The following is a 52,192-nucleotide window of genomic DNA, read 5'->3' on the forward strand; positions in this document are numbered from 1 at the left end:
CTTGGCCGCGGCATCCATGCCGCGGACACCCCCGCAACCGGACCCACCCCGCCTTCGACAGATCTCCGCAATCTGTCGGGATGGCATGACTTGCTCTTGGTGGGTGTCGACCTTGGTCGACACGTAGATCCACGCCATGCGTGGATGCTCTTTGATGAATTGTCGACTATTCGATTTCGATGGAGATTCATCCACGCATGGCGTGGATCTACCAGATTGCGGAAATCTGTCAGAGGTGGGGCGGTGTGGGCAGGCAGGACCGTTGGCGCCATGGATGGCGCCATCGAGCCTCCATGGATGGGTTTACGGCGTGTCCTGCCTGCCCATACCGTCCCGCCATCCCACTGACTGCCAGCTGTTGCTGTTGCTTCGGCCTCTGCGGGTGCCGGGCACCGCCCGGCCGAACCCCCGTTACCTCAACAGCTGCGCGGTCATGCCCAGCGGCCGTGCATGCTCATCCATGTGCAGGGTGATGGCCTTGGCACCGAACATCTGTTCGGCAAGCTGATCGCTGGCACCCAGCGAATGGGCGATCTCCGCACGACTTGCGTCCTCGTGCGGGCCGCGCCGTTCCTTGCCGGCGAAGCGGTAGCGGTTGTACTCGGCCCAGGCGATCAGCAGCAGCGCACAGCACGCCAGGATCACCGGCAGGGCGATGATCACGAACGGGTCCAGATGCTGCTTGCGCTCGTACAGCTGCAGCCACGCCAGCTGCCCACCGAGCAACCAGGACGCCAGCGTGACCAGCGGTGCCCACAGGTAGAAGTAGAACCCCCAGAATGCCAGGGTCACAAAGCCCCAGGCAGTGCGTTGCAGGCGGGGCTGCTTGCGCGGCTTCTGGATCAGGCGCGAGTCGAAGCGGTTGGACGGCGTCCTGGCAGTCGTCTGGCGATGTGCGTTCATCGGATACCTCTGTCTGGGCTGACCCAGGTGGCTCGCTTGCCACGCCGCCGGAGAAGGGTCTTCGGCAGCGCCACCAGCGTGGTGAACAGGCTGATCAACCAGTACGCCATCGGGTACCAGATGACCCAGAAATAGTTGCGGCCGATATGCGTTTCGTAACGCCTGTCGATGATCAGGCTGCTGGCGAACTGCAGCAGGCAGACCAGGGCCAGGATCACGCCATGCCATTGCGGCAGCAACGTGTCGATGTACAGCGACGGCGGCATCGGGATGAACTTGCCCACTGCCCACAGCAGGATGATCACCAGCATGGTGTAGGCCCACAGCACGCTGAGGATGTATTCCAGCAGCACGCCCCACATCCGCCGCTTGCGCCAGCTGAACAACGAGGAGCCGTGGCGCAGCAGGACTTCCACGCCGCCCTGTGCCCAGCGTAGTCGCTGCCGCCACAGGCCCTTCAGCGTTTCCGGCATCAGGATGAAGCACAGCGCATTGGGCTCGTAACGGATGTCCCAATGATCCAGCTGCAGCCGCCAGCTGATGTCGATGTCCTCGGTGACCATGTCATCGGCCCAGTAGCCGATGCGATGCAGGGCGGTGCGACGGAACGCGGCAATGACGCCGGATACGGTGAAGATGCGGCCGTACACGCGTTGGGCGCGCTTGATCATGCCGATGATCGAGGAGAACTCCGCCACCTGCAGGCGGCCGAGCAGGGTGGAGCGGTTGCGGATGCGCGGGTTGCCGGTCACCGCACCCACGCGTGGGCCGCTGGTCAGGTGCCAGACCATCCAGTGCATGGCGAACTCTTCCAGCATGGCATCACCATCGATGCACACCAGGTACTCCGATCTCGCGGCCAGCGCGCCCATGCGCAACGCGTTGGCCTTGCCCAGGTTGCGGTCCAGGTGGACCACGCGCAGGCGCGGATGAAGCGCTGCAAGCGCGTCCAGGCGGGTGCCGGTGTCGTCGGTGCTGCCATCGTTGATGGCGATCACCTCAAAGTCCGGATAGCGCTGGGCCAATGCCGCGCCGAGGGTGTCGTCCAGGTTCGCCGATTCGTTGTGGCACGGGATCAGCAGGCTGGCGAACGGATACTCCGCCATCGGTGGTGGGTCGTTGCGCGGCCGCGACTTCCGCTCACGGCGGAAGAAGTAGTACAGGCCCCCGGACATCCAGAAGAACGCCATCACCATGGGGTAGAAGAAGGCGAACTGGAACATGGCGTTGAGCCACGGATTCATGTCCACGTCACTTCTCCGGGTACGGGAAGTTGCGCGCGGACATCGCCGCGCGTGCATCCTGGGTCGACGGCTTGTCGGCGATGAAATCGTCCGGGTACCACGCGAAATGGCGCACGCCCTGTGCCTGCAGGCGGCGGATCTGCGCGCGCAGCTGTTCGCCGCTGATCGGCCGCTGCGTGCGCCAGTCCACGGTCTGCAGCTCGAACATCGTGTGCTTCAGCTCGGGGTCGTGCGCACGCACGGCCACCACCAGCTTGTCCAGCCAACGCTGCGGGCGGCGGCTGCCTTCCATCCATGGCATCGCCATCAGCGCGGTGCGGTCGTAGGCCTTGTTGAACAGGTCCAGGCGCTGGGCGAACCACGCCGCGCTCTGCGGCTCCAGCACCGGCTGCGCGTACAGGTTGCGCACGGTGCCCAGCTTGGGGCGCCAGCGTTGCGCGCTGTCACGCAGTTCCAGGGTGAAATCAATCAGCGCCTGGGTGCGGCCGCCGTCGCTGCCTTCCTGCGGCAGCTGGGCCAGTTCGGTATCGCGCACGTAGCCGTCATCGTGGAACAGCAGGCCTTCGAAATACGAATTGATCGCCAGGTCTTCGTAGATGTCCTTGATGATCTGCCGTGCCTGCGGCTTGGTGAAATCCAGGCGGTACATGCCATCGCGTTCCGGGCTCTGGATGCCCAGCGCCGCACGCTGCGCAGCGTCGGGCAGTTCATAGCCCAGCACCGGCAACCACGCATACACCTTCACCCCGGCACGGGTTTTCAGCTGCCAGGCGACGCGGTTGAACAGGTCCGCGCGCATCGGCAGGTGGCGGTTCGGGAAGTACAGGGCATCGGCGGTGTTGTTGCCGTCCGGATCGGCGAAGGCCTGCAGGTAGACATGGGTCGGGCCGATCCGCTTCACCCGCTCGATCAGCGCATCCAGGTTGCGCGCCTGCTGTGCAGGGTCGCTGTCGTAGACCGAGTCCATATCGATCTGCAGTGCACGGGTGCCGTCCAGATTGACGTTGCGGCGCAGCTCGAAGGCCAGCGAGGTGATGTTCGGATTGCTGGTCACCAGCAGGCGTGCCAGGCCATGCAGGTCGGCCGTCACCGGCGTGCTGCGACCTTCCAGGTCGAAGGACACCGGCATGCCCAGCTGCTCGGCGATGTCGTTGCTCAACTGGTTGTAGGCGGCATACGGCCAGACGATCGCTTTCGGGCGTACACCCAGCTCCTTCTCGATGCGCTGCACGCTGCGGCCGAGATCGTCGCGCAGGCGCTTCTCGTACTCCTGCGCGCTTTCATAGCGCTGCGCCTTGGGGTCGTAGATGCGGGTGATCACCGCCGGGGTCTGGTTGCCCTGCGGGTTGGACTGCACGCCGTGGTGCAGGTTGTCGGTATGGCTGGCCAGTTCGATCAGGCCGCTGGCCTGCATCTCGCGCAGCTGGTCCCAGGTCAGGAAGTCGTCATGGCCGAAGGGACGGTAGCCGTAGTCGATGGTGCGGCCCGGTGCCATGTCCACGTAGTCGGTGATCACCGCCACCAGCGCCGGATAGTTGTACGCGCGCAGCAGCGGATAGACGCGGCTGTACACGCTGCGCAGGCCGTCGTCGAAGGTCAGCAGCACCGGCCGCGGCGGCAGCGTTGCCTCACCGCGCGAGGCCTTGATCAGCTGTGACAGCGAGACCGGGTGATAGCCATGGGCGGACAGCCAGTCCAGGTGTGCGGCGAAGTTCTGCGTGCTGACCGCGTAGGCGTCGCCGTCGGATTTTTCCAGCACATCATCGCGCACGTCGTGGTAGCTGAGGACCAGCAGGCCGTTGTCGGCCGCGTCCAGTTCCGCGGCCGAGCTGGCGCGCTGGGCTGCGGCAGGCAGGGCGAGGGCCAGCAGCGCCAGCAGCAGTACGGTCGTCAGGTTGCGAAGCATCCGTTCCATCTCATTCTCCCCAGCGCAGCGCGGCATCGAAGCCGATATGTCGTTCACGTTGGCCGTCGTAGACCGGCCGCGACCAACTCACGCCGTACTCGAGGATCCGCCCTTGATCGAACTGCCATTCGTGGCGATAGGCCACGGTCGGAATGATTGAACTGCCAAAACCTTCCTGCCAGTAGTTGCCCACCGAGACCGTCAGGCGATGGCGGAAGTGGCGCTCGTAATGGCGCCACAGCTGTTGGTCGATGCGCAGGCCCACTTCCACCGAGCGATCCCGCGAGGGGTTGAAGTAGGGCGCATCGTCGCGGCTGCCACGGCTGGTGTAGACGCTGCCCAGGCCATCGATCAGCAGGCGCGGGCGGGTCAACAGCCGTTGTTCGATCGCACTGTTCAACGTATCGCGGCGGTTGCCATCGTCGTAACGGAACCGGCTGCCACCGAAGCTCCAGTGGGTGCGCTCGTTGCGCGTGTAGTCCACTGCAACCGCAACACTGTCAGCGGTGATGCCGGCCACGCGTGCCTGCATCGAGGCTTCCGGGTCATTGCGGGCAGCGGTTACGCCGGCATGCCAGCGATCATTGAACTGCCAGCCGAAGCCGCCGCGCAGGCCGGTGTCGCCGATGCTGTCGTTGGGGCGCATCACCGCCGCCTCGGCATCGAGGCGGTCGAAGCGGTAGCGCACGCCGGCACCGATCCACAGCGGATCGATGTCCTGGTCCTGGAAGCTGACCGAACGGCGGTCGGCGAAGGCAAACAGGCGCCAGCGGTCGTTGAGAACCGGCGAGGCCACTTCCACGCCGTAGTGCAGGTCGTCGTTGCCCAGCGGCGAGGTGCCGCCACCGCCGGAACTGCGGCCACCCTCGACCTTGGCCAGCAGCTGCCAGCCGCGATGGGCGCGCCAGTCACGGTCCATGCGTTGCACCGCCGGCTGGCTTGGATAGCGTGCCAGCAGGTCGTCATGCAGCGGCCGCGCCAGGTCGTCGCGTTGCAGCTGCACGTAGGATTCGTACATGCCCAGGCGCGGCGCGATGTCACGCGGGTCCAGGGTATAGGCCATCTGGTGGCGCTCAAGTGCCCGCCGTGGCCAACCGCGCATCTGGTAGACGCTGCCCAGTGAAGTCTGCAGGCTGCCATTGCCCGGGCCGACCTCGACCAGGGCTTCCAGTTCGCGCTGGGCCGTGGGCAGGTCGCCGCTGTAGGCCCGCACCATCCCCAGGTTCAGGTCGGCCTCGTAACGCGCCCAGTTCTGGAAGGGGGTCTTGCCGCCGCCCCAGCGCCAGGCCGGTTCGTCCTTCTGCCAGGCCTGCAGGTAGCCCACCGCCTTCTCCGCCTGCTCGGTTTCCAGATAGGCATAGGCCAGCTCCGAGCGTGTCTCGAAGCGTGAGGGATCGTTCTTTGCGGCGGCCTCCAGCAAGGGAATGGCCTCCTCCGGGTTCTGCGTGGCCATCAGCGAGTCGCCTACGGCTGGCAGCACGTAATCGGGCAGGGCATGGCCTTCGCGCTGCAGCGCCCGCGCCTCGTCGCGCACCTGCGCGTGGCGGGCCAGGCGGTTGAGCAGGATCAGCCGGTCCATGCGGATACGCAGCGGCGCCTGCGCCTGCGCGGTGCCATCGCGCTCGACGTACTGCTCCATTTCCGCCAGCGAAGCCTCGGCCTCGACCAGCCGGGTGTCTTCGCTTTCCCCGTAGGCCAGGCTCCAGTTGACCAGCTTGGCCACGTAGTTGGCCTCCAGCCGCGCTTTCTGGTCCTGGTCGAACAGGTTGGGCCGGGCCTGGTAAAGCCGCCAGGCGCGATGGGCGTTGCCGATGTCGCCCAGGGTCAGGACCTGCAGCTTGTACAGCAGGTCGTCGTTGGGCTCGCGCAGCTGCGCCCGCTCGATCGCTGCCAGCGCATCGACCCAGCGTGCCTGGTCACGGTAGTGCCCGATCTCGGCGAGCCGGTCGGCCCGCGTGATGACGGTGGGCGGCGAGGCCGCGTGGGCCCAGCACGCCAGAGTGGCGCAGGCCAGGCCGACGCACAGCGCCAGCGGACGATGAACAACCATGAGACCCCCTAAGCATCCATTGCTGAACGATGTGCTCAAAAGTGTGACGCACATCACATGCCAACTATAGCTGACGCTTTGCCGAAGCGCCTACTTCCTATCCGTACCTTGTTGACGGAGAGTCCTTGGATGACCGGCCAGCCCTGTCGCAACGCGTTGTCGCGCATACACTTTTCTGCTGTCCACTGTGGAACGGCGCGGGGCAGCCCGGGGCCGCCCTGTGGGGGCGTACCACGCTGGCAGGGCCGGTTCTGGACACGAAACGGGTCAGCTTTGGACACGCTACGTCACCCGCTGCGGTGGCGGTGTGTAGATCGCGGTAGTGGGGTGTGTGGGTCCAGCTTCACGGCGGCGGGCGTCAGCCCGCCGGTCCGGTCACCACAGGTCTTCCAGCTTGCGCGGCTTGCAGGCCACCCACGAGGCGCACAGCATCAGCAGCGCGCAGCCGAACAGGAAGGCGAAGGGCAGGGTCCAGCCCTCGCTGACGGTATGCAGCCAGCCGACCAGGAACGGGCCCAGGCAGCTGAAGCTGTAGCCCACGCCCTGCATGAAGCCGGACAGGGCCGCCGAACCGGTGGGGGTGCGCGTGCGCAGATTGATCAGGGTCAGCGCCAGCGGGAACGTGGACGGCCCGACGCCCAGCAGGCAGGCCCACAGCAACGGCGCCTTCATCGGGGCGAACAGCAGGCCGGCGAAGGCGATGACGAAGGCGGAGAAGCCGATCAGCACCAGCGGGAAGGGATTCTGCAGGCGCACCGCCAGCGATGGGATCACCAGCGATGGCAGCAGGCCCAGTGCCGAAAACACCGCAACCATCACCCCGCCGAAGGCGGGCGTGGCGCCGGCTTCGACCACGATGCGCGGCAGCCAGGTGAACATCGAATAGGTCATCAGCGAGGTCATGCCGAACATCAGCGTCATGCTCCAGCCCAACGAGGTACGCCAGACCTTGCCGTGCGGCTGCGCGGTGGGATCGCTGCTGTCCAGCACCGGCCTGGGCGCACTGCGTGCCAGCAGCATCCATGGCAGGGTCGCAGCCAGCGCCAGCAGCGCCCACATGCCCAGCGACACCCGCCAGCCTGCGGCGTTGGCCACCGGCACCGCCAACAGCGCCGGCATCATCGTGCCCAGCTGCAGCACGCTGATGTACAGCGTGCTCATGGTGCCGACCTTGTTGGCGAAGTAGCGCTTCACCAGCGGCGGCACCACCACGTTGCCGATGCCCATGCCCGCCAGTGCGATCACCGAGCCCAGCAGCAGGGTGCCGACATTGCCGGCGCTGGAGCGCAGCAGCAGGCCGGCGGCAGCCATCAGCATCGCCAGCAGGGTGGTGCGCTCAAGGCCCAGGCGTCGTGCCAGCGCCGGGGTGGCGACGCCGAACAGTGCGAACGACGCGGTCGGCAGCATGCCCAGCACGCCGGTCATGGTGGTGCCGAAGCCGAACTGCTGGCCCAGCACGTCCAGCAACGGGGTGATGGAGGTGACGGCGGTACGCAGGTTGACCGCCGCCAGCAGGATCGCGGCGAACGCCAGCACGCGCCCGTGCAGCAGTGATGGCGAAGGGGAGGTGGGCGAGGTCATGCGGTGTTCCTTGCAGGTGGCGCACGCCATGCAGAATGACGTGCAGCGCCCGCACCGGGCGCGGCCGGTGTGGCAGGTGGGGAGTGGCGGCCATTGTACGTGGCCGGGCCGGGTCAGGCTCCCGGCGGCATGTGCTGATGACGGCGTAGCCGGGTGTCCCGGATTGCAGGTACAAAAAAACCCGGAGGACACTGATGTCTTCCAGGCTTCTTGGTGACCACCGGAGTGGTCGGGGAGACAGGATTCGAACCTGCGACCTCTACGTCCCGAACGTAGCGCTCTACCAGACTGAGCTACACCCCGAAGGGAGCCGCCTATTCTAGCCATTTCCCCCGATGGCGGCAAGGGGGAAGACCGTTCTGCTTCGCTGCCGTGGCAGCGACTCCTGCGGGAACAAAAAAGCCTGGAAGACTTCACCAGGCTTCAATGCGACCACCGAAGTGGTCGGGGAGACAGGATTCGAACCTGCGACCTCTACGTCCCGAACGTAGCGCTCTACCAGACTGAGCTACACCCCGAAGGAGCCGCCAAGAATACGGTGTGAAGGCCGTATCGGCAACCCTTTTTTACAGTTTCAACGCACTTCCTTGTCGGCGCGGGCGCTTTCGCGCGCTTCGAACCACATCCCGTTGAGGATGGCCACGACCGAAGCCAGGCCGGCGCCGAGAATCCAAGCGAAATACCACATGGTCAATCTCCTGTGTGCGAGGGGTGTGCCGACCCTGGGCCGGCACACGGGCAATCAGTACGCGTTGGGGTTGTCGTCCATGTCCTCGACCGTCGTCTTGCCCTTCAGCACGCGGTACACCCAGGTGGTGTAGGCGAGGATGATCGGCAGGAAGATGGCCGTGGCCAGCAGCATGACCCACAGCGTGAGGTGGCTGGACGAACTGTCCCAGACGGTCAGGCTGGAGGTGGGCTGGCTGGAGGACGGCAGCAGGAACGGGAAGATCGCAAAGCCGACGGTGAGGATGATGCCGGCAATGGACGCGCCCGAGGCGATGAAGGCCAGGCCGCCACGACGCGCGCGCAGCAGCACCGCGCTGGCAAGCGCACCCAGCAGGCCCAGCACCGGGAATACCAGCGTTGCCGGCATGCTGCTGTAGTTGCGCAGCCAGCCACCTGCGGCGGACCCCAGTTCGGCGGTCTTCAGCAGCGGATTGGTCGGCCCGTCGGTCACCACCTGCGAAGTGATCTGGTAGCCCGGCAGGCCGAAGGCCACCCAGGCGCCGGCAGCGGCGAACAGCACGAAGCTGATGATGGCGGCGATGCTGCCATAGCGCGCTGCACGTTCGGCCACCGGGCCGTCGGTCTTCAGCACCAGCATGGCCGCACCGTGCGACACCAGCATGGCCACGCTGATCAGGCCGGCGATGAGCGCGAACGGCGTGAGCAGGCCGAAGAACGAACCGGTGTAGGTCACGCGCAGGGTGTCATCGAAGTGGAACGGCACACCCAGCAGTACGTTGCCCACCGCGACGCCGGCAATCAGGCCCGGCAGCAGGCCACCGACGAACAGCACGCGGTCCCAGTTGTCGCGCCAGCGCTTGGACGGCAGCTTGCTGCGGTACTTGAAGCCGACCGGGCGCAGGATCAACCCGAACAGCATCGCAAACACCGCCAGGTAGAAGCCGGAGAAGCTGACCGCGTACAGCGGCGGCCATGCGGCGAAGATCGCGCCGCCACCCAGCACCAACCAGACCTGGTTGCCTTCCCAGACCGGGCCGACGGTGTTGATCACCAGCCGGCGTTCTTCATCGGTCTTTGCCACGAACGGCAGCAGCGTGCCGACGCCGAGGTCGAAACCATCCATGACGGCCCAGCCGACCAGCAGGATGCCGAGCAGCAGCCACCAGATCACGCGGAGCGTGGTGTAATCAAGTGCAATGAATTCCATCTGGATTCTCCTGCCTCAGGCCTGGCCGGGGGCAACGGCATTGGGGGAAACAGGGCGGATGTCGGCCTGCAGCGTCGGCAGGATGTCGTCCGGGCCCTTGCGGACCGCCTTCAGCATCAGCTTGATTTCGATGATCAGCAGCACCGTGTACAGGCTGGTGAACACCGCCAGCGTGGTCAGGATTTCATGCAGTGCCAGGCCCGATGCCGCGTAGAACGTGGGTAGCACGCCATCCACCGCCCACGGCTGGCGGCCGTACTCGGCCACGAACCAACCGCATTCGATCGCGATCCACGGCGCCGGCAGGCTCCACACGGCCAGCTTCAGGAACCAGCGCTTGTCCTGGAAGTTGTTGCGGCACGAGAAGTAGAAGGCCAGCGCGAAGAAGGCGATCAGGTAGAAGCCCAACCCGGCCATGATGCGGAAGGTCCAGAACAGCGGCGCCACGCGCGGCACGGTATCCATCGCCGCCTTGGAGATTTCCTCCGGCGTCGCGTTGAGGATGTCCTCGCGGTAACGCTTCAGCAGCAGGCCATGGCCGAGGTCCTGCCAATGGCGATCGAACATTTCACGCGCTGCAAGATCGGTCTTGTCCTTCTTCACCCGTTCCAGTGCGCCATAGGCGATCTGGCCACCGCGGATGCGGTGCTCCGCACGCTCCACCAGCTCCAGGATGCCCGGAATCGGCTGGTCCAGCGAACGGGTGGCGATCAGGCCCATCAGGTACGGGATCTTGATCGCGTAGTCGTTGGTGTGGGTGTCCTGGTTGGGAATGCCGAAGGCGGTGAAGTCAGCCGGCGCACGCTCGGTCTCCCACATCGCTTCGATCGCCGCCAGCTTCATCTTCTGGTGCTCGCTGGCGGCATAACCGCTCTCGTCACCCAGCACCACCACCGACAGCGAGGACAGGAGGCCGAAGGCTGCGGCGACCGCGAACGAACGGCGGGCCATGTCCCTGTGCTTGTTGCGCAGCAGGTACAGGGCGCTGATCGACATCACGAAGATCGCACCGGTCACGTAACCGGCACTGACGGTGTGCACGAACTTGGCCTGCGCCACCGGGTTCAGCAGCACCGCGGCGAAGTCGACCACTTCCATGCGCATGGTTTCCGGGTTGAACACCGCACCGGTCGGGTTCTGCATCCAGCCGTTGGCGATCAGGATCCACACCGCCGACAGGTTGGTGCCCAGCGCCATCAGCCAGGTCACGGTGAGGTGCTTGACCGGGCTCAGGCGCTTCCAGCCGAAGAAGAACAGGCCGATGAAGGTCGCTTCCAGGAAGAACGCCATCAGGCCTTCGATGGCCAGCGGCGCACCGAAGATGTCACCCACGTAATGGCTGTAGTACGACCAGTTCATGCCGAACTGGAACTCCATCACCAGGCCGGTGGCCACGCCGATGGCGAAGTTGATGCCGAACAGGGTGCCCCAGAACAGGGTCATCTGCCGCCAGACCTGCTTGCGGGTCATGACGTACACGCTTTCCATGATGGCCACCATGAAGGACAGGCCAAGCGTGAGCGGTACGAATAGGAAGTGGTACATCGCGGTCAGAGCGAATTGCAGCCGCGACAGTTCTACGACTGTCTGATCAATCATGGCCTGGCTACCTCGTTGGATAGTGCCGTTGCAGGTGGCGGGAAGGGTGGTCTACGGGGTGAATGATGTGACCGACTACTTCAAACAGCCTTGATCCAGATCAATGTATGAACAGGTATTCAGGAGGATCGTATGCCAACCCGATGAAGACTGCGACCGCCGGCCGCAGGGGAAGGCTGTTGCCTGCGCCTACAATGCCGTCCATCCCCCTGCTGCCTGTGAAGAGCCTTGAGCGCTGCCGAACCGACCGCTGACGCCCCTGATCGGGATGAAGAATCGACCCGCCTGCGGCGTGCGCGTACCGCCTGGCTGGCCGATCTGGCCCGTGCCGCGAAGGGGCGGCAGCGGCTGGCGTCGCTGTGCATCAGCGTGTCCGGTGCGCTGTTGATCGCTCAAGCTGCCGCCATCGCCTGGCTGGTGCAGCAGGTGCTGGTCGAGCAAGTGCCGCTGGCCCAGGGCCTGCCGGTGCTGGCCGCGTTGGCGGTGATCCTTGTCGTGCGCACCCTGCTGGGCAGTGCCACCCAGGCTGCGGCCGGTGACGTTGCCGATGCCGCACGCCTGTCCCTGCGCGAGCGTGTCTTCGCGCGTCTGCTCGGGCACGGCCCATTGTGGCTGCGGCAGCGCCGTACCGGTGAACTGGGCGAGTTGATGCTGCATCACGGCGATGCGATCGAGAACTACTACAGTGGTTTCCTGCCGGTGCGCACCGAAGTGGTGGTGGTGCCGTTGTTGATCCTGGCTGCTGTGGCCTGGGTCGATTGGGTGGTTGCACTGATCCTGCTGTTCACTGCACCGCTGGTGCCTTTTTTCATGATGCTGGTGGGCTGGGGCGCCGAAGCCGCCGGGCGCGCGCAGCTGGGCGAGCTGGCGCGGATGAGCGGGCACTTCGCCGATCGCATCAAGGGCCTGGGCCTGCTGCGCCTGTATGGCCGTGGGGAAGCCGAACTGGCCGGCATCGAGGCCGCGGCCGAAGGTGTGCGCGTGCGCACGATGAAGGTGCTGCGCATCGCCTTCCTGTCGTCCACCGTGCTGGAATTCTTTGCCTCGGTCAGCGTGGCGATGGTCGCGTTGTATCTGGGCCTGAGCTATCTGGGCCTGATGTCGCTGCATGCGACCGTGCCGACGCTGGGGGCGGGCCTGTTCTGCCTGCTGCTGGCACCGGAGTTCTACGCGCCGTTGCGGCGCCTGGCCGCGCACTATCACGACCGTGCCAATGCACTGGCCGCCGCCGCCGAGGTGGAGCGCCTGCTGCAGGCGCTGCCGGAAGAGGAGGCCAGCACAATCGACGGCACTGTGCCGCTGACGCCGGAGCCTGCCGAGGCCGCGTTGCCGCCACTGCAGGCGCACGGTCTGGTATTGCGTCCGTTGGGCGCTGCGCACGATGTGCTGCAGAACCTGGACCTGCAGCTGGAACCGGGCCAGCGTCTGGCCCTGGTCGGCCCCAGTGGCAGCGGCAAGAGCACGTTGCTGGAAGCGCTGGCCGGTTGGCTGCCGCCGCGTGCTGGCCGGGTGCAGCTGCGGCCGGGGCTGCAGGTGGCCTATGCCAGCCAGCGTCCCTATCTGTTCCACGGCACCATCGCCGAGAACCTGCGCCTGGCCGATCCCGGTGCCAGCGACGCGCGCCTGCGCGCCGTTGCCGAAGCCGCCCAGGTGCTGCAGTTCGCACAGCGCCTGCCGCAGGGGCTGGATACGCTGATCGGCGAGCGCGGCTTTGGCCTGTCCGGTGGCGAAGCACGCCGCATCGGCCTGGCGCGCCTGCTGCTGCGCGATCCGCAGGTGCTGCTGCTGGACGAGCCGACCGCGTTTCTCGATGCCGAAACCGAAGCAGCGCTGCTGCGCAGCCTGGCCGCCTATGCGCGCGGACGCAGCGTGGTGGTGGCCACCCACAGCCCGGCGGTGATCGCCTGGGCCGACCGCTGCCTGCTGTTGCCCGAAGGGCGCCTGGTTGAGCCGGCGCAGGCGGTACGCGCATGAGCCGGTCTTCCGATTCACTGCGCATGGTGTTCCTGCGGCATCGCCCGCGCCTGCTGCTGGCGGTGCTGCTGCTGTGGACCACGATGCTGGCCGGCACCGCCCTGCTGGGCCTGTCCGGTGGCTTCCTCACTGCTGCAGCGCTGGCCGGTGCAGCGGGCCTTGGCCAGGGCTTCAATTTCTTCACTCCGTCGGCCGGCATCCGCGGCCTGACCATGGCGCGCATCGCATCGCGCTACTTCGAAAAGCTGGTGGGGCATGACGCCACCCTGCGCATCGCCCGCGACCTGCGCGTATGGTTCTTCCGCCGCGCGCTGCCACTGGCCCCGGCACGGCTGGGTGCAACCCGCACCGGCGATCTGCTGGCGCGGCTGCTGGGTGACATCGGCGAAATCGATGGCCTGCTGGTGCGTGCCATCGGCCCGTTGCTGGCGCTGTGCGCGTTGACGTTGGTGGGCGTGGGCTCGGCAGCGTTGATCCTGCCATCGGCAGCGGTGCTGCTGGCGGTACTGGCGTTGCTGATCGGCATCGGCGTGCCGTGGCTGGGCGTGAGGGGCCATGACAGCGAAGAGGCCGACCGAGCCGCACATCGCGCAGCGTTGCGCACGGCGGCATTCGAGGGGCTGGAAGGGGCGGCTGATCTGGCCGCGCTCAACGCTGGCAATGCCTGGCAGTTAAAGGTGCGGGTGGCGGCCAAGCAGGTGGCCTCGCGCGATCGTCGTCGACGCCTGCGGCTGATCGCTGCATCAACGCTGCATGGTGTGCTGGCCGGGCTCGGCCTGGTGGCGATGCTGGCACTGGCGCTGCATGCGGCCGAACAACAGCGCATCGCGCCGGAAATGGCCGCCGGGCTGGTGTTCCTGACCGTGGCGATGATCGAACTGTGGGCGGGCATGGGCCTGGCCTGGCAGTCGCTGCAATCGGGCCGCATTGCGGCCGCGCGCCTGCAGGGCATCGTCGAGCAGGCACCTTCGGTGCAGGAGCCGGTGTCGCCGCAGCCGCTGGCGCCGGCGGCGACCGTGCATTGGGACGATGTGCACTTCCAGTGGCCGGGCGTCGCACGGCCGGTGCTGCGTGGCCTGCAGCTGACGCTGGCACCGGGCGAGCGCATCGCCATCCGTGGCGACAGCGGCAGCGGCAAGACCACCTTGTCGAGCCTGCTGCTGCGTCTGTGGGATCCGCAGCAAGGGCGGCTGACCTACGGTGGCCAGGACCTGCGCGATGTCGCCCAGGCCGACTGGCACCGGCACCTGGCGTGGCTGCCGCAGAACGCGCCGGTGTTTGCCGGCAGCGTGGCCGCGAACCTGCGGCTGGGCGATCCCGAGGCCAGCGACGAAGCGTTGTGGGCGGTGCTGCAACGGGTACGGCTGGGTGAATGGGCCGAGCGCAACGGCGGCCTGCAGGCGTGGGTGGGCGAGAACGGCGCAACGATGTCGGCCGGCCAGGCACGTCGCCTGGCGCTGGCCCGCGCGCTGCTGCGCAATGCGCCGATCCTGCTGGTGGATGAGCCCACCGAAGGCCTGGACGTGGATACCGCGCGCGCGCTGCTGCAGGACCTGCCAGCACTGCTGGAAGGGCGCAGCCTGCTGATGATCACCCACGATGACCTGCCCGCGGGTGTGGTGGATGTGCAGTACCGGTTGGTGGACGGGGTGCTGGTCCGCGAACCGCTTCGGTAGATGCCGACCTTGGTCGGCATCTACACGCGTGGCGTGGATCTACAGGGCAGCTACCGCGAAAACGCGCGCAGCATCACCGCGATCGAGGCCACGTTGGCCAGCACGCATAACCAGAACACCCACTGGAACGGCGCCTTGCGATGTTTATGGCGGAACAGCGCCTGGCCGAGCAGCGCGCCGGGCCAGCCGCCGGCAAAGGCCAGCAGCTGCAGCGTGCGTTCGGGCGTCCTCTGCTGTTTTCGCTGCGCGGCGCGCTTGTCGTGCCCATACAGGCCGAACGACACCGCACTGGCCAGCACGCACCATGCGCCCAGCCAGAGCGGAAACACGCCGGTTGCGGTCAAGCCGATCAACGAACCGAGCGCGGCCAGTGCGAGGTTGCGCCGCCACGCCACTACAGTTCGTCGAGGAAGCCGCGCACGGCCGGGCCGAAACGTTCGAAGTCGACCAGGAACGCGTCATGACCCTGGGGCGATTCCAGGCCGATGAAACGCGCGTCCGCGCCACCAGCGCGCAGGCCATCGGCGACCTGTTGCTGCTGCTGTACAGGGAACAGGATGTCGGTGTTGGCGCCGATCGCCAGTGCCTTGCCGACGCGGATGCTGGCCAGTCCGGCCAGCACATCACCATCGCCATACTCGGCCAGATCGAACCAGTCCATCGAGCGGCTCAGGTACAGATAGCAGTTCGGATCGAAGAAGCGCACGAACCGGCGTGCATGGCCTTCCAGATAGCTCTCGACCTGGAATTCCAGGCCGAATGGATCATCGTCGGTCTGGTCTGAATCCAGCCGCACGCGACCGAAGCGGCCATCCCATTCCAGCGCCGAGCGGTAGGTGATCACGCCCAGCTTGCGTGCCATGCGCATGCCCGATTCCGGGTATGCCTCATTGTCGTAGTGGCCACCGTTCCAGCGCGGGTCCAGGCGGATCGCTTCGCGCTGCAGCGAACGGATGGCGATCGAGAACGGCAGGGCCTGCGCGCTGCCGGAAATGTTGATATGGCTGCGGGCGATGCCCGGGTGCAGCAGCAACACCGCCAGCGCCGTCATCCCGCCCATTGAATTGCCGATCACGCAGGCGAGCTGCTCGATGCCCAGTGCGCGCACCACGTCGATTGCTGCGCGTGCGCCGTCTTCGATCGACAGTTCCGGAAAATCCAGGCGATACAGGTCGCCGGTGGCCGGATTGATCGAGGCCGGGCCGGTGGACCCCTTGCAGCTGCCCAGCGAATTCACGCAGACCACGAACCAGCGGTCGCTATTGATCGGCTTGCCGGGGCCGAGCATGGCCTCCCACCAGCCTGGCGCAGGGTTGGCTTCGTTGGCCGCGGCATGCGCATCCGGCGACAGGCCGGTGACGATCAGGATCGCGTTGCTGGCGTCTGCGTCCAGCGCACCCCAGGTCTCATACGCCACACGGGCGCCATGCAGCGCGCCGCCGCGTTTGCATGGGAACGGCGAGGGCAGGGCATGGAAGCGGGTGCCAGGCGGAATGAATTCGGTCATGTGGGCATTCTAGCGGGGCGGCGTGTGCAGCTGACGACACGCTGGTTTCCGTCAACGGGCTGAGCGTGAATCCGCCGGGCATGGCCCGGCGCTACCGGTGGTGCGCGTGGGTAGCGCCGGGCCATGCCCGGCGAGCGCAGCGGTGCGTGTACGTTACGGGAACTGCAGCTCAACCACACCGTCATGCGGCAGGCTGACCTTGACCGGGGCGGTCTGCAGGTCGTCTTCGCTGCGGTTGGCGCTGCCGCTGCGCGAAATGCGCGCCAGTACTTCCACTTCGCGATGTGCCGACAACGGTGCCGTCGGCATCGGGCTGTCGCCGTCGCCGAGGCCGACCGTTGCAGGGAAGCCGGCCAGCGGCAGCTTGCGTGCAGCCACCGGCATCGGCGGGCCGCCCACCGCGCGCGCCAGCACGAAGACCTGGGTGCTGGCAGGCCAGTCACCCGCTTTCAACGATGCGGGCAGCTGCACACGTACCTGCAGCAGCGCGGGGGCGGCGGCCGGTGCGTGCGACGGCTGGCCGGCAGCCTCGCGGGCGATGGCGATCTGCGCCTGCAGCGCCTGTGCGGCACCCGGCTCCAGGCGTGGCAGCAGCGTGCTCCAGAGTTCGGCGGCCTCGGCATTGCGGCCCCGCTGGCGCAGGGCAATGCCAAGCAGCCAGCTTGCGCGTTCGGCGTCGGGCGACAAGGTACGTGCGCGCTGCAGCCATGCCAGCGCGGTGTCATCGAACTGCTTGCCAGGATCGGCCTGGGCGCGTGCCTGCGCGGCCTCGACCAGCACGCCTGGTTCGTCCGGTGCCAGTGCTGCGGCGCGGTTGAAGGCGTCGGCCGCGGCGGCGGCATTGCCAAGCTCGGCCTGCGAACGACCCAGCAGCGCCCAGCCATCGGCGCGTTGCGGGTCACGCTGCAGCGCCTGCTGCAGCGCCTCTACACCATCACGCAACGTGGCGACCGAAGGCGCGGGCTGCACCTGTGCGGCGCGGGGATTGCCGACCAGCAGGTACAGGCAGGCACCGGCCACGCCCAGTGCCACCACCCCCAGCACGAAGCTGCGACGGCCATGCTGGCGCAGCGGCCACAGCACCACGGCCGCCAACAGCGCAGCGGCCACTGCGGCGACCATCGGCAACCAGTGCGTCACCAGTCCTCTCCCTCGGTTGGGTCCGCTGCAGCGGATGCATCCATCTGCCGACTACGGCGACGGACGATGCCCATCACCACCAGCGCGCCGCCACCCAGTACCAGCAGCGGGCCGCCCCACAACAGCCAGGTGCCCGGTTGCAGTGGCGGTTGATAGAGCACGAACTCGCCATAGCGGGCGACCAGGAACTGCTTGATGGCCGCATCGTCGAGGCCCTGCTGCATCAACTGCAGCACTTCACGGCGCAGGTCCTGCGCGATCTGCGCATTGGAATCGGCCAGTGACTGGTTCTGGCACTGCACGCAGCGCAACTGCGCAGCCAGGTCGTGGAAGCGCGTCTCCTCGGCTGCATCGCGGAACATCAGCGGCCGCGCATCATGCACCGGTTGTTGGGCGAGGCCGGAGTTTGGCAGCGCCAGGATCATCGCCAGCAGCAGCGGCAGCAGCCAGCGCATGCGCTTACGGCGAGGCGTGCAGGGTATTGCCAGCATCGCCCTGGGCCTTTTCAAGCTTTTCCAGCGCCGGAATCAACTTCTCATCGACCACCTGCTGGGTCATCGCGCCGCTGTACTTCCAGCGCACGATGCCACTGCCGTCGACCAGGAAGGTCTCCGGTGCTGCCGTCACACCCCAGTCGATGGCGGTGCGGCCTTCGATGTCGCTCAACACGACCATGAACGGGTTGCCAAGCTGTTCCAGCCAGTGCAGCGCGTCGGTCGGTTCATCCTTCCAGTTGTAGCCGATCACGCGTACGCGCTTGCTCTCGGCGAAGCGGGTGAGCACCGGATGTTCTTCACGGCAGGCCGCGCACCAGCTGCCCCAGACGTTGAGCAGGTACGGCGCGCCACGCAGCTCCTCGCTGCGCACGATCATCTGCGGGTCATGCAGCACCGGCAGCGCAAACGCCGGCGCCGGCTTGTCGATCAATGCCGAGGGCAGCACGTCACGCTGCGGATCGCCCGATTTCATCACCCCGTAGATCATCAGGCCAAGCAGGCCGAAGAAGAACAGGACGCCGATCACGATGGCTACCGGCGGCAGCGGACGGGAAGGGCGTGGGGCGGGTGACTCGGACATGGGGAACTCCTACGGACGACGAAAGCGGCGATCGGCAGCGGTGATGAATCCGCCCAGGGCCATCAACAGCGCGCCCAGCCAGATCCAGCGCACGAAGGGCTTGATGTGCACCCGTACCGCCCATGCATTGTTGCCCAGCGGCTCGCCCAATGCCACGTAGACATCACCGCTGAGTCGTGCATCGATGCCTGCTTCGGTCATCACCTGGCCGCCGCTGGCGTACTGGCGCTTCTCTGGATGCAGCAGGGCCAGCTCGCGACCGTCGCGCAGCACCCGCAGATGGCCGCGATCAGCGATGAAATTGGGGCCTTCGCGGTGGTCCACGCCCTCGAAGCGCACTTCGTGCCCGGCGACCACCACCTGCTGGCCCGGCGACAGCGCCACTTCGCGCTGCACGTTCAATGCTTCCACCAGCAGCGCGCCGGCCAGGAATACCGCGACACCGGCATGGGCGACGATCATGCCAAGCATTTCGGCAGTGAAGCGGCCATTGCCACGCAGGCGCTGCCAGACGAACCGGGCGGTGCCCAGCCCAACCCAGGCCGCAGCCGCAACGCCGATGCCGGCCTTCCAGCCATTCTGCGGCGCCTGCCACCAGGCCCAGGCGCCAAGCAGCACAGCCAGCCCCGCCCATGGCAACAGCAATGCCAGTGCGCGCGAGGGTTGGTCGCGCTGCCACTTCACCAGCGGACCGAACGGCAGCAGCATCACCATCGGTGTCATCAACAGCAGGAACAGGCTGCCGAAGTACGGTGGACCCACCGAGATCTTGCCCAGCGACAGCGCATCGGCCAGCAGTGGGTAGAGGGTGCCCAGCAGGACCATCGCGCAGGCGCTGGCCAGCAGCAGGTTGTTGGCCAGCAGCAGGGTTTCCCGCGAGGTCGCGGTGAAGCCACGGCGCGGATCACCGGCGTCCACGGCCAGCCGTGGCGCACGCAGCGCATACAGCAGCAGGCTGCCCCCCACCAGCACCGACAGGAAGATCAGGATGAACAGCCCACGCGAGGGATCGGCCGCGAACGAATGCACGCTGGTCAGCACGCCGGAGCGGACCAGGAAGGTGCCCAGCAGCGACAGCGCGAACGCCGCGATGGCCAGCAGCAGCGTCCAGCTGCCGAAGGTGCCACGCTTTTCGGTGACCGCCTGCGAATGGATCAGCGCCGCGCCGACCAGCCAGGGCATGAAGCTGGCGTTCTCGACCGGGTCCCAGAACCACCAGCCGCCCCAGCCCAGCTCGTAGTACGCCCACCAGCTGCCCAGTGCGATGCCCAGCGTGAGGAAGCCCCAAGCGACATTGGTCCAGGGCCGGGTCCAGCGTTGCCAGCGTGCATCGACACGGCCTTCCAGCAGTGCCGCCACGGCGAAGGCGAACGGCACCGCAAAGCCGACGTAGCCCAGGTACAGCATCGGCGGATGGATGATCAGCCCCGGATCCTGCAGCAACGGGTTGAGGTCACGGCCTTCCAGTGGCACCGGGTTCAAGCGCAGGAACGGATTGGAGGTGAAGATCAGGAAGGCGAGGAAGCCGACGCTGACCACGCCCATCACCGCCAGCACGCGCGCCTGTACCGGTGCCGGCAGGTGGCGCGAAAACAGCGCCACTGCACCGGTCCACAGCGCCAGCACCAGCGCCCACATCAGCAGCGAGCCTTCGTGCGCCCCCCACACCGCCGAATAGCGGTAGATCAACGGCAGCAGCGAATTGGAATTCTCGGCGACGTAGCGCACCGAGAAATCCTGTTGCACGAAGGCCGCCGTCAGTACGGCGAAGGCGCCGGCCAGCAGCACCAGCTGGGCAAAGGCCGCCGGGCGGGCAACGGCCATCCATGCGTCATTGCCGCGCTGCGCGCCCACCAGCGGCAGCACCGCCTGCAGCAGCGAGGCCAGCAGCGCGCACAGCAGGAGGATCTGACCGAATTCGGGAAGCACTCAGCGCACCTCGGGCGCCGTGACCGGCACATCGTGCTTGCGATGCGCATCGCCCATCTTGTCGGCCACTTCCTTGGGCACGTAGTTCTCATCGTGCTTGGCCAGCACCTCGTCGGCGACGAAGGTACCGTCCTGCAGGCGACCGCTGGCGACCACGGCGGTCCCCTCGCGGAACATGTCCGGCAGGATGCGGTCGGTACTGACCGGGAGCGTCGCATCGCCGTCGGTGACCACGAAGTGGGCCTGCAGCGAGCCGCTGGGTCGATCGAAGGACCCCTTCACCACCATGCCGCCCAGGCGGAAGCGGGACTGCGCATCCACGTCCCCGCGCAGCACTTCCGAAGGCGTGTACAGGTAGGCGATGTTGCGCTGCAGGGCGAAGGCCACCAGCGTGGTGGCCAGCCCGGAGGCCAGCAACAGCAGGAGCACCCAGATCATGCGGCGTCGCTGTACCGGCGTCATCGGCTGAGCTCGGTGGCAAGCGGCGCCGGTGCCGACGCGTTGCCACGCGCCTGCAGCCGCTGCTGGCGGCGTTGCGCCAGCTGTCGGGCGCTGCGCAGGCGCAGCCACGAGCCCAGCGCATCGCAGGCCAGCACCAGCAGGAACACCGCGAAGGCGGCGATGAGGTAGGGCAGGTGGGTCATCGCCGTGCCTCCCCATCCGCGGTGCCGAAGCGCTCGCCGATCCAGGCCTTGCCGGCCTCGCGCGCGATGTTGTCGGCACGCGCCTTGGCCAGCAGCGAGCCGACGAACCACAGCTTGGTGGCGACCACCATCCACCACAGCGGGGCGATCAGTTCCGGCCGCACGGCGTTCTCGCCGAACACGTTGATCGACTGGCGCTGGTGCAGCGCGCCCCACCAGTCCACCGAGTAGCGGATGATCGGCAGCAGGCCCACGCCGACGATGGCCAGCAGGCCGGCCGCGCGTGCGGCACTGCGGCGGTCTTCGATGGCGTGGTACAGGCCGATCACGCCCAGGTACAGGAACAGCAGGATCAGCTCGCTGGTCATGCGCGGGTCCCAGTCCCACCAGGTGCCCCAGGTGCCCTTGCCCCAGATGCTGCCGGTCAGCAGGGTGATCAGGGTGAAGCCGGCGCCCATCGGCGCACAGGCCATCGCCAGGATCTCGCAGATCTTGATGCGCCAGATCAGCGCGATGGCGGCGTAGGCGGCCATCAGCGCAAACACGAACAGGCTCATCCACGCACTGGGTACATGGATGTAGATGATGCGGAAGGCGTCGTGCTGGTTCTGTTCCGGCGGTGCCACGAACAGGCCCTGCCACAGGCCGATCAGCAGCACCGGAACCGCCGCGGCGTAGAACACGCGGGACCAGCGTGCGGCGAAACGATCGAAGGTCGGGGGCGAACCGAGTTGATGGAACCAGCGGACGATCGGATTCATGCGTGGCGGCTATCCAGCAGGGGTGGATTGGCTCTCAGCTCGGTCAACTCAGAGAAATACGGATCGCAGCAGCGGTGGCCAGCGGTGCCAGCACCAGGGCGATCACCAGTCCAGCGCCCAGCATCAGCAGCGCACCGACCGGGTCCTGCCCGCGGCTGGCTGCCGCCAGGCTGCCGGCACCGAAGACAAGCACCGGTACGTACAACGGCAACGACAGCAACGCCACGAGAATACCAGAGCGCCGGATGCCGACGGTCAGTGCAGCGACCACGCCACCGATCAGGCTCAACAACGGTGTTCCCAGCAGCAACGATGCCAGCAACATCGGCAGCTGGTCATGCGGCAGATGCAGCATTTCCGCCAGCAACGGGCTCAGCAGGATCAGTGGCAGGGCGGTGGTCGCCCAATGCAGCAGCACCCGCACCAGCACCAGCCACGCCAGTGGCACCGGCGCCAGCAGCCATTGTTCGAGCGAACCGTCTTCGGCGTCGGAGCGGAACAGCGAATCCAGCGCCAGCTGCCCGGCCAGCAGTACCGCCAACCACAGCACCGCACCGGCGGTGACGGCCAGCGGCTGCGGGTCCCGGCCCTGGGCCAGTGCGAACAGCACCACCACCAGCAGGGCGAACAGCACCGGCTGCAGGGCATCGCCGCGACGCCGCCAGAGCAGGCGCAGGTCGCGCGCAATCAGCGCGCGGGCGGTCTGCCACAGACCCGGTTCGGTGCCTGGCGCGATCATGCTTCACCCCCCAGATCGAGCTGGCGGGTGCGTACCGGCGGGGCGGCATAGGCGCCATGCGTGGTGACCAGGGCGGCGCCGCCACTGCGCAGGTGTGCGGAAATCATCCGGTTGACCAGGTTGATGCCTTCCAGGTCGAGGTTGGCATAGGGTTCGTCGAGCAGCCACAGCGGTGCCGGCGACAACCAGATGCGGGCCAGCGCCAGCCGCCGCTTCTGTCCGGCCGACAGATGCCGCACCAGGGTGTCCTCGTAGCCGGCCAGGCCGACGATGGCCAGCGCATTGCCCGGCATCTGCCGTGCGCGGCGGCCGTGCAGGCCGCAGAGGAAATGCAGGTTCTCCAGCGTGTCCAGGTCCGGCTTCAGCGCCGGCAGGTGGCTGAGGTAGGCGACATAGCGCGCACGCTCGGCGTTGCTGGCCGGCCTACCATCGATCAGCACCTGGCCCGCGCCCGGGCGCGCCAGGCCCGACAGCACGCGCAGCAGGGTGGTCTTGCCGGCACCGTTGCCGCCCTGCACCAGCAGCGCCTCGCCGGCATCCACATGGAAGTCCAGCGGGCCGAACACCGGCTCGTCATTGCGGGAGAAGCTCAGGCCGCTGGCGGCCAGCAATGCAGGGGTGTTCAAGGCGCAGGGGTCTTCATGCGGGAGTGCGGCAGCAATTGTAGCGGTGAATGTGACCCGGTAGCGCCGGGCCATGCCCGGCGAGCGCGCAGCGCGGCTTGCCATCGGTGCGGCATGTGCAAAGAGCCGCCGGGTATGACCCGGCGCTACCGTCGGCGCCGCAGGCCGGGTCGGGATTTCGTACACTTCCAGCCCTTGTTTCCCCACAGCCCAGGCCGATGCAACCGAACACCAAGCTGCCCAAGGTCGGTACCACGATCTTCACCGTGATGTCCCAGCTCGCCGCCGAACACGGCGCGGTCAACCTCGGCCAGGGGTTCCCGGATTTCTCCGCACCGCAGCGCCTGATCGACGAGACCAGCAAGGCGATGGCCGCCGGCCTGAACCAGTACCCGCCGATGACCGGCGTGGCACCGCTGCGCCAGGCCATCGCGCAGAAGTCGCTGGACCTGTACGGCGCGACGATCGATCCGGACACCGAGATCACCGTCACCAGCGGCGCCACCGAGGCGATCTTCAACGCCATCCACGCCGTGGTGCGTGCCGGCGAGGAAGTGATCGTGCTCGACCCGGCCTACGACTGCTATGAGCCGGCGATCGAACTGGCCGGCGCCACCGCCGTGCACGTGCCGCTGGACCCGCAGACCTTCGCGGTGGACTGGGGCCGCGTGCGCGCGGCGATCACCCCGCGCACCCGCCTGCTGATGGTCAACACCCCGCACAACCCGTCCGGCGCGATGCTGGACGAGGCCGACATGCAGGCGCTGGCCGATGTACTGCGCGGCACGCAGATCTACCTGATTTCCGATGAGGTGTACGAGCACATCATCTACGACGGCCGTCGCCACGAATCGGCGCTGCGCTACCCGGAACTGCGCGAGCGCACCTTCGTCATCTCCAGCTTCGGCAAGACCTATCACTGCACCGGCTGGAAGATCGGCTATGCGGTGGCGCCGGCGGCGATGACCGCCGAATTCCGCAAGGTGCACCAGTACAACACCTTCACCAGCTTCGGCCCGGCGCAGTACGGTTTCGCCGCGATGATCCGCGACGAGCCGCAGCATCATCTGGAACTGGGCGCGTTCTATGAAGCCAAGCGCGACCGTTTCCGCGAGCAGCTGGCCGGTACCCGCCTGAAGGCGCTGCCGGTGCCGGGCGGCTACTTCCAGCTGGTCGACTATTCGGCCATCAGTGACCTGCCGGACCATGAGTTCGTGAAGTGGCTGACCATCGAGAAGGGCGTCACCGCCATTCCGCTGTCGCCGTTCTACGAAACCGCGCCGGTCGGCCAGCGCCTGGTGCGGCTGTGCTTCGCCAAGAACGAGGCCACCCTGGACGCGGCGATCGAACGCCTGCGCCTGCTGTGAGCGGAGGAGACAGCATGCAGGACCTGCGCATTTCCCTCGTCCAGGGCGACACCCGCTGGCACGACCCGGCCGGCAATCGCGCTTACTACGGTGCGCTGCTGGCGCCGCTGGCCGGCACCACCGATCTGGTGATCCTGCCGGAAACCTTCACCAGTGGCTTTTCAAACGAAGCCATCGCACAGGCCGAAGGCATGGACGGCCCGACCGTGGCGTGGGTGCGCGCGCAGGCCAAAGCCTTGAATGCGGCAGTGATCGGCAGCGTACAGCTGCGCGATGGCGAGGGCGTTTACAACCGCCTGCTGTTCGCCACCCCCGATGGTGGCCTGCAGTACTACGACAAGCGCCACCTGTTCCGTTACGGCGGCGAGCACGAGCGCTATGCCGCCGGCCGCGACCGGTTGTGCGTGGAATGGAAGGGCTGGCGGATCAATCCGCAGGTCTGCTACGACCTGCGTTTCCCGGTGTTCTGCCGCAACCGCTACAACGTCGAGCGTGCCGGCCAGCTGGACTTCGACCTGCAGATCTTCGTCGCCAACTGGCCTTCCGCGCGCGCCTACGCGTGGAAGACCCTGTTGCGTGCGCGCGCGATCGAGAACCTGTGTTTCGTCGCTGCGGTCAACCGCGTAGGCGTGGATGGCAACCAGCTGCATTACGCTGGCGACAGCGCGGTCATCGACTTCCTCGGCCAGCCGCAGGTGGAGATCCGCGAGCGCGAGCAGGTGGTGACCACCACCATCTCCGCCGAAGCGCTGGCCTCGCATCGTGCACGCTTCCCGGCCATGCTCGATGCCGATGCCTTCCATCTGGATGTGCAGGCCTGATACGGCGGCTGAACGCTTCCCGCCCCACCGCGCGCGCCTGCATCCAACGTGCACGCGCGCGCTGCTAGATTCGCCCACATTCCGACCGATTTGGATGTTCTGCCGATGAATACCAAGCCGTTTGCCCTGCTGCTGGCGCTGGCCGCAGCGTCCCTGGCCCCGACCGCGCAGGCCGGTGGCAACCTTGACTGCCAGCTGCGCTACAACCTGTCCGGCTGGTCGCTGATCTACAAGACCGCCTCGGGCAACGGCACCATCCACTGCACCAACGGTTCCAGCATGCCGGTGCGGATCCAGCTGAAGGGCGGCGGCCTGACCGTTGGCAAGTCGAAGATCACCGATGGCCGTGGCAGCTTCACCGGCGCCAGCAGCGTCGGCGAGCTGCTGGGCACCTACGCCTCGGTCGGCGCGCATGCCGGTGCGGTGAAGTCCAGCAACGCGCAGGTGATGACCAAGGGCGATATCTCGCTGGCCCTGTCCGGTACCGGCAAGGGCTGGGACCTGGGTGTGGACGGCGCGGCGTTCACCATCAGCCGGCGTTGAGGAGGGAGGGCTCCCCGGCTTCCCAGCTGATGCGGATGTAGTGCTGCTCGGCGTCGCTGGGCAGCCGTTCGACACTGAAGCGGTTCTCCAGCAGTTGCTCGACGACGCCGTCGACGAGGCGCTCGCTGGCCAGCGCCTTGTTGAAGCCGAACACGATGTAGCGGCGGCCGTTTTCCGAGCCTACCTGGATCGATTTGTCCAGATCCCTGTAGTACTGCTCGATCGGTCGAATGGCGGCGTCAGCGTTTGCGCGGGCCTGTTCTGCGGTGATGGTGATCATCGGCATCTGCGTGGTTGCGGAGTACACGCACCATAGCCAGCGCTGCCGCGCGGTTTCCGGCAGTGGCGCATAGTGCAGGGCGTTTGCAGCAATTCCTAGGCCAGCGCGCTCCGCGGACGCAGCAACCACAGCGCCAGCAGTGCACAGGCGATGATGGACGGCGCCAGCATCTGCAGTGCGCCGACAACGGCCATCGCCGCGCCGATCAGCAGGTAGTAGAGCAGGCCGAACAGGGCGCCGGCACTGCCCAGGCAGTGTGCATAGCCGCGTAGTGCCTGCCCGAGCACATTGGGGATGGCCAGGCCGAATCCCGCCACGACCGGCAGCATCGCCACCACCATGACCGGTTGCCCGCGCAGCAGCGCGGCCAGGACACCACCGGCCAGTACCAGCGATGCCGCGATGCGGATGCGCGTCAACGCAGGGACGCCGGCACGCAACAGGCGGCCATTGGCCCAGGCGCCCAACGCCGAACCCAGCGCCAGCACCGCACCGCTGGCGCCGAACCAGCTGGCGGGCCAGTGCAGGCGTGCGAACACGAACGGCCCCAGCGCGTACCAGCTGTACATGGCCACGTTGAAGGCCATGACCAGCAGCGCGTGCGACCAGATCCAACGGTCGCCCAGCAGTTGCCGCAGCAGGGGCCGCAGCGGTACGGGCGTGATCTGCGCGGGCCGGCTTTCACGCAGCCCGGTCGTGCAGCCCAGCATCAGCAATGCAGCGATCAGCAGCAGGCCGGCCTGCACGCCGGCATAGCCATCGGCAGCGACCAGCAGCGAGCCCAGTGCCAGCCCGATCGCCGGGCTCAGCGCCAGCGCCATGCCAATCCAGGAGAACGCCTGCGCCAGCGCGGGCCCTTCAAGGTGGTCGCGCAGCACGGTCTGCGTCACCACCGAGGCGGCGGCGGCGCCCAGGGCGGCCAGCATCTGCGCAGCCAGCACCTGGCCGAACGTGCCGGCCGCCAATCCGCCCAGTGCCGCCAGCACGAAAACGCACAGGCCACCCAGCAGGGCGGGGCGACGGCCAACGCGGTCGGCCAGCCTTCCCCACAGCAGGACGCCCAGCGCGAACCCCAGCAGGTACAGGCTCATCGCCTGGCTGGCAGCGCTGGCCGGCAGGGTGAAGCGTTGCGCCAGATCCGCCAGCGCCGGGCTGTACAGGGTCTGCGCCAGCTGCGGAAACATCAGCAGCGCAATGGTGAGGGACAGCAGGCGAGGTGACATCGGCGCGCTCCGGAAACAGGGGCGCGCATTGTCGTGGCCGTGCTGATGGCGCACTCTAGTGATTACGACAGTAGATGGATGAAATCGGACATGGCATGGCTGCAGCCCCACGCTCGCTTCGATGCCGATGCCTGGAGCGCCCCGGTGATCGGTATCGCTGCCACGCTGGCCGAGCATGACTCCGGTTGGCACCAGCACGCACGTTCGCAACTGCTGTACACGCGCGCCGGTTGCACGCGGCTGACGTTCGGCGATCGCATCAGCCTGTTGCCGCCATCGCGCGCGGCGTGGATTCCGGGTGGTCTGCTGCACCGCGCGCAGATGCGACAGGCCGTGGACTATCGGTCGCTGTACTTCGATGCCACGCTGTCGGCGCAGTTGCCGCAGCAGCCAGCAATCATTGGTGTCGGTCCCCTGCTGCAGGCGCTGCTGGAGCCGATCGCGCAGGCGCCGTTCGCACATGACTGGCAAGCGCCGCGAGCGGGGCATCAACTGGCGCTGTGCGTGCTTGAGATTGCCGCTGCGCCGGTGGAGCCGATGGAGCTGCCATTGCCGCGCGACCCGCGCATCGCCCGCTGCCTGCCGGTGGCCGAGCAGCTGCCGCCCGAACTGGGCGAGCTGGCCCAGCGCAGCGGACTGAGCGTGCGTACGATCGGGCGCCTGATGCAACGCGATACCGGCATGGGCTACCAGGCGTGGCGCCAGCAATGGCGGTTGATGCGGGCCATGGAACTGCTGCTGCTCGGCCATCGTGTCGCGCACGTGGCGCTGGAACTTGGATTCTCGGCAGAGAGTCCGTTCATCGCCTTCTTCCGCAGCATGGTCGCGACCACGCCTGCGGCGTTCCAGCGCGCCGAAAGCGCTCGAGCGGCAGGGTGAGCGTGGAGTGGTCGCGGCCGAACGCGGGGAAGCGGGCGCACGGGCCCGGCTTCCGTCGCCGTGTCTATTGCTGGGCCATCAGCCAGGCCAATGTACCGCGATGTGGTTCGGGCACGGTGCTGGACGCGGCATCAAGCAGCATCAGCGATGCCCAGCAGACGTCGGCAGCTGGTGCGGTGTCCATCCGCGGCAGTACTGCCATGGCCCGCGCGCGCGTGCTTTCGTCAGCCATCGAGGCGAGCAGGGCCTCGGTCGCCTCGGCAATCTGCTGTTCAGTGGCAGGGGTTGCGGGTCGCTGTTCGAGCTCGGCGAGGCTGGCCTGGTAGCTCATCTCGAACCAGAAATCGATGTCCTGCGACGGTCGCTTCTCCAGTTCGTTGAACAAGGTCCTGCCTACCTGCGCAATGTCCGACGCCGTGGTGGCGCGGGCGATCAGTGCGCATTTCTCTACCGGCATTCCGCGCAGCATTGCGGCCAGCAGCTGCGCACGCCGCTCCAGCATGGGGCGGGGCAGGCGGCCGATGCCATCCAGTGCAAGCTGTGCACCGGCGACAGCAGCCTTGTCCTTGCTGCCGGCCTGCTTGATGCGGGTGAGATAGCGCTCATCGACAATCAGCCGACGCAGCATGCGGTCGGCCGGATCGTGCAGGGCCGAAGATTTCGGCCAGGGATTCTGCGTGGCGGCGATTTCCTGCTTGAGCCGGTCGGCAGCGCGTTCGCAGCCGCCGACCAGCAACAGAGCCACCAGCACGGCGCCGATGCGGGCGCCGAGGGACAACATCCGTGTCATCGCTGTGTCCTTCATTGAAGGTGGAGATCAGCCGCCGCGCGGGCCGCTGCGACGCGGGCCACCCGGGCCACGGTTGCCGCCGGGGCCACCCGGGCCGCGGTTGCCACCCGGGCCGCCGGGACCACGGTTGCCGCCGGGGCCACCCGGGCCGCGATTGCCGCCCGGACCACCCGGACCACGGTTGCCGCCCGGACGTGCATTCGCATTGCCGCCCGGACGACCGTTGCCGGCCGGACGCGAGCTGCCGTACGGACTGAAGCCCGGATTGGCGTGGTCGGACGGGAAGCTGGGGGCATTGCCCGGATGGCCGTACGGGTGCTTGTTGCCCTGGCCCTGCGAGCGGTTGCCCGCACCGGCCGGACGACCCTGGCCGCCTGCGCCACCGGCGCCACCGCGTCCTTCACCACCGTAGCCACCGCGTCCTTCACCACCGTAGCCGCCACGACCCTGGCCGCCACCGGCGCCTGCGCCCGGACCCTTCGGCTTGCCGTACGGACGGCCCTGGCCGCCTGCACCTGCGCCCGGACCACGGGCACCCGGGCCACGAGCGCCTGGACCGGCATTGCGATGCCCGCTCGGGCCGGTGCTCACGCCATCCGGCACGTACCAGGTGCGGAATGCGGCCGGGTTGCCTTCCGGCAGCGAGCGGTCGTTCTTCGGCGCGCGCTGCTTGAACGGGCGCTGCGACTGCTTGGCAGCAGCTTCACCGCTGACGGTCAGGCCGCCCTTGAAACCGCCACCGCCCTTGCCGCCGCGACCGCGGCCGCGGTCTTCGCGCACGTTGTCGAAGCGACGCAGTTCGCGACCTTCATCGGCGGTGTTGTGACCATTGACGTAAGCGTTGCCACGGCCACCTTCGCGCACACGCACGGTGGTCTTGGCAGCGCGACGCTGGCCGATCACCGGCTGCAGGGTCAGGGCCGACGGCGCGCCTTCTTCCAGCTTCAGTTCGGCGCGCAGCGCTTCGACCTGGCTGCCCGGCAGTTCGACGGACTGGCCGCGGGCCAGTTCGCGCGGCAGGCTGACCTTGCCGTAGCGGGTGCGCTTGAGGCGGCTGACCTGGCAGCCCTGCGATTCCCACAGGCGGCGCACTTCGCGGTTGCGGCCTTCCTTCACCACGACGCGGAACCAGTCGTGCGAATCGGTGCCGCCGATGCGTTCGATCTCATCGAACTTGGCCGGGCCATCTTCCAGCGCGACACCACGGGTGAGGCGGTCGACGACGGCATCGGGCACCTTGTCCTCGCCTTCCGGGGCACGCACGCGCACCACGTACTCGCGCTCGACCTCGAAAGAGGGGTGCATCATGGCGTTGGCCAGCTCACCGTCGGTGGTCGCCAGCAGCAGGCCGGTGGTGTTGATGTCCAGGCGGCCGACGGCGATCCAGCGGGCACCCTTCAGCGCCGGCAGGGATTCGAACACGGTCGGGCGACCTTCAGGGTCTTCACGCGTGGTCACTTCGCCTTCCGGCTTGTTGTAGACCAGCACGCGCGACGGCTCGGCCAGCGCAGTGGCGACGAAGCCGCGGCCGTCGAGTTCGATCCTGTCGCCGCTCTTGACCGACATGCCGGTCTGGGCGACTTCACCGTTGACCTTGACCAGGCCTTCGGCAATGCGCTGTTCCAGCGCACGACGCGAGCCGAGGCCGGCCTGGGCCAGGACCTTGTGCAGGCGTTCTTCCAGCTTGAACTGTTCGGACGTGGCTTCGCGCTTGAGCGAAAGCTTGTTCAACGAGGGCTTGCGGGGGGTGTCACTCATCAGTTTTGCTCCGGCCGACGGTTTCGAGGTCGGCCTCTGGTTCGGAATCGGCTTGGTCAACAGCCACGGTCGTCTTCGCGACGGCGTTGTCTTCGCGTTCGTTCACTGTCACCGCGCGCTCGCCCGGCGCGGAATCGGGGTGCCCATCATCGGAGGGCGAAGGTGCTTGCTCATCGTCGGCCGCCGCAGGAAATGCGTCGGCAGAATCGGGGGTGTCGCCAGCGGTGGTGCCGGTGTCGTCATTTGCAGCGGCGTCCGGGTCGGCGCTCACGTCCGGGCCGTCGGCACTGGCGGCGAGGGGTGCGTCGCGATCCAGCGCCAGCTGCGGTTCCAGGTCGCCCAGGTCCTTCAGCTCGGACAGCGGCGGTAGTTCGTCCAGGCGTTTCAGCCCGAAGTAGTCCAGGAAGCCCTTGGTGGTGCCGAACAGGGCGGGCTTGCCAGGCACGTCGCGGTGGCCGACCACGCGGATCCACTCGCGCTCTTCCAGTGCCTGGATGATGTTACTGCTGACCGCCACGCCGCGCACCTGCTCGATCTCGCCACGGGTGATCGGCTGCCGGTAGGCGATCAGGGCCAGTGTTTCCAGGGTGGCGCGGGTATAGCGGGTCTTGCGTTCGGTCCACAGCCGGCTGATCCAGCCATGTACTTCGGCGGTCACCTGGTAGCGGAAGCCCGAAGCCACCTCCACCAGTTCCACGCCACGGTCCTGGCAGCCCTCGCGCAGCCGTTCCAGCGCACGTTCGATGCTGCCCGGTGGTGCCGGCTCATCTTCCGGGAACAGGTCCTTCAGCTGGGCCAGGGTGAGCGGCTGGCTGGAGGCCAGCAGCGCACCTTCGACAATGCGGTTGATCAGCGTTTGATCCATCGGCAGTCAGCGCTCACTCGTTTTCATTGGCGGCGTCGTTGTCGTCGAACTCGCTGCTGAACTGCAGCGGGGCATTGGTATTGCCGGCGGCCAGGGACTTCACGTAGATCGGCGCCAGCGGTTCTTCCTGCACCAGGTCCAGCAGCTGTTCCTTGGCCAGTTCCAGCACTGCCAGGAACGTGACCAGCACGCCCAGCTTGCCTTCTTCGGCGGTGAACAGGTTTTCAAAACGATAGAACCTGCCGTCTTCAAGCCGCCCCAGCACTTCACCCATGCGCTGCCGGACACTCAGCGCCTCGCGCTTGATGGCGTGGCCGGTGAACAGCTCGGCGCGCTTGAGCACGTCGTGCAGCGCCATCAGCATTTCCTTCAGGTCCACCGGCGGCGGCAGCTTCACTGCGGCGCGCTCGGGCATGAAGGCATGTGCCACGGTGGTGTCACGGTCCTGCCGGGGCAGGGCGTCGATATCCTCGGCGGCCTGCTTGAAGCGTTCGTACTCCTGCAGCCGTCGCACCAGCTCCGCACGCGGATCGGCTTCCTCTCCCTCCACGCTGGGGGGGCGGGGCAGCAGCATGCGCGACTTCACTTCCGCCAGGATCGCCGCCATCACCAGGTACTCGGCGGCAAGCTCGAAGCGCAGCTCGCGCATCACGGTGATGTATTCCACGTACTGCCGGGTGATCTCGGCCACGGGAATGTCCAGTACGTCCAGGTTCTGCCGGCGGATCAGGTACAGCAGCAGGTCCAGCGGTCCTTCAAAGGCATCCAGGATGACTTCCAGCGCATCCGGCGGGATGTACAGGTCCTGCGGAATCTGCAGGACCGGTTGCCCATGCACCACGGCCAGCGGCATTTCCTGCTGCTGGGGGGCGGGCGGCCGGGTTGGCGTGTTCGCGTCGAGCGCGAGTTCGGAAGTCATCTAATGGAGATCAGGATTGCAACGGACCAGTCGCGGTAGCTGACACACCGGGCAACTGCCACGGACCGCCAGGACACCAGGCGCGCCTGTCTCGGCGCGGTTCCACACATCAAACAACAGGGCGCTCCGCAGGACACGGCAGCGACAGGACTACGGGGAGGTCGTCTACGTGGCCCGGTCGGGTGGACCGGTTCGAAGCAGCGGGTCGGTCGTCGGGGGCTGCGTTGGCCGCAAAAACCGACGGGCTGCTGCATCCATCCACGTGCAATGGTCCCTAGGGTAAGCCTTTGCCTCGCCAGTGTCCAGCCGAGGCCGGGCAGGCGGCGGGATTGGCTAGAATCGGCCCACCAGCAACGCAAGCGAGGAAATGCCGGTGTGGTATGTGATTGAAGGATATGACGGCCAGGATGTGCTGGCCCAGCGGCTGCAGGCGCGGCCCGAGCACCTGGCGCGGCTGACCGCGTTGCGCGATGAAGGCCGCCTGCTTCTGGCCGGGCCGTGTCCGGCGATCGACAGCGAAGACCCGGGCCCGGCAGGGTTCAGTGGCTCGGTGGTGATTGCCGGCTTCGACTCATTGCAGCAGGCCCAGGCCTGGGCCGATGCCGATCCCTATGTTGCCGCAGGCGTCTATGTGCGGGTGCAGGTGCGACCGTTCCGCAAGGTGCTGCCGTGAACGCGGAACGGATCGAGCAGATTCGTGATGCGCTGCAGCAAGCGCTGTCCCCCAGCGTGCTTGAAATCGAAGACGACAGCCATCGCCATGCAGGCCATGCCGGAGCGCGCGATGGTCGCGGCCATTTCAACGTGCACGTGGTCAGCGAGCGCTTCGCGGGAATGGCCCCGCTGGCGCGCCATCGCGCGGTCTACGCCGCCTTGGGCACGTTGATGGAAACCGACATCCACGCGTTGTCCATCCGCGCGCATACCCCGTCAGAACAGGGCTGAGGCCTTGTCCCGCGCTGTCCTGGCAGGTCCGTTGATGGGCCTGCCAGGGACAGGTTTCCGTGTCCGTTTGGGGACATTCGTCTAACGGACTGTTTACAAGCGCAGATGGAAACGCTTACATTCCGCGCCAATGCTGGTAGGTCCAAGCCGTGGAGGGCGGCTTCGTGAACAAGGCAGCCATAACAATCAAAGACGTCGCCCGTGAAGCCAAGGTCTCTGTGGCCACCGTTTCGCGCGCGCTCAACGGGCATGAAAATGTCGCCGAACCGGTCCGCCAGCTTGTGCTGGAGGTGGCCGCACGGCTGCGTTACACCCCGCATGCCGCCGCTCGCAGCCTGAGCAGCCGCCGCACCAATACGGTGGGCGTGGTGCTTCCGGACCTGTACGGCGAATTCTTCTCCGAACTGATGCGTGGCATCGACAACGTCGCCCGCAGCCGGCGCCAGCACCTGCTGGTGTCGAGCTATCACGGCGACCAGGAGCAGCAGGGTGCAGCCCTGCGTGCCATGCGCGGCCGGGTCGACGGTCTGCTGGTGCTCTCGCCCTATGCCGAGAGCCCCGGGTTCCTGACCGACAACCTGCCGCAGGCATTGCCGACGGTACTCATCAACACCTACCTGCCTGGGCAGGACCATCCGGTGTTGAGCATCGATGACCATGCCGGGGCGATGGCGATGACCCGCCACCTGCTCGATGCTGGCCATCGGCGCATTGCATTCATTTCTGGCCCGGACCTCAACTTCGACGCGCGCGAGCGCCTGCGCGGCTTCCGTGACGCGCTGGCGGCGTTTGGCAGCGGCGCCGAAGGCATCGAGCTGCCCGGTGATTTCGACGAAGCTTCCGGCCATCGCGCCGGTCAGGAGTTGCTGGCAGCCGGCACGCTGCCCGATGCCGTATTCGCCGCCAACGACATGATGGCCCTGGGTTGCCTGTATGCCTTCGCGCAGGCAGGTGTCCATGTCCCGACCGATGTCGCCCTGGCCGGCTTCGATGACATTCCGCTTGCGCGTTTCGTTCACCCGTCGCTGACCACCATGCAGGTCAGCATTGCCGAACTGGGCGATCGGGCGATGTCGCGTTTGTTGCAGTTGATGGACGGCACCTCCACGGAAGGGGCAGGGGACAAGCAGACCCTGGTCCCGCGCCTGATTGTTCGCGATTCCACCACTCCGCCATCCGGCCATTGAAGCCAGAGGCGTTCCTTCTTTTTTGATTGATCGCAGGTGCCGCGCAAGCGGTCACCGCCACCCGGAGATTGAGTTGATGATGCATTCCACTATCCGCACGCCGGCGCGCCGGCTGCTGAGCACCGCACTGGTCAGCTGCCTGATGCTGGCCGCCGCCCCGAACGTCATGGCGCAGTCGGCCAACGCCAGCCTGCGTGGCCAGGTGTCCGGCGCCCAGGCCGGTGCCGAAGTCACCGCCACCAACGTCGCCACCGGCACCGTCCGTCGCGGCACCGTGCGCGCCGACGGCAGCTACTCGCTGATGGGCCTGGATCCGGGCACCTACAACGTGGTCGCCAACGGCCAGACCCAGAAGGTTACCGTCACCGTCGCCTCGACCGCGACGCTGAACTTCAGCGAGGCGGCTGCCGGTGGTACCGGCTCGACCGCCGCCACCAACCTGGACACCGTCAACGTCGTCGCGCCGACCCTGCTGCAGGAAGTGCGTACCTCCGAAGTCGGCAAGACCGTCAGCCTGCAGCAGATCCAGACCACCCCGCAGGTGTCGCGCAACTTCCTGGAGTTCGCCGACGCGGTGCCGGGCCTGATCTTCACCCGTGATGCCAAGGGCAATACCTCGCTGCGCGGCGGTGCCACCAATTCCGACGGTACCAACGTCTACATCGACGGCGTGGGCCAGAAGAGCTACGTCAAGGGCGGCGGCGTGGCCGGCCAGTCCGGCAGCGCCGGCAACCCGTTCCCGCAGTTGGCCATCGGCGAATACAAGGTCATCAGCGGCAACTACAAGGCCGAGTACGGCCAGGTGTCGAGCGCCGCAGTGACCGCTGCCACCAAGTCCGGTACCAATGAATTCAAGGGTGAGGCGTTCTACCGCTACACCGATGAGGACATGCGCGCCAAGACCCCGGCCGAGCGCCAGGGCGGCAAGGACAAGATGGTCTCGGCCGAGAAGGAATACGGCTTCGCCCTGGGCGGCCCGATCATCCAGGACAAGGCCCACTTCTTCGTGACCTACGAAGCCAAGCGCTTCGACCTGCCGGTCACCATCGCGCCGGACGGCGCGGTCACCGGTGCTGCCGGCCTGCTGCCGCCCGCAGGCGCCGCCGGCCTGGGCCCGGCCAGCCAGCCGTTCCAGCAGGATCTGATCTTCGGCAAGATCGACTTCGAGCCGACCGACAACGATCGCATCGAGCTGACCTTCCAGGACCGCGACGAAACCCAGTCGCAGTTCAGTGGCCAGACCTCGCCGGAAGCCGGTCGTGAAGTGGTCAACACCGACCGTCGTTACGCCCTGCGCTGGAACCACAGCGGCGAGCGTTACTACAACGAAATGATGGTCACCCATGAAGATTCGTTCAACAACCCGACCCCGCTGACCTTGGCCAACGGCATCACCTACACCGCACCGGACGGCACCGAAGACCGCACCGTGGTGAAGATCGGTGGCGCATCGGCACTGGATTCGCAGGTGAAGGGCCAGAAGGGCTGGTCGATCGAAGACAACCTGACCCTGGACGGCATCCAGTGGGCCGGCGACCACACCATCAAGATGGGCGTGAAGTACAAGGCGATCGACCTGTACGCCTCCGATGCGGCGCAGATCAACCCGACCTTCACCTACAGCCTGGGCGATCCGGACTTCCCCGATTCCATTCCGTACAAGGCGCAGTTCGTCAAGCCGGTGACCGGCGTGGACGGCGTGTCCGGTGAAGTGCGTTCGAAGTCCAAGCAGTACGGCGTGTTCATCCAGGACGACTGGCAGGTCAACGACCACCTGCAGATCAACCTCGGCCTGCGCTGGGACTACGAAAAGACCCCGTCCTACCTGGACTTCGTCACCCCGCAGGCCGTGGTCGACGCGATCTATTCGCAGGATCCGCGTGCTGCCGCCGGCCAGACCTACGCCGATTCGCTGGCGCTGGGCGGCCTGGACATCAGCGACTACATCAGCAACGGCCACAACCGCAAGGCATTCAAGGATGCATGGCAGCCGCGCCTGGGCTTCTCGTATGACATCAACGCCGACGAGCAGCACGTGATCCACGGTGGTGCCGGCCGTTCGTACGACCGCGACCTGTTCGACAACCTGCAGCTGGAAACCACCAAGCTGGCCCTGCCGCAGCCGACCATCTACTTCCGCAACCCGGCCACCGGCACCTGCATCAACGGCCAGGCCGCCTGCTATGACTGGAACCCGAACCTGCTCAACGGCATCGGCAACCTGCAGAGCCTGGTCGGTGCGACCAGCAATGCCGGCCTGGAAGTGGATCTGCTGAACAACAAGCTGAAGGCTCCGTACTCCGATCAGTTCAGCCTGGGCATGAGCAACCAGATCGGTGACTGGCTGACCGACGCCACCATCGCCCGTACCCTGAGCTACGACGGCTTCGCCTTCACCCTGGGCAACCGTTACCCGACCGGCCAGTTCTTCGATGACCCGCGCCTGTGCGGTGGCACCGAGCCGGGCCTGAGCCAGGCCTGGAGCTGCAACGTGCCGGGCTTCGGCAGCCTGATCATCGGCCAGCAGGGCATCAAGACCCGTGCGACCCAGATCCTGCTGTCGGCGCAGAAGCCGTTCACCCAGGAAAGCGGCTGGGGTACCTCGATCGCCTACACCTGGACGACCGCGCGCCACAACCGCGACATCAACGAGAAGTACGCCTTCGACCGCGGCCTGATCGAGGATTACCCGACCATCCGTTCCAACGGCGCGCCGCGCCACCGCCTGGTGGTCACCGGTTCGTACGCGGGCTTCTGGGGCATCACCTTCGGTGGCAAGATCACCCTGGCTACCCCGACCGCCGTCAATGACTGGTACCCGGTGCCGCAGGCCAGTGGCTACAACCTGCCGACGCCGCAGGCGGCTGTGCCCAACGCCAATGGCAAGTTCCTGGTGGGTGGCAAGATCTTCGGCTACCGTTCGGTCGACCTGCAGGCGACGAAGACGTTCAAGCTGGCGGGCGATACCGAGCTGTACGCGCGTATCGACATCATCAACGTGTTCAACTTCGACAACTTCTCCACCTACAACTACGTCAAGACCAACGGCAAGCTGCAGGCCAGCTACAACGAGACCGGCGACATCATCGGTACTCCGCGTCAGGTCAAGGCCGAAGTGGGCTTCCGCTTCTGATCGCGGGAAGTTGATGCAGTACGGAGCCATCGGTTCGCCGATGGCTCCGGTTTCAACGGCAATGGCCGGCCTCCGGGCCGGTCCATTGCCCACGCCATTGCCGGGCAGGGGGCAATGGCGTGGGCAATGACCGCGGTGTCATCAACCACGTTTTCGTGGTTTTTTAAGACCGCACTTTGTAAACGATTTCAGGTCATTGGACGTTATGCTCTTTCATCGATCAGCCCACCGGAGGAACCGCGCCATGCAGGCACGCCACCTGATGACCGCCGCTGCGATGACCCTGGCCATCGCCGCCTGCAAACCGGCCCAGCAGGAGCCTGCCAAGCCGCGCCCGCCGGTGATCCTGATCGAGGCCGACGCACCGCCGCGGCCGATGAAGCCGGAGCTGCCGCCTCTGTTCGATGACATCGAGCGCCGCACCTTCCAGTTCTTCTGGGATACCACCAACGAGATCAACGGCCTGACCCCGGACCGCTATCCGTCGCGGCCGTTCGCCAGCATCGCCTCGGTCGGCTTCGCCCTGACCGCTTATCCGATCGGCATCGAGAACGGCTGGGTCAGCCGCAACCAGGCGATCGACCGCACCCTGACCACCCTGAAGTTCTTCCGCGACGTGCCGATGGGCCCGCAGCGCACCGGCAAGGCCGGCTACAAGGGCTTCTATTACCACTTCCTGGACATGCAGGAAGGGCGCCGCTACGACAGCTGGGTGGAACTGTCCTCGGTGGACACCGCGCTGCTGATGATGGGCGTGCTGTTCGCCCAGTCGTACTACGACGGCGACGATCCGCGCGAGAAGGAAATCCGGCAGATCGCCGACACCCTGTACAAGCAGGTCGACTGGCCGTGGCTGCAGCAGCGTGCGCCGCTGATCTCGATGGGCTGGTTCCCCGAGAACGGCTTCATCGACCATGACTGGATGGGCTACAACGAGGCGATGATGGTCTACATCCTCGCCCTGGGTTCGCCCAGCCATCCGGTCAGCCCGGATGCGTGGACAGTGTGGACGCGGACCTACGACAACGACTGGGGCGTCTACCAGGGCCAGGAATACCTGTCCTTCGGCCCGCTGTTCGGCCACCAGTACAGCCACGTCTGGATCGATTTCCGCGACATCCAGGATGCCTACATGCGCGAGCGTGGCAGCACCTACTTCCTCAACAGCCGTTCGGCCGCGCTGGCCCAGCGTGAGTACGCCATCGCCAATCCGATGAACTGGAAGGAGTACGGCGAGAACGTGTGGGGCCTGACCGCCAGTGATGGTCCGCAGAACACCACCCAGGAATACCGCGGTGAGCAGCGCCAGTTCCGCCATTACTCGTCGCGCGGCGCAGGCTTGCGCGAGAATTTCGATGACGGCACGATCGCGCCAACCGCAGCGATCTCCTCGGTCGTGTTCGCGCCCGAGGAAGTGATCCCGGCCACGTTGGAGATGCACAAGCGCTACGGCGACTACATCTACTCCAGCTATGGCTTCCTGGATTCGTTCAATCCCAGTTTCAACTACGACATCCCGATCAAGACCGGGCGCGTGGTGCCTGATCGCGGCTGGGTCGCCAGCGACTACATCGCCATCGACCAGGGCCCGATCCTGACCATGATCGCCAACTACCGCAACGACTTCGTCTGGGATGTGATGAAGAAGAACCCTTACATCCGCAAGGGCCTGGAACGGGCGGGCTTCAGTGGTGGCTGGCTGGCGCCGGAAGGCTCCTTCCAGCCGCTGGAGCTGCAGAAGGATGAGAAGGCCGCCGCAGCACGTGCGGTCGGTATCGCCGAATCACGTGCGGCCGCCGCGCAGGAACAGAAAAACAATGCCAACCGCAACACCGGCCAGGGGAAGTAACAAGGTGCACGACTGGAAACACCGCCTGCGACGCTGGGCATTGCCTGCACTGGCCGCGCTGGTCATGGCAGGCTGCGCGCGCCCCGAGCAGGGCACCACCACCGTGCGCTTCTGGGCGATGGGGCGCGAGGCCGAAGTGGTCAGCGAGCTGATCCACGAATTCGAAGCGGAAAACCCCGGCATCAAGGTCGATGTGCAGAACATCCCGTGGACGGCCGCGCACGAAAAGCTGCTGACCGCCTTTGCCGCCGATGGCCTGCCCGACGTGTGCCAGCTTGGCAACACCTGGGTGCCCGAGTTCGCCGAACTCAACGCGCTGACCCCACTGCAGCCGTTCGTGCAGCATTCCACCGTTGTCGATCCGAAGGACTACTTCCAGGGCATCTGGGATACCAACGTGATCCACGACGAGCTGGTCGGGGTGCCGTGGTACGTCGATACCCGCCTGATCTATTACCGCAAGGACCTGCTGGCCAAGGCCGGCTTCGACCATCCGCCGCGTACCTGGGCCGAATGGGACGAGCAGATGGCCGCGATCAAGCGCATGCAGGGCCCGAACCGCTATGCGGTGCTGATGCCGATCAACGAGTTCGAGCAGCAGCTGTCGCTGGCCCTGCAGCAGCCCGATCCGCTGCTGCGCGACGACGACACCCGTGGCAATTTCTCCAGCCCCGGCTTCCGCCGCACGCTGGGGTTCTACGCCAACATGTTCGAGCAGGGCTGGGCGCCGAAGATGTCCGAGACGCAGATCTCCAACGTCTGGGATGAATTCTTCCGCGGCTTCAACGTGTTCTACATTTCCGGCCCCTGGAACATCCGCGAGTTCAAGAAGCTGCAACCGAAGGCACTGGAAGGGCAGTGGGGCACGGCCGCGCTGCCGGGTCCGGACGGTCCGGGCGCCGGCATCGCCGGTGGTACCAGCCTGGTGATCTTCCGCAAGTCGCAGCAGAAGGAAGCGTCCTGGAAGCTGATCGAGTTCCTGTCGCGGCCGGCAATCCAGGCGCGCTTCCACGCGATCATCGGCGACCTGCCGCCGCGTCGCAGCACCTGGAATGCGCCGTCGCTGGCCAACGATCCACTTGCCGCCGCCTTCCGAGACCAGCTGGAGCGGGTCAAGCCGACCCCGAAGGTGCTCGAATGGGAGCGCATCGTGCAGGAAATGCGCATCGTCACCGAACAGGTGGTGCGTGGCGGCCTGCCGCAGGACAAGGCCGTGGCCGAACTGGACCAGCGCGTGGACAAGGTGCTGGCCAAGCGTCGCTGGATGCATGAACAACAACGCCTGCAGCGCAGCGCACCCCCCTCGGGTTCGACCAGTGCAGTCGCGGCCGGGAGCCCGCAATGAAACGTACTTCGCTTGCCGGCTGGATCTTCGCCGGCCCCTCGCTGATCGTGCTTGGTGTGTTCTTCGGCCTGCCGGTGGCTTCGGCGCTGGCGCTGAGCGTGACCGACTTCGACCTGTATGCGCTGGCCGACAGCAGCAACCTGCGCTTCGTGGGTCTTGGCAACTACATCGACCTGCTGCAGACCCCGATGTTCTGGAAGTCGCTGTGGAACACCACCTATTTCGTGGTGATCGGCGTGCCGTTGTCGATCGGTGTATCGCTGGGCGCGGCGATGCTGCTCAATGCCCCGGCCGCGCGCTTCAAGGCGCTGTTCCGCACCGCGCTGTTCGCCCCGGTGGTGACCACGCTGGTGGCGGTGGCGGTGATCTGGCGCTACCTGTTCCACACCAGCTATGGCCTGGTGAACTACGGCCTGGGCCATCTTGGCATCAGCCCGATCGACTGGCTGGGCGATCCCAACTGGGCGATGCCGACCATCATGCTGTTCGCGGTGTGGAAGAACTTCGGCTACAACATGGTGATCTTCCTGGCCGGCCTGCAGGCGATCCCGCATGACCTGTACGAGGCCGCGCGCATCGACGGCGCCTCGCGCTGGAAGCAGTTCCTGCACATCACCCTGCCGATGCTCGGACCGGTGCTGCTGGTGGTCGGGGTGATCACTGTCTCCGGGTACTTCCAGCTGTTCGCCGAACCGTACGTGATGACCCGCGGCGACCCACTGCAGAGCACCGTCAGCGTGCTGTATTTCATGTTCGAGGAAGGCTTCAAGTGGTGGAACCTGGGACGCGCCTCGGCTGTGGCGTTCCTGCTGTTCCTGATCATCCTGGCGGTGACCACCGTGATGCTGCGCTTTGGCCGCAAGAGGCAGTTGGTATGAGTCGTGAAATCGGCCAGTCACGCTGGCACCCGTGGATGATCAATGGCGCGCTGCTGGTGCTGGCCCTGGTCAGCCTGGCACCGTTGCTGTGGATGCTGTCGGTGTCGTTCATGCCGCAGGGCGAGGCCACCCATTTCCCGCCGCCGCTGCTGCCGTCCAGCATCACCACGCACAATTACACCGAGCTGTTCGCGCGCACCGGCATGGGCGGCAACTTCGCCAACAGCCTGCTGGTGTCGCTGGCGATCACCCTCGGTTCGCTGCTGCTCAACACGATGGCCGGCTACGCTTTCGCCAAGCTGCAGTTCGCCGGTCGTGAGCGGCTGTTCCAGGTGCTGATGGCGGCGCTGGTGATCCCGGCACAGGTGGCGATGCTGCCGCTGTTCCTGTTGATGAAGCAGCTGGGCCTGGTCAACAGTTTCGGCGGCGTGATCGTGCCGGCGCTGGCCAGCGTGTTCGGCATCTTCCTGGTGCGCCAGTACGCCCGCTCGATTCCCGATGAGCTGCTGGAAGCGGCGCGCATCGACGGGGCAGGGGAACTGCGGATCTTCTTCCAGATCGTGCTGCCGATGCTGAAGCCGGTGCTGGTGACGCTGGCGATCTTCACCTTCATGGGCGCCTGGAACGATTTCATGTGGCCCTTGATCGTGTTGACCGACCAGGAGCACTACACTTTGCCGGTGGCCCTGGCCACCCTCTCGCGCGAACACATCATGGACGTGGAAATGATGATGGCCGGCGCAGTGGTCACCGTGGTTCCGGTGCTGGCGCTGTTCCTGGTGCTGCAGCGGTACTACATCCAAGGATTGTTGCTGGGGAGTGTGAAGGGATGATGCGTGCGATCGCCGTTGGACTGGGCCTGTTGTGGTCTTCCCTGGCGATCGCCGCACCACCGGCGCTGCCCGCGCCGAAGGTGCTGGATGATTTCGACGACATCAGCGCCTGGAAGCTGGTGTTGTCCGACCAGGTCAGCGGCTCGCTGCGGCCGGTCAGTGGCGCTGGCGGTGGCCGCGCGCTGTGCCTGGATTACGACTTCCATGAGGTCTCCGGCTATGTCGGCATCCGCCGCCCGCTGAACATCGAGTACCCGGCCAACTACCGCTTCGGCTTCCAGCTGCGCGGTGATTCGCCTGCCAACGACCTGCAGTTCAAGCTGATCGACGCCAGCGGCGACAACGTGTGGTGGGTCAACCGCCCCGGTTATGCCTTCCCCAAGGCGTGGACGCCGGTGGAGTACCGCCGCCGGCAGATCGACAAGGCCTGGGGGCCATCGCCAGAGAAGGACATGGCGCGCAGCGCGTCGATGGAATTCACGATCTACAGCAAGGTCGGCGGTCGCGGTACCGTGTGCTTCGACAAGCTGACCCTGCAGGGGCTGCCCGCGCAGGATGATTCGGCGCTGCGGCCCTCGGTGATCGCCGATACCGCAACCGCGCTGCAGGACCGGATGATCGACGGCAAGTCCGATACCTTCTGGATCAGTGGCGGGGTCAAGCAGCAGACCATCAGCCTGGACCTGCACAAGAGCCGCGAGATCGGCGGTGCGGTGATCGACTGGCTGCCCGACCTGGAAGCGAACCGCTACACCGTGCGTATCTCCGAGGATGGCCGTGACTGGCGTACCGTGCGAGAAGTGACCGCAGGCGCCGGAGGCCGGGACTGGCTGGCACTGCCCGACACCGATGCGCGCTACCTGCGTTTCGATCTGCAGGGCGGGCCGAACTGGCGCTACGGCATCCGTGACATCACCCTGAAGCCGCTGGCGTTCGCCGCGACTCCCAACGCCTTCCTGTCCTCGGTGGCGGCCGACCTGCCGCGTGGCGCATTGCCGCGCGCCTACGTTGGCGAGCAGCCGTACTGGACCCTGCTTGGCCTGGACGGTGGCCAGGAGCATGCGTTGATCAGCGAGGACGGCGCACTGGAGCCGGCCAAGGGCAGCTTCAGCATCGAGCCGTTCATCCGCCTCGACGGCAAGCTGCTTGACTGGTCGAACGTTGCCATCAGCCAGTCACTGCAGGATCGTTACCTGCCGATCGCCACGGTCGACTGGGTGCACGAGAAGGCCGGCCTGTCGGTGACCAGCTTCGTGCAGGGCACGCCCGAACGCGCCCAGCTGATCGGGCGCTACCGCTTGAGCAATCCGGACAAGGTCGCGCACGAATACACCCTGGCCCTGGCGATCCGCCCGTGGCAGGTCAATCCACCCACCCAGTTCCTCAACACCGTGGGCGGCTTCAGCCGCATCGACAGCCTGGACGTGGGCGAGCAGCTGGTGCGCATCAATGGCGAACCGCGGCTGTATCCCCTGCAGGTACCGGATGCGCGCTTTGCCAGCAGCTTCGACGGCAAACTGGATGCGATGCACCTGGCCAGCGGCAAGCTGCCCGGCACTACTGCGGTGAAGGACGCGACCGGCATGGCGTCCGGCGCACTGCTGTACACGATCAAGCTCGAACCCGGGCAGAGCCGCGAGGTGGCGATCGTGCTGCCGCAGACCGGCAGCTGGGCGCCGCAGGCGCTGGACGTGGCCAAGGCACAGCAGCAGGTCGCGACGATGTGGCGCGACAAGCTGGGCGTGGTGACCCTGCAGGTGCCCGCCGCCGGCCAACCGCTGGTGGAAACCCTGCGCACCGCAGTGGCGCACATGCTGATCTCGCGGGTCGGCCCGCGCCTGCAGCCGGGTACGCGCTCCTATGCACGCAGCTGGATCCGCGATGGCGCGATGATCTCCGAAGGCCTGCTGCGGATGGGTCGCAGCGATGCCGTGCGTGACTACGTGACCTGGTATGCGCCCTATCAGTTTGAAAACGGCAAGGTGCCGTGCTGCGTCGATGCGCGTGGCAGCGACCCGGTGCCGGAGAACGACAGCCACGGCGAACTGATCTACAACATCGCCGAGTACGGCCGCTATACCGGCGACACGGCCTTCCTCGAGCAGATGTGGCCGCATGTGCTGGGCGCCTACAGCTACATGGAGCAGCTGCGGGGCAGCGAGCGCACCGAGGAGAACCGCGCGCGCAATCCTGCCTTCTACGGGATGATGCCGGCCTCGATCAGCCACGAGGGCTATTCGGCCAAGCCGATGCATTCGTACTGGGACAACTTCTGGGCGCTGCGTGGTTACAAGGACGCCGCGCAACTGGCGGCGCAGCTGGGCAAGGTCGAGGCGATGCAGATCAGCGAGTCGCGCGATCAGTTCCGTGATGACCTGCAGGCCTCGCTGCTGGCGGCCATGCAGCAGCACCGCATTGATTACCTGCCGGGCTCGGCCGAGCTGGGTGACTTCGACGCCACCTCCACCACGATTGCGTTGGCGCCCGGCGGCGAGCAGGGGCGGTTGCCGCAGCAGGCGCTGGACGCGACCTTCCAGCGTTACTGGAACGAATTCGTCGCACGCCGCGATGGCAAGCGCGAATGGAAGGACTACACGCCGTACGAATGGCGCAACGTCGCCGCGTTCGTGCGCCTGGGATGGCGTGATCGTGCCTGGCAGGCCACCGAGTTCTTCTTCAAGGATCGTGCGCCGCAGGCCTGGAACCAGTGGGCCGAGGTCGTCTCGCGCACGCCGCGCAAGCCGTTCTTCGTGGGAGACCTGCCGCATGCCTGGGTAGCCTCGGACTTCGTCCGCTCGGCCCTGGACATGTTCGGCTACAACCGCGATGCGGATGAGGCGCTGGTGCTGGCCGCCGGTATCCCGGTGGCGTGGCTGCAGGGCGAGGGCATTGCCGTGCAGGGCCTGCGCACGCCGCAGGGGCAGCTCAACTATCGCCTGCAGCGCAGCGACAAGCAGCTGGTGCTGGAAGTGCAGCCCGGGCTGGTGCCGCCGGCCGGTGGCGTGGTGCTGCCATGGCCGTATGCAGGCGAGCCGGGCCAGGCGACGGTCAACGGCGAGGCGGCGGAATGGGTCAACAACGAGCTGCATGTGCACCAGTTGCCGGCACGCGTCGAGATCGATGTGCCCAGCGCAGTGCGCCGCGCCGAACGCAAGGAAAAGTAAGCATGCGAGGTCCGCTCGGAATCGGTCGCGGTTTCTGCGCGCTGGGGCTGGCGATCGCGCTGGCCCTGCCCGGGCTGGCGCCAGCCGCTGAGCCGGCCAGCGCGGCTGGCGCGGCCGCAGCGGTCGGCGAACCCGGCATGAGCATGGTCACATTCAACCTGCACCACGACCGCGAGGACTGGCCCAGCCGTCGTCGCACGATCGTGGCCGAGCTCAAGCGCCTGCAGCCCGATGCCATCGCGCTGCAGGAGGTGATCCAGAGGCGCAACGTCCGCAACCAGGCGCAGTGGCTGGCCAGCCAGCTCGGCTACCGGTACGTATTCGTGTCCACCGATCCGGTGGGTGCACCCAAGCGTTATGGCAATGCGCTGCTGACCCGGCGCCCGATCCTGGCGCATGGCGAACACCTGCTGCTGCCGCTGGATGACTACCGCACCGTGGCCCATCTGCGCATCGACGTGGAGGGCAGGCCGGTCAATGTCTATGCCACCCATCTCAACGAGCGCAGTGACGACGCCGGCCAGCGCATCCGCCGCAGCCAGGTCGAGGATCTGCTGCGTTTCATCGCCGGCAGTTCTGCGGGGGCACCGGTGGTGATTGCCGGCGACTTCAACGCCCTGGTCGATGCCGGCGATCTGAGCGAACTGCGCAGCCACTACGGCGACAGCTACGGCAGCGTGCATGTCAACACCGACCTGGCGGGTGTGAGCACGCTCAACCGCCATTACTACCAGGCGCCGTCGCGGATCGACCACATCTTCTTCCAGCAGGACGAGATGGTCGCGCGCGAAGCGAAGATCCTGTTCGACCAGCCTGATGACGGCGGCCGCTGGGCCTCCGATCACTACGGGGTGTGGACCCGGCTGCAGTTCGCGCCGAAGCCCTGATAGCGGCCTCGCGTGGCGACGCGGCAAGCGTTCGCTACGGCATCTGATACGTCACAAACAGAAACGGCGGGGATCATCGATCCCCGCCGTTTCGTTGTTGCCGATCAAGGATCGATCAGGCGACCGGTGGCGTGCGCTTGCCGGCGTCTTCATCTTCTTCCGACGCCTGCGCGTCGGCGGCCTGTGCGGCAGCGTCGGCATGGCCATCGGCGATCGGGTCGACCTGCGCCGGCACGACCGCATCGGCGACCGGCGCAGCGGCGTCCACCGGTGCGGCCTCGACAGCCACCGGGGCTGCGGGCTGCTCGGCGACCGGGGCGACTTCAACCTCGGCCTTCGGTTCGACTGCCGGAGCAGCTTCAACCACCGGCGCAACATCGGCCACCACCGGCTTCGGCTCGGCCACCGGTGCGGCTTCGACCACCGCGGTAGGTTCAGCGACCGGAGCTGCTTCGATCGCAGCAGCGGTCTCGACCACCGGCGGCTTCGCCTCGATCACCGGAGCCGCTTCAGGCGCGGGCTGCACCGGCGTCGCTGCATCGATGGCATCCAGCATGCTGGTCTGCACCGGCGACGGGGCCGGTTCGACCTTGGCGACTGCTTCCACCGGAGCCGGAGTCTGCACTGCGGCGGCCACTGGAGCGGCTGCCTCGACCACGGCACTGCTTACGGCAGCAACCGGGGCAACCGCGGCAGCCACTGCAACCGGCGCACGTGCCGGCTTGCCGGCATCAGCGGCGGCCGGCTCGACTTCGTCATCGAAATCGAATTCCGGCTGCGAACGCGACGGCTGCACGGCGGCTGCCGGTGCGCCGACCGAAGCCGGGGCGGTCTGCTCGACCGAATCGCCGTCGTTGTCCTCGCCTTCGGCATCATCGCCGTCGTCCAGGTCATCACCCAGTACGTCACTACCTGCAGCGTTCTCGGCGCCACCACGACGACGACGACGACCACCGCGACGGCCACGGCGGCGGCGGGTTGCGCCTTCGCCGGTCTGATCGCCTGCGGCATCGGCCGCAGCATCCTCGGCTGCCCCGGTCGCAACCACGACCTCGGCATCGGTCGTTGCGGCGGTGTCCACGGCCGCGACGGTGTCGACCACGTTTTCAGTGGCGACGGCCGGTGCCAGTGCCTTTTCTTCCTGCACCGCAACCGTGGCCGCAACCGCAGTCGTGGTAGCCACGGCAGCGGCAGCGGTCACGACATCGGCCGGGGCTTCGGCAGCGGCACGCTGCGGCTTCTCGGCCGGCTTGTCACCGTCCTGCGGGCGCGGCTGCCTCGGCTGCTTCAGCTTCGGCTGCTGCTGCCCCTGGCCCTGTTCGTTGCGCGGCTTGTTCTGCTGCTGCGGCTGCTGGGCATCCTTCGGCTTGCCCTGCTGCTGCGGCTGCTGCTGGCCATTGCCATTGGCCTGGCTGCCGCCGTTGCGGCCATCCTTGCGCTGCTCACCGCGGTCCTTGCGGTTGCCGCCGTCCTTCTGCTGCTGCGCATTGCCATTGCCGCCGTTGCCACGGCTGTCCTCGCGACGGTCCTTGCGGTCCTTGTTGCGATCCTTGTTGCGGTCACGGCGGCCGCCATCCTGCTGCGGCTGGCGTGCGGTCGGTGCCGGTGCGGGGGCCGGTGCCGGCTCGCCGCCAAAGATGCGCTTGAGCCAGCCGACGACGCCACCACTGGCGGCGGCTGCCGGGGCCGCTGCGGCCACCGGTGCCGGTGCCGGGGCGGCGACCGGTTCCACTTCCTCCCGCACCGGGGCGGGGGAGTTGTGCTTGACCTGGGTCACCATCGGCGGCGGGATGTTCAGCTGGCCCTTGGTCAGCGCATGCACCGGCAGCTTGCGCGGGGTACCGCGCTGGTAGCTCGGCTTGCCGCTTTCCTCGCCCAGCTCGTTGTCGCGCAGGCGGGTGACGGTGTAATGCGGGGTGTGCAGCTGTTCGTCGGCAACGATCACGATCGGCGCCTCGTGGCGCTTCTCGATTTCGCCCAGCGCGCCGCGCTTTTCATTCAGCAGGTAATTGGCGATCTCCACCGGGGCCTGTACCAGCACCTGCCCGGTGTTCTCCTTCATCGCATGCTCTTCGGCGACGCGGATGATCGACAGCGACAGCGACTCGACGCTGCGCATGCGGCCATGGCCGTCGCAACGCGGGCAGACGATCTGGCTGGATTCGCCCAGGCTCGGACGCAGGCGCTGGCGGCTCATTTCCAGCAGGCCGAAGCGCGAGATGCGGCCGACCTGCACGCGTGCACGGTCGTACTTCAGCGCGTTGGCCAGGCGGTTCTCGACCTCACGCTGGTGCTTGTTGGAGGCCATGTCGATGAAGTCGATCACCACCAGGCCACCGAGGTCGCGCAGGCGCAGCTGGCGGGCCACTTCCTCGGCCGCTTCCAGGTTGGTCTGGAACGCGGTGTCCTCGATGTCGCTGCCCTTGGTGGCGCGCGAGGAGTTGACGTCGACGGCAGTCAGCGCTTCGGTCTGGTCGACCACGATCGAGCCACCCGACGGCAGGCGCACGTTGCGCTCGTAGGCGCCTTCGATCTGCGATTCGATCTGGAAGCGGTTGAACAGCGGGATGTCGTCCTTGTAATGCTTGAGCTTGCGCAGGGTCTGCGGCATCACCTGCTGCATGAACTCCTTGGCGTGCTCGTACATTTCCTCGGTGTCCACCAGGATCTCGCCGATGTCGGCGCGCAGGTAGTCACGCAGGGCGCGCACGATCAGGCGCGATTCCTGGTAGATCAGGAACGGGGCCGGCTTGCTCAGGGCGGCTTCGGCGATGGCGCGCCAGACGTTCAGCAGGTAATCCAGATCCCACTGCAGCTCTTCCGCATCGCGGCCGACGCCGGCGGTACGGATGATGACACCCATTTCGTCGGGGATGTTCAGCTTGTCCAGAGCGTCCTTCAGCGCCGCCCGGTCTTCACCCTCGATGCGACGGGAAACACCGCCGGCACTGGGGGAGTTGGGCATCAGCACCATGTAACGGCCGGCCAGGGAGATGAACGTGGTCAGGGCGGCGCCCTTGTTGCCACGTTCTTCCTTGTCCACCTGGACGACGATTTCCTGGCCTTCCCTCAGCAGCTCGCGGATGCCGGCCTTGTTGTGGTCGACACCGGCCTGGAAGTAATCGCGGGAGATTTCCTTCAGCGGCAGGAAGCCATGGCGGCCACCACCGTATTCAACGAAGGCCGCTTCCAGCGAGGGCTCGATGCGGAAGATCCGGCCCTTGTAGATGTTGGACTTCTTCTGTTCCTTGGACGGCTGCTCGATGTCGATGTCATACAACGACTGGCCATCCACGATGGCAACACGCAGCTCTTCAGCCTGCGTGGCGTTGATCAGCATTCGCTTCATTGTTGCGTTCCTCGCAAGCGGCTACCGCGCGGAACGCCATGGAGTTTCGCCTCTGGACACGGCTCGCCGCCCATTCGCGCAAGCGCGGGGAGGGCGGCTTGGGTTTCCAGCGCTACGACACCACGGCAGGCCGCGGGAGCGCTTCAATTTTCTGGTTTTGGGTGTTGCAGGGCCGGAGGCAGCTGTCAGCCAGGCTGGAGCGCCGCACGGGACATGTTCAGCGCGACTGCGTGTCAGGCAATCGGCGATGGCCGGGAACGCCGGTGAGCCGCTAACATGGCCGCCCCGCGGGCGGTGGTCGCGCACTGTGCCGGATTCGTCGGAAGCGGGGCTTCTGGCCCTGAGCAACTTCCAACGAAATCAATCCCTTATCTCGCCCCCCGAGTGTAACAGAATAAACAGGCTGATGACTGCACAAGACCCCACCAAGCCGGCCGGCGACAAGCCTTCCGTGCGCATGATCACCGTTCCGGCCGACCGCGCCGGCCAGCGCCTGGACAATTTCCTGCTCGGCCAGCTCAAGGGTGCCCCGCGCAGCCTGGTCTACAAGCTGGTCCGCAGCGGGCAGGTGCGCGTCAATGGCGGCCGCGCCAAGGCCGAGCGCAAGCTGGAGGCCGGCGACGAAGTGCGGATACCGCCGGTTCGTCTCAGCGAAGAGGGAGACAGGGCGGGGCCGCCTGAGGCGTTCATGCGTCGGCTGGAGCAGGCCATCGTCTTCGAAGATGCCCGGCTGCTGGCGCTGAACAAGCCGACGGGCGTCGCCAGCCATGGTGGCAGCGGCATCAGCTTCGGCGCCATCGAGACCCTGCGCGCTCTGCGCCCCGGGCAGACCCTCGAACTGGTCCACCGGCTGGACCGTGATACCTCGGGCCTGTTGATCGTGGCCAAGAAGCGTTCGGCACTGAGCGAGCTGCAGGCACTGCTGCGTGAAGACCACGGCGCCGGTATCCGCAAGCGCTACCTGACCCTGTTGGCCGGGCGCATGCCGGACGGGGTGATGACGGTCGACGCGCCGCTGCACGTGGGCCTGCGCCAGGGCGGCGAGCGTCATGTGCAGGTCAACGCGATCGGCAAGGAATCCATCAGCCATTTCCGGGTGCTGGAGCGCAAGGGCGGCCATTCCTATTGCGAGGTGCGTATCGAAACCGGCCGCACCCACCAGATCCGCGTGCACGCCCAGCATCTGGGACATCCGGTCGCCGGTGACGACAAATACGGCGATCCTGCGGTCAACAAGCGGCTTCGTGAGCAGATCGGGCTGAAGCGCCTGTTCCTGCATGCCGCGTCGCTGGAGTTCGCGCTGGACGACGGCAAGAGCCCGTATGTGCTGAACGCGCCGCTGGCCGATGAGCTGGTCGAGGCGCTGGATCGACTTCGCTAAGGGCGGTTCGGCGGCGCCGGGCGTTTGGCTGGAGCCGTCGTTTCCCTGCGATAAGTGGGCTTGTCACTTTCTTTGCTCGTGCAAAGAAAGTAACCAAAGAAACACGCCGCCATCCGCGAGCCAGCGCTGCGCGCCGGTGCCCTGTGCTCCTCGGTCCGCCGAGGGGCGGCGCGGAACTCGCTGCGCTCAAACACCCGCGCCTCTTCGCCCTCGCCGGACCTGCGGTGCTCGGCTCGCTACAAGGCGGACCCGACAGCCGCAGCGTAGACCCCAGGCTGCACGCAGCCTTTGTAGAGTCGAGCAACGCTCGACTCACGCGCGCAGCGCGGGCTTCGCTTTTAATCCTTTCATCGCGCGGCTGGCACGCACGGAAAAATGAGGGGCACGGGCGGGGGGGGGTGGGGGGGGGGGGGGGGGGGCGGGGGGGGGGGCCCCCCCCCCCCCGCGGGGGGGGGGGGGGCGCCCGCCCCCCCGCCCCCCCCCCCCCCCCCCCCCCCCCCCGCCCCGCCTTCGACAGGTTCCCGGTGACGGTTTGATTCGTTCCGG

General features: G+C 66.8%; 43 protein-coding genes, 2 tRNA genes and 1 pseudogene. 17 read left to right on the forward strand and 29 right to left on the reverse strand.

What is annotated here, in order from left to right; genetic code table 11:
* Positions 1-411 precede the first annotated feature (411 nt).
* From pgaD to M2299_RS17165, 10 genes are all read right to left on the reverse strand, one after another.
* Entirely contained in the window at positions 412-903 is a 492-nt protein-coding gene (pgaD, locus tag M2299_RS17120) for a poly-beta-1,6-N-acetyl-D-glucosamine biosynthesis protein PgaD (RefSeq protein ID WP_280884730.1), read from the reverse strand.
* Positions 900-2,153: a poly-beta-1,6-N-acetyl-D-glucosamine synthase gene (gene pgaC, locus M2299_RS17125; protein WP_025876444.1), complete on the reverse strand. Its 1,254-nt coding sequence runs from the start codon at positions 2,151-2,153 to the stop codon at positions 900-902. The genes pgaD and pgaC overlap by 4 nt, the downstream gene beginning before the upstream one ends.
* 1 nt (position 2,154) lies before the next feature.
* Positions 2,155-4,062 carry a poly-beta-1,6-N-acetyl-D-glucosamine N-deacetylase PgaB gene (gene pgaB, locus M2299_RS17130; RefSeq protein WP_025876446.1) on the reverse strand — a complete coding sequence of 636 codons (1,908 nt, stop codon included), beginning with the start codon at positions 4,060-4,062 and terminating at the stop codon, positions 2,155-2,157.
* 1 nt (position 4,063) lies between these two features.
* Positions 4,064-6,103 carry a poly-beta-1,6 N-acetyl-D-glucosamine export porin PgaA gene (pgaA, locus tag M2299_RS17135; RefSeq protein ID WP_099843084.1) on the reverse strand — a complete coding sequence of 680 codons (2,040 nt, stop codon included), beginning with the start codon at positions 6,101-6,103 and terminating at the stop codon, positions 4,064-4,066.
* Positions 6,104-6,478: 375 nt separating this feature from the next.
* Positions 6,479-7,684 (reverse strand): MFS transporter, encoded by a 1,206-nt coding sequence (locus M2299_RS17140; RefSeq protein ID WP_032978749.1) that lies wholly within the window; start codon positions 7,682-7,684, stop codon positions 6,479-6,481.
* A gap of 226 nt (positions 7,685-7,910) precedes the next feature.
* Positions 7,911-7,987, reverse strand: a tRNA-Pro gene (locus M2299_RS17145).
* A 138-nt stretch (positions 7,988-8,125) separates the two neighbouring features.
* A tRNA-Pro gene (locus tag M2299_RS17150) sits at positions 8,126-8,202 on the reverse strand.
* A gap of 56 nt (positions 8,203-8,258) precedes the next feature.
* Positions 8,259-8,372 carry a cytochrome bd-I oxidase subunit CydX gene (gene cydX / locus M2299_RS17155; protein ID WP_025876452.1) on the reverse strand — a complete coding sequence of 38 codons (114 nt, stop codon included), beginning with the start codon at positions 8,370-8,372 and terminating at the stop codon, positions 8,259-8,261.
* A gap of 54 nt (positions 8,373-8,426) precedes the next feature.
* Positions 8,427-9,581, reverse strand: coding sequence for a cytochrome d ubiquinol oxidase subunit II (gene cydB, locus M2299_RS17160; protein WP_025876453.1), 1,155 nt, complete (start codon positions 9,579-9,581; stop codon positions 8,427-8,429).
* A 15-nt stretch (positions 9,582-9,596) separates the two neighbouring features.
* Positions 9,597-11,180: a cytochrome ubiquinol oxidase subunit I gene (locus tag M2299_RS17165; protein ID WP_032978752.1), complete on the reverse strand. Its 1,584-nt coding sequence runs from the start codon at positions 11,178-11,180 to the stop codon at positions 9,597-9,599.
* A gap of 228 nt (positions 11,181-11,408) precedes the next feature.
* Here M2299_RS17165 and cydD point away from each other — a divergent pair, with 228 nt between their 5' ends.
* A complete protein-coding gene (gene cydD, locus M2299_RS17170; RefSeq protein WP_263929108.1) occupies positions 11,409-13,154 on the forward strand; it encodes a thiol reductant ABC exporter subunit CydD in 1,746 nt (581 codons plus the stop codon).
* On the forward strand, positions 13,151-14,830 hold the full coding sequence (cydC, locus tag M2299_RS17175; protein WP_280884731.1) for a thiol reductant ABC exporter subunit CydC: 1,680 nt from the start codon (positions 13,151-13,153) through the stop codon (positions 14,828-14,830). The genes cydD and cydC overlap by 4 nt, the downstream gene beginning before the upstream one ends.
* A gap of 50 nt (positions 14,831-14,880) precedes the next feature.
* Here cydC and M2299_RS17180 read toward each other — a convergent pair whose 3' ends face one another.
* From M2299_RS17180 to ccmA, 12 genes and pseudogenes are all read right to left on the reverse strand, one after another.
* On the reverse strand, positions 14,881-15,225 hold the full coding sequence (locus M2299_RS17180; protein WP_280884732.1) for a DUF1294 domain-containing protein: 345 nt from the start codon (positions 15,223-15,225) through the stop codon (positions 14,881-14,883).
* Positions 15,225-16,337 (reverse strand): homoserine O-acetyltransferase, encoded by a 1,113-nt coding sequence (locus M2299_RS17185; RefSeq protein ID WP_280884733.1) that lies wholly within the window; start codon positions 16,335-16,337, stop codon positions 15,225-15,227. The genes M2299_RS17180 and M2299_RS17185 overlap by 1 nt, the downstream gene beginning before the upstream one ends.
* A gap of 153 nt (positions 16,338-16,490) precedes the next feature.
* On the reverse strand, positions 16,491-17,480 hold the full coding sequence (locus M2299_RS17190; protein ID WP_099843075.1) for a tetratricopeptide repeat protein: 990 nt from the start codon (positions 17,478-17,480) through the stop codon (positions 16,491-16,493).
* Positions 17,474-17,902: a cytochrome c-type biogenesis protein gene (locus M2299_RS17195; RefSeq protein WP_223486361.1), complete on the reverse strand. Its 429-nt coding sequence runs from the start codon at positions 17,900-17,902 to the stop codon at positions 17,474-17,476. Before M2299_RS17195 ends, M2299_RS17190 begins: the two co-directional genes overlap by 7 nt.
* A 34-nt stretch (positions 17,903-17,936) precedes the next feature.
* Positions 17,937-18,554 (reverse strand): DsbE family thiol:disulfide interchange protein, encoded by a 618-nt coding sequence (locus M2299_RS17200; RefSeq protein WP_025876469.1) that lies wholly within the window; start codon positions 18,552-18,554, stop codon positions 17,937-17,939.
* Positions 18,555-18,563: 9 nt separating this feature from the next.
* Complete coding sequence (locus M2299_RS17205) at positions 18,564-20,483, reverse strand: heme lyase CcmF/NrfE family subunit (RefSeq protein WP_280884734.1); 1,920 nt, start codon at positions 20,481-20,483, stop codon at positions 18,564-18,566.
* Positions 20,484-20,945 (reverse strand): cytochrome c maturation protein CcmE, encoded by a 462-nt coding sequence (gene ccmE, locus M2299_RS17210; RefSeq protein WP_099784807.1) that lies wholly within the window; start codon positions 20,943-20,945, stop codon positions 20,484-20,486.
* Complete coding sequence (locus tag M2299_RS17215; RefSeq protein WP_327083168.1) at positions 20,942-21,091, reverse strand: heme exporter protein CcmD; 150 nt, start codon at positions 21,089-21,091, stop codon at positions 20,942-20,944. The genes ccmE and M2299_RS17215 overlap by 4 nt, the downstream gene beginning before the upstream one ends.
* A pseudogene (locus tag M2299_RS20665) lies at positions 21,060-21,143 on the reverse strand (hypothetical protein); the annotation flags it as partial. The pseudogene M2299_RS20665 and the gene M2299_RS17215, both read right to left, overlap by 32 nt.
* On the reverse strand, positions 21,124-21,888 hold the full coding sequence (ccmC, locus tag M2299_RS17220) for a heme ABC transporter permease CcmC (RefSeq protein WP_025876477.1): 765 nt from the start codon (positions 21,886-21,888) through the stop codon (positions 21,124-21,126). The pseudogene M2299_RS20665 and the gene ccmC, both read right to left, overlap by 20 nt.
* 43 nt (positions 21,889-21,931) lie before the next feature.
* Positions 21,932-22,627: a heme exporter protein CcmB gene (ccmB, locus tag M2299_RS17225; protein ID WP_280884735.1), complete on the reverse strand. Its 696-nt coding sequence runs from the start codon at positions 22,625-22,627 to the stop codon at positions 21,932-21,934.
* Positions 22,624-23,325, reverse strand: a complete 702-nt coding sequence (gene ccmA / locus M2299_RS17230; protein WP_088101762.1) for a heme ABC exporter ATP-binding protein CcmA — start codon at positions 23,323-23,325, stop codon at positions 22,624-22,626. The genes ccmB and ccmA overlap by 4 nt, the downstream gene beginning before the upstream one ends.
* A 143-nt stretch (positions 23,326-23,468) precedes the next feature.
* Between ccmA and M2299_RS17235 the strand changes: the two genes are divergently transcribed.
* From M2299_RS17235 to M2299_RS17245, 3 genes are all read left to right on the forward strand, one after another.
* Entirely contained in the window at positions 23,469-24,617 is a 1,149-nt protein-coding gene (locus tag M2299_RS17235; protein ID WP_099784805.1) for a pyridoxal phosphate-dependent aminotransferase, read from the forward strand.
* A 14-nt stretch (positions 24,618-24,631) separates the two neighbouring features.
* Positions 24,632-25,438, forward strand: coding sequence for an amidohydrolase (locus M2299_RS17240; protein WP_099843070.1), 807 nt, complete (start codon positions 24,632-24,634; stop codon positions 25,436-25,438).
* A 105-nt stretch (positions 25,439-25,543) separates the two neighbouring features.
* Positions 25,544-25,981, forward strand: coding sequence for a hypothetical protein (locus M2299_RS17245; protein ID WP_025876484.1), 438 nt, complete (start codon positions 25,544-25,546; stop codon positions 25,979-25,981).
* On the opposite strand, the gene M2299_RS17250 is transcribed toward M2299_RS17245, so the two are convergent.
* Positions 25,968-26,261, reverse strand: coding sequence for a hypothetical protein (locus M2299_RS17250; RefSeq protein ID WP_248149206.1), 294 nt, complete (start codon positions 26,259-26,261; stop codon positions 25,968-25,970). The genes M2299_RS17245 and M2299_RS17250 overlap by 14 nt on opposite strands.
* Positions 26,262-26,356: 95 nt before the next feature.
* The gene (locus tag M2299_RS17255) at positions 26,357-27,484 is read right to left on the reverse strand and encodes an MFS transporter (protein WP_280884736.1); all 1,128 of its coding nucleotides are present in this window, start codon (positions 27,482-27,484) and stop codon (positions 26,357-26,359) included.
* A 90-nt stretch (positions 27,485-27,574) separates the two neighbouring features.
* Here M2299_RS17255 and M2299_RS17260 point away from each other — a divergent pair, with 90 nt between their 5' ends.
* A complete protein-coding gene (locus M2299_RS17260) occupies positions 27,575-28,363 on the forward strand; it encodes a helix-turn-helix transcriptional regulator (protein ID WP_099843068.1) in 789 nt (262 codons plus the stop codon).
* Positions 28,364-28,427: 64 nt separating this feature from the next.
* On the opposite strand, the gene M2299_RS17265 is transcribed toward M2299_RS17260, so the two are convergent.
* The 4 genes from M2299_RS17265 to M2299_RS17280 are packed head-to-tail and all read right to left on the reverse strand — an operon-like array spanning position 28,428 to position 32,695.
* Complete coding sequence (locus M2299_RS17265) at positions 28,428-29,153, reverse strand: hypothetical protein (protein WP_133119351.1); 726 nt, start codon at positions 29,151-29,153, stop codon at positions 28,428-28,430.
* Positions 29,154-29,180: 27 nt separating this feature from the next.
* On the reverse strand, positions 29,181-30,911 hold the full coding sequence (locus M2299_RS17270) for a pseudouridine synthase (RefSeq protein WP_099784798.1): 1,731 nt from the start codon (positions 30,909-30,911) through the stop codon (positions 29,181-29,183).
* Positions 30,904-31,776, reverse strand: a complete 873-nt coding sequence (scpB, locus tag M2299_RS17275; protein ID WP_025876496.1) for an SMC-Scp complex subunit ScpB — start codon at positions 31,774-31,776, stop codon at positions 30,904-30,906. Before scpB ends, M2299_RS17270 begins: the two co-directional genes overlap by 8 nt.
* Before the next feature lie 13 nt (positions 31,777-31,789).
* Positions 31,790-32,695, reverse strand: coding sequence for a ScpA family protein (locus M2299_RS17280; protein ID WP_025876498.1), 906 nt, complete (start codon positions 32,693-32,695; stop codon positions 31,790-31,792).
* 373 nt (positions 32,696-33,068) lie between these two features.
* Between M2299_RS17280 and M2299_RS17285 the strand changes: the two genes are divergently transcribed.
* The 10 genes from M2299_RS17285 to M2299_RS17330 all read left to right on the forward strand — a co-directional run bounded on the left by M2299_RS17285 (position 33,069) and on the right by M2299_RS17330 (position 46,916).
* A complete protein-coding gene (locus tag M2299_RS17285) occupies positions 33,069-33,368 on the forward strand; it encodes a YciI family protein (RefSeq protein WP_025876500.1) in 300 nt (99 codons plus the stop codon).
* Positions 33,365-33,640, forward strand: a complete 276-nt coding sequence (locus M2299_RS17290; protein WP_099843064.1) for a BolA family protein — start codon at positions 33,365-33,367, stop codon at positions 33,638-33,640. The genes M2299_RS17285 and M2299_RS17290 overlap by 4 nt, the downstream gene beginning before the upstream one ends.
* A gap of 164 nt (positions 33,641-33,804) precedes the next feature.
* Positions 33,805-34,827: a LacI family DNA-binding transcriptional regulator gene (locus M2299_RS17295; RefSeq protein ID WP_025876505.1), complete on the forward strand. Its 1,023-nt coding sequence runs from the start codon at positions 33,805-33,807 to the stop codon at positions 34,825-34,827.
* A gap of 76 nt (positions 34,828-34,903) precedes the next feature.
* Positions 34,904-37,960, forward strand: a complete 3,057-nt coding sequence (locus M2299_RS17300; RefSeq protein ID WP_059064656.1) for a TonB-dependent receptor — start codon at positions 34,904-34,906, stop codon at positions 37,958-37,960.
* Positions 37,961-38,204: 244 nt separating this feature from the next.
* On the forward strand, positions 38,205-39,809 hold the full coding sequence (locus M2299_RS17305) for a glucoamylase family protein (protein ID WP_080148417.1): 1,605 nt from the start codon (positions 38,205-38,207) through the stop codon (positions 39,807-39,809).
* Positions 39,810-39,813: 4 nt separating this feature from the next.
* A complete protein-coding gene (locus M2299_RS17310; RefSeq protein ID WP_099843062.1) occupies positions 39,814-41,154 on the forward strand; it encodes a sugar ABC transporter substrate-binding protein in 1,341 nt (446 codons plus the stop codon).
* A complete protein-coding gene (locus M2299_RS17315) occupies positions 41,151-42,032 on the forward strand; it encodes a sugar ABC transporter permease (RefSeq protein ID WP_025876513.1) in 882 nt (293 codons plus the stop codon). The genes M2299_RS17310 and M2299_RS17315 overlap by 4 nt, the downstream gene beginning before the upstream one ends.
* A complete protein-coding gene (locus tag M2299_RS17320; protein WP_025876515.1) occupies positions 42,029-42,865 on the forward strand; it encodes a carbohydrate ABC transporter permease in 837 nt (278 codons plus the stop codon). Before M2299_RS17315 ends, M2299_RS17320 begins: the two co-directional genes overlap by 4 nt.
* Positions 42,862-46,029: a discoidin domain-containing protein gene (locus M2299_RS17325; RefSeq protein WP_280884737.1), complete on the forward strand. Its 3,168-nt coding sequence runs from the start codon at positions 42,862-42,864 to the stop codon at positions 46,027-46,029. The genes M2299_RS17320 and M2299_RS17325 overlap by 4 nt, the downstream gene beginning before the upstream one ends.
* Before the next feature lie 2 nt (positions 46,030-46,031).
* Positions 46,032-46,916 carry an endonuclease/exonuclease/phosphatase family protein gene (locus M2299_RS17330; RefSeq protein WP_280884738.1) on the forward strand — a complete coding sequence of 295 codons (885 nt, stop codon included), beginning with the start codon at positions 46,032-46,034 and terminating at the stop codon, positions 46,914-46,916.
* Between the two features lie 115 nt (positions 46,917-47,031).
* On the opposite strand, the gene M2299_RS17335 is transcribed toward M2299_RS17330, so the two are convergent.
* A complete protein-coding gene (locus M2299_RS17335; RefSeq protein ID WP_280884739.1) occupies positions 47,032-50,265 on the reverse strand; it encodes an Rne/Rng family ribonuclease in 3,234 nt (1,077 codons plus the stop codon).
* Between the two features lie 406 nt (positions 50,266-50,671).
* Between M2299_RS17335 and M2299_RS17340 the strand changes: the two genes are divergently transcribed.
* A complete protein-coding gene (locus M2299_RS17340) occupies positions 50,672-51,646 on the forward strand; it encodes an RluA family pseudouridine synthase (protein ID WP_280884740.1) in 975 nt (324 codons plus the stop codon).
* The last annotated feature ends 546 nt before the right edge of the window (positions 51,647-52,192 follow it).

Origin of the sequence: Stenotrophomonas sp. 1278, assembly GCF_029892765.1 — a bacterium.
GTDB lineage: Bacteria > Pseudomonadota > Gammaproteobacteria > Xanthomonadales > Xanthomonadaceae > Stenotrophomonas > Stenotrophomonas indicatrix.

Excerpts from the sequence above, each read along its gene's own strand:
- M2299_RS17340 (WP_280884740.1), top strand. The coding sequence starts at position 50,672 with ATGACTGCACAAGACCCCACCAAGCCGGCCGGCGACAAGCCTTCCGTG.
- M2299_RS17315 (WP_025876513.1), top strand. The coding sequence starts at position 41,151 with ATGAAACGTACTTCGCTTGCCGGCTGGATCTTCGCCGGCCCCTCGCTG.
- pgaB (WP_025876446.1), bottom strand. The coding sequence starts at position 4,062 with ATGGAACGGATGCTTCGCAACCTGACGACCGTACTGCTGCTGGCGCTG.
- pgaD (WP_280884730.1), bottom strand. The coding sequence starts at position 903 with ATGAACGCACATCGCCAGACGACTGCCAGGACGCCGTCCAACCGCTTC.
- ccmA (WP_088101762.1), bottom strand. The coding sequence starts at position 23,325 with ATGGCCCGGCGCTACCGGGTCACATTCACCGCTACAATTGCTGCCGCA.
- cydC (WP_280884731.1), top strand. The coding sequence starts at position 13,151 with ATGAGCCGGTCTTCCGATTCACTGCGCATGGTGTTCCTGCGGCATCGC.
- ccmE (WP_099784807.1), bottom strand. The coding sequence starts at position 20,945 with ATGACGCCGGTACAGCGACGCCGCATGATCTGGGTGCTCCTGCTGTTG.
- M2299_RS17245 (WP_025876484.1), top strand. The coding sequence starts at position 25,544 with ATGAATACCAAGCCGTTTGCCCTGCTGCTGGCGCTGGCCGCAGCGTCC.
- M2299_RS17305 (WP_080148417.1), top strand. The coding sequence starts at position 38,205 with ATGCAGGCACGCCACCTGATGACCGCCGCTGCGATGACCCTGGCCATC.
- M2299_RS17185 (WP_280884733.1), bottom strand. The coding sequence starts at position 16,337 with ATGACCGAATTCATTCCGCCTGGCACCCGCTTCCATGCCCTGCCCTCG.
- M2299_RS17280 (WP_025876498.1), bottom strand. The coding sequence starts at position 32,695 with ATGACTTCCGAACTCGCGCTCGACGCGAACACGCCAACCCGGCCGCCC.
- M2299_RS17200 (WP_025876469.1), bottom strand. The coding sequence starts at position 18,554 with ATGTCCGAGTCACCCGCCCCACGCCCTTCCCGTCCGCTGCCGCCGGTA.
- M2299_RS17255 (WP_280884736.1), bottom strand. The coding sequence starts at position 27,484 with ATGTCACCTCGCCTGCTGTCCCTCACCATTGCGCTGCTGATGTTTCCG.
- M2299_RS17335 (WP_280884739.1), bottom strand. The coding sequence starts at position 50,265 with ATGAAGCGAATGCTGATCAACGCCACGCAGGCTGAAGAGCTGCGTGTT.
- M2299_RS17260 (WP_099843068.1), top strand. The coding sequence starts at position 27,575 with ATGGCATGGCTGCAGCCCCACGCTCGCTTCGATGCCGATGCCTGGAGC.
- cydX (WP_025876452.1), bottom strand. The coding sequence starts at position 8,372 with ATGTGGTATTTCGCTTGGATTCTCGGCGCCGGCCTGGCTTCGGTCGTG.
- M2299_RS17250 (WP_248149206.1), bottom strand. The coding sequence starts at position 26,261 with ATGATCACCATCACCGCAGAACAGGCCCGCGCAAACGCTGACGCCGCC.
- M2299_RS17325 (WP_280884737.1), top strand. The coding sequence starts at position 42,862 with ATGATGCGTGCGATCGCCGTTGGACTGGGCCTGTTGTGGTCTTCCCTG.
- M2299_RS17270 (WP_099784798.1), bottom strand. The coding sequence starts at position 30,911 with ATGAGTGACACCCCCCGCAAGCCCTCGTTGAACAAGCTTTCGCTCAAG.
- M2299_RS17240 (WP_099843070.1), top strand. The coding sequence starts at position 24,632 with ATGCAGGACCTGCGCATTTCCCTCGTCCAGGGCGACACCCGCTGGCAC.
- M2299_RS17320 (WP_025876515.1), top strand. The coding sequence starts at position 42,029 with ATGAGTCGTGAAATCGGCCAGTCACGCTGGCACCCGTGGATGATCAAT.
- M2299_RS17265 (WP_133119351.1), bottom strand. The coding sequence starts at position 29,153 with ATGACACGGATGTTGTCCCTCGGCGCCCGCATCGGCGCCGTGCTGGTG.
- M2299_RS17300 (WP_059064656.1), top strand. The coding sequence starts at position 34,904 with ATGATGCATTCCACTATCCGCACGCCGGCGCGCCGGCTGCTGAGCACC.
- M2299_RS17195 (WP_223486361.1), bottom strand. The coding sequence starts at position 17,902 with ATGATCCTGGCGCTGCCAAACTCCGGCCTCGCCCAACAACCGGTGCAT.
- M2299_RS17165 (WP_032978752.1), bottom strand. The coding sequence starts at position 11,180 with ATGATTGATCAGACAGTCGTAGAACTGTCGCGGCTGCAATTCGCTCTG.
- ccmB (WP_280884735.1), bottom strand. The coding sequence starts at position 22,627 with ATGATCGCGCCAGGCACCGAACCGGGTCTGTGGCAGACCGCCCGCGCG.
- M2299_RS17235 (WP_099784805.1), top strand. The coding sequence starts at position 23,469 with ATGCAACCGAACACCAAGCTGCCCAAGGTCGGTACCACGATCTTCACC.
- ccmC (WP_025876477.1), bottom strand. The coding sequence starts at position 21,888 with ATGAATCCGATCGTCCGCTGGTTCCATCAACTCGGTTCGCCCCCGACC.
- M2299_RS17140 (WP_032978749.1), bottom strand. The coding sequence starts at position 7,684 with ATGACCTCGCCCACCTCCCCTTCGCCATCACTGCTGCACGGGCGCGTG.
- pgaA (WP_099843084.1), bottom strand. The coding sequence starts at position 6,103 with ATGGTTGTTCATCGTCCGCTGGCGCTGTGCGTCGGCCTGGCCTGCGCC.
- scpB (WP_025876496.1), bottom strand. The coding sequence starts at position 31,776 with ATGGATCAAACGCTGATCAACCGCATTGTCGAAGGTGCGCTGCTGGCC.
- cydB (WP_025876453.1), bottom strand. The coding sequence starts at position 9,581 with ATGGAATTCATTGCACTTGATTACACCACGCTCCGCGTGATCTGGTGG.
- M2299_RS17330 (WP_280884738.1), top strand. The coding sequence starts at position 46,032 with ATGCGAGGTCCGCTCGGAATCGGTCGCGGTTTCTGCGCGCTGGGGCTG.